The sequence below is a fragment of the Plebeiibacterium marinum genome, from assembly GCF_026013615.1.
GTDB classification, from domain to species: Bacteria; Bacteroidota; Bacteroidia; order Bacteroidales; family Marinilabiliaceae; genus Saccharicrinis; species Saccharicrinis marinus_A.
Map to the genome: position 1 here is coordinate 1 of NZ_JAPDPI010000015.1, position 57,671 is coordinate 57,671.

The following is a 57,671-nucleotide window of genomic DNA, read 5'->3' on the forward strand; positions in this document are numbered from 1 at the left end:
AAAAAAAAAAACAGATCGTTAGGTTTTAGATAAAAGATAAGAGCTTAACTTGTAATGTGCTCATTTAATTGTGCTATTAAAATACATGTTAGCGACCTAAAAATTATCGGTTACTCATAAAAGCTTCACGAAGTATTGTAATAATTATTCCAGAATAATATGAGAGGCTGTCATTTATGGCAGCCTTTTTGCTATCTTTCAAATTCCTAATTTTATTAATCTCATATACACATTATGAAAAGATTGTCTTATTACTTTTTTGTGGTTTTACCCATAGTCTTATTTTTTGCTTCGTGTGAAGATGATAAAGAAGAGAAGGATTTTCTAAAAATCAATACTTTCATCAATGAAAACATGGAAATATACTATTTATGGAATGATCTTATGCCAGAATTAGATCCTGCTCACCAGGAAGATCCTGAGGATTATTTTTATGAATTGATATATGACGATGTAGATAGATGGTCTTTTATTACTGATGATGCTCAGGAATTATCAAACTATTTTGCAGGAATAGTAAAAGAAATGGGATATTCATTACAATTCTATTATGCATATGAAAATAACACCACAGATGTTGTTGCAATAATACAGTATGTAGAACCTGATAGCCCAGCTGATAAAGCAGGACTTACCAGGGGGGATATAATAATTAAAGTCAACGGAGAGTCATTAACAATAAATAATTACAGGGATCTGTATAATGAAGAGGAGTTGGTAGTTGGTAAAGGAGAACTGGTTAATGATGTTTTTGAAGATCTTACGCCGTCAGTCAGCTTGCTGGCAGAGGAACTTCAGATAAACCCTATTCTTACCACAAATATATTTGAAGACAATGGTCATAAAGTTGGATATTTAGCTTATACATCATTTATTAATGAGTTTGATGATGATTTAAAAGCTGTGTTTGCCAATTTTAAGAGCGAAGGGATTTCGGATTTAATTCTGGATTTACGGTATAATGGAGGAGGATCTGTCGCTACAGCAAAACTATTGGCAGGGATGATTGGCCCCGCATCAATTAATGGGGATATATTTATCAGGATATCGTATAATGATTTCTTAAATGATTATTTTAATAATGATCCAGAGACAGAAGAGGGGTGGAATGAAGATTATTTCGAGCTAGATGAAAATAATTTGAATTTAGGTAGGTTATATGTTCTCACAACCAGTGGCACCGCGTCAGCCAGTGAAATGGTAATGTATTCTTTAATGCCGTATATGGAGGTTATACAAATTGGAGAGCAAACGCATGGAAAATATTATGCATCTATAACTATTGATGACGATAACAACCAGAAGGATCATAATTGGGCCATTCAACCTATAATCATGCGTTCCGAAAACAAAACCAATAATATTGATTATACTCAGGGATTAATTCCTGATGAAAAGATGTATGACAATTATAGCTACGCCCTGGGCGATGAGAATGAGGTATTAACAGCAGCTGCCCTTGATATGATTTGGGGTACAAGTAAGGCAAAAGAATCCTTAAAAGGTGTTAAAGCTTTACCAAAGCGTGTGGCATCAGAATTGAAAACAGAAAGACATCCAATGCAATATGAAATGGTTGTAGATATTAAGTAGTTGCTCTATTTATAGGAAAATCAATTTTGGGTGATTTTGAGAGATCAATTTCACCCATTTTTATGAAAATTTGCTAATATATATTGGTATGAATCAATTGGAATTAATAAAAAAACTACTGCCGGGCTTGGCACCCTTAATTGTATTTGTAGTAGTGGATGGTGTTTGGGGCACTAAAGAGGGGTTGATTGTTGCAATTGGCTTTGGACTATCTGAAATAGCCTATAGAATAATTAAAAAGCAGAAACCCGATAAATTTATTTTGTTTGACGTTGGATTGTTGGTTGCTATGGGCGGGATATCCTTACTCCTTGATAATGATTTATTTTTTAAACTAAAGCCTGGTGTAATAGGGGTTATATTTAGTGTGCTTCTTGGTATTTCTGCCTATGGAAAGTATAATGTTATGATGGCAATGGGAGGTCGTTATATGAAAGGCATTGACATAAATCCCTGGCAGCAATATGAATTTGTTCAGAGCATAAAAGCTTTGTTTTGGATATTTACAATACACACTATCTTGGTCTTTGCTTCTGCAATATTGATGAGCAAAGAAACTTGGATAGCCATTAGTGGTCCTGGTTTCTATGTTTTGTTTGGGATATATTTTGTTTTTGAGGTATATAATAAAAAAAGAAAGAACCGAAAACACCAACAAGAGGAGTGGTTACCTATTGTTGATAAAGAAGCTAGGGTTTTGGGGAAAATGCCACGAAGTATAGCACATAATGGCTCAAAGATTTTACATCCCGTGGTTCATTTGCATGTATTTAATACAGATGGAGAGTTGTATTTACAAAAACGCCCAGCTCACAAGTTAGTACAGCCAAATAAATGGGATACGGCAGTGGGAGGACATGTTGCTGCAGAAGAACTTATTGAAGTGTCATTGAAGCGAGAGGCTGCAGAAGAAATTGGTTTGCTCGATTTTGAAGCAAGATCACTTGGTGTATATGTTTGGGAAAGCGAAATGGAGAGGGAATTGGTATTTGTATTTACTACAACAATCAATCATGATTTAAATCCTGATGGGGAAGAGGTTGAGCAAGGTAAATTTTGGAGTGAGAATGAATTGGAAGAAAATTTTGGTAAGCACTTTTTTACTCCAAATTTTGAGCACGAATATAAAAAGCTTAAGAAGCATTTGTATTGAAAAAGATGATAAAAGATTGCTAATCCATTGTTTTATATACAAAAAAACCTCTGTATTTGAAAATACAGAGGTTTTTTGTATGGAGAGTTTTCTTACATTCTTCTCTCTTTGATTCTGGCTTTTTTACCAGTAAGACCGCGAAGATAGAAAATACGTTTTCTCCGTACTTTACCATAACGGTTTACTTCAATTTTTTCGATAAAAGGTGAATTTAAAGGAAAAATTCTTTCAACACCTTGGTTTCCTGACATTTTCCTAACAGTTAACATTTTAGCAGTACCTGCACCTTTAATCTGAATTACAACACCTTTAAAAACCTGAATACGCTCCTTGTTTCCCTCTTTAATCTTATAAGATACAGAGATAGTGTCTCCTGCTCCAAATGATGGAATCTCACTTGTTTCAGTCTTAAATGCTTCTTCGGCAATTTTAATAAAATCCATTTTTAAAAATCTTTTGCATTTAACAAATACATGCAATATTACGTGAACTAATTGTTCAATAAGAGATTACATGCAGATTGTACAATCGAGCGCAAAAGTACAGTTTTTATTTGGTAATTGAAACAATATCAATGGATTTTTAAAATAAATTTCCCTGAATTGCTGCTGGGGTTACTTCCGTAATTTTTTCTAGTGTTACATACCAAATAAACCCCCTTATTTGTTTTTTTTCCATAAGTTTAATCTGTCGTATATATTGAATAACCTGATGTTCGTATTTTAAATCTTCTTTCTCTCCAAACTTATAATCTATCACATGTATTTCATTATCCAAATTTACAACACGGTCAGGCCTGTATGTTCCAGAAGGACTAATAATAGTATTTTCAGTTCTAACCATATTTGAAGGCATATACCATTCTTTTGTTTCTTTTTGGTTAATAAGTTCCCTTATCTTTTTGCCGAGATTATTTTTTTCATCAGTGGCTATTTTGCCTTCAAACATTAATTTATTTAGGGCGTTATCTATGTCATTTTCAGAATGGATATTTTCAAAAACTTCATGCATTATTTTTCCAAAATTGATCCTGCTTTTTTTAACATCTTTAGAAAAAAACTCGTTACCTTCAGTTTTTATGGCAATAAAATCGTTATTCAAGATATTGTTAGAAAATGGCTTTAGTATTTCTCCTGTTACCGCCTCTGTTGTTTGTTCATCAATGTTACAGACAGGTATCTCACCAAATTCAAATTTATTGTCTTCTTCCTGCCAACCTTCTGATAGGTTAATGTGTTTACGTATGCTGTATTCTAAAGTATTTGATGTGTAGGTATAATGTAAAAGGTCTGAAACTGTTTTTAATCCTTTATTGTTTTTTGAAGGTGATGGTCCATAGGTTATCAAGGTTTCACAACTTCTGGTAAAGGCTACATATAATAAATTTATACTATCTACGTATTGGTAAAGTTTCTCGTCGAAATACTCCTCTTTAAAAATAGTTTTCTCAAGTTTTTTATTGTACGTTACAGGAAGTAGTTTTATATCATCAAAAGGGGCCATTTGAGGCCTGCACCAGATAATGTTACTTGTAATTTCTGCATCAAGTTTCCAGTTGCAATATGGAATAATAACAGTTTTAAATTCGAGTCCTTTTGATTTGTGTATGGTCATTATTTTTATGGCATCCTGATCATCTGGTACTGCTATTGCTTCTGACTTTCCTTTGTCCTTCCACCATTCAATAAAAGCAGACAAATCCGGGTAGTTATCTTTAATAAACTGGTTTGTGCAATTTATAAATGATTGTATAAAAACTCCTTGTTCCTCTTTTACTTTTTCGGGTAATTGGTTTGCTAATAGTTCGATTAATTCCAATAGAGGCTTTTGCTTTTTGGTCAGGAGTTCTTCAATCCAGGCAATATCTGAATCTAAATAACTATCAAATAGATTATCGCTAAAATAGTTTCCAATTTCAAGGTGTCTGTCGTTGACTGAATTTGTCAATAACTGCTTGTTAAGTACCATTTCAGCCTTTAGAATGGCATTACCTGGGTTTTGCAGAAACATCACCTGTGCCATTATAAAATTAATAGCTGCTGAACTGGACAGAAATAATGATTCGTTTGAAACAACCGGAATGATATTACTATTTTGTGAATAATTTCCTGAAAGCAATGCATTTGCAATGATTTCTCCTTCTCCTTTTTTTCGAACAAGAATGCAAATATCAGAATAGGAATATCCTTTGGACAACAATTCTTCAATTTTTGTTACCAATTCCTGTAGCATTTGTTCATCATAGCTTGCTTCTTTTGTAGATGTGAAAAACTTAGAGAGAATATATCCTTTATCATCAGGTTTGCTTATGGGTATTTTCTGGATGATATCGGAATATGCATTTAAAATTTTGTTTTTGTATAGATCTTGCTTTTCTGGATTTTTTATTGACTGTACTAAACTGTTATTTAAGTCGGCTTGTATATACTTCGCGGCAGCCAAAAATACCGTATTGTTATATTTGATAATATTTGAAAAACTACGCCAGTTGGTATCTAGCGTTTTTTCATCGTTTCCGTGATTGATAAAGTCAAGTGAAATCTGATGATCCAATAGGTTCCAGTCCGAATTACGCCAACGATAAATGGATTGTTTTACATCCCCTACAATAAGGCTTGTTTCTCCATTTGACAGGGAATTTTCAACTAAAGGTTTAAAATTTAACCATTGCAATTTAGATGTGTCCTGGAACTCATCTATCATAAAGTTGTTATATCGGGAGCCTATTTTTTCATATATAAATGGTGTGTCATTCTGGTCAATTATCTTATTTAGGAAATGGGAAGAATCCGAAATCAAAAACATATTTTCTTCGCGACAAATATTTTGAACTTCATTGGCAATATCAGCAATAATACCAAGTGCAAAATAATTTTGACTGATCACTTTTGCAGTAGAGTAGATTTCAAGATCTTGCTCTACTATAACCAGAGCTTGTTTTATCATTTTGTTTAATAAGGGAAACAACTCTGTTATCTGCCTGTTGGTACTATCTGCATTGTCCTTTCGTCCCCATTTTTCTGGTTCATCAATAATTTTGAGGAGGGTAGCACCGGGTTCCAAATTATCTACTGCCTTTAGTTTTTCAAAGTACTTTACAGGAGTCCTGCTTTTTCCAGTAAAATCATCATATGATAATCCGGACTTTAAAATAGCTTTAAATCCTTCATCTCCAATAGATTTTAAGCGATCTTCAAATGAAATTATAATCTCCTGGATATTTTTTAGATAATTTTGCATCCAGTCTTTATTACTAATTGTCAGCAAAATTTCCCTGCTTTCAATCTGAAACAATTCATTAAATATCTCAGTTCCCAGCTTATTCAGGTCATTGCTTAGATTCCAGTTTTTTCCTTGATTAAGTTTTTGTTCTGCAAATTGGATCAGCCAATTTTTAAGGTAAATATTTTCCGGCAGATCTATTTTAAGCAATAAGTGATCAATGGCTTTTTGAAGGATTTTAGGGCCATTTAATTCTATTTTGAAACCACTCTCCAATCCGGCTTCCCTGGCAAAAGAACGGATAATCTTTTGAAAGAAACTATCAATGGTACTTACTGAAAAGTTAGAGAAATCGTGTAATAAATAGCTAAGCAGTACCTTAGACCTCTGTCTTACTTGTGCTTCACTAATATCAAATTCACACATGAGGTCATCAACATAGTCGTTTGATTTTTTTGTGGAAATTTCATACAGCTTTTCAAGTATCCTGCTTTTCATTTCAGCAGTAGCTTTGTTTGTAAATGTTACTGCCAGAGTGTGTGCGTAATTGGTGGGGTTGTTAAAAAGTAGAAAAAGATATTCTTTGGTTAGTGTATAGGTTTTTCCTGATCCGGCAGAAGCCTTGTATATTTTGAGTTTAGACATGTTTTACTATTTTATCACGAAAATAGTAAATAATAAAAAGGTAAGTAGCAATATACATCCCAAAATATAATCCTACTTATTTATTCCCATCATTCTTGTTTCACAGCTATTGTTTTGCTACTTACCTTAAAGTGTATTAACCCAATACATTCAATATCTTAAAAATCTATTTTGTTTTTCCGTTTTTTTCCAATTCTGTTTCTTCAATAAAGCCTTCTGAAATAACGGTCAGATCAATATTTTGTTTGTGAACAATTTGCGCTTTAAGCAGGATCGCAGGCACTAACCTTTTTCCATTATGAACGGTGATATTCATATTTGATGGAGCAATCCCTTTTGAAATTTTAATGGCAGCATCTGCTGCAGTATATGCCATAGCCTCTATTGGTTTGTATACAGTCATTGTTTGATCTCCGGCAACAATACTACGAATGGCAGCAATGTCAGCATCTTGTCCGGCAATGAGTACATCACCATCTAAATTGTGTTCTTTTAAGGCACTGATGGCTCCTGCTGCAAGTGCGTCATTCCCTGCAATTATGGCATCCAGTTGAATATCTGCATTCTTTGTGATAAATTCATTTATAATTTCGTATCCTTCATGGAGAGACCATGAATTGGTGAACTGACTAAATACTATATTTATATCTCCTTTTTCAATGAGTGGTTGCAGAATATTAAGTTGGCCTAAATTAAGAAGATAAGCATTGTTATCTACCTTTGATCCCCCAATAATACCATAGTTTCCTGAGGGTTTAATTTTAGTAAGGTATTCTGCTTGCATTTCACCTATGGCGATATTGTCTGTTGAAACATAGTAATCCAGGTTGCAATCTTTAATTAAACGGTCGTACGAAATAACAGGGACATAGTTTTTGTGTGCGTAATTAACTATATCACATGCTTTTGTTTGGTTTACAGGTATTACTACCAAAACTTCTACTCCGTTTTCTATTAGTTCTTTGGCTTGTTCCAGCTGTTTGTCCGGGTCTGAATCAGCAATTCTAACCTCAGAGGTCCCGCCTAGTTCCTTTACCTTTTCTTCAAATAGAGCCATGTCCTTTTTCCACCTTTCTTGTTGAAGGTTATCTACTAATAAACCGATGTGTGGCTTGCTTTGACATGCACTAAATATAAGCAGGCCTACTAAAAAAGTTATTAGTATTAGAATGTTTCTTTTCATGATAAATGATTTTAAATGGGAAATTATATTTATAATTTACAAAAAAGGATTTGTAAAGTCAAAAGATAATTTCGTATTAAAATTGATCATACTCATCAACCATATCTTTTTCTTGCTGCAGGTTAATTGAAATTTCCGGTTTTTCCTTGGTGGTTGGGTCATTGGCGACCATTGTTTTTTGATTGAAATTTATCATATCACTGGCAGATATTTCCTTGCGGGATTGAGCATATTTTTCATCAGTTATAAAAAATGAAATTAATTGCATTAAACTATCTGATTGGCTGGATAGATCTTTTGCTCCGGAGGCGAGCTGTTCGCTACCTGCTGCATTTTGAACAGTGGCTACATTTATTTGCTGTAGCGAACTATTTATTTGAGTCACACCAAATTCCAGTTCTTTACCTGCAGCGGTTATTTCTTGTACCAGGGTGTTGGTTTTTTCAATATTGGGAATCAAGTCCTGCAGGCTCTTGCCGGCACTTTCTGTCATTTCAACACTTTGTTTTACCAATTTGATTATTTCATTTGCTGTATCCTTGCTACTTTCGGCCAGTTTCCTGACCTGATCAGCCACTACACCAAATCCCCTTCCATGCTCTCCGGCCTTGGCAGCTTCAATAGCTGCATTAAGGGATAGTATGTTGGTTTGGAAAGCAATATCATTAATAGCTTTTATTTTGCCGGATATTATTTTGCTTATATCTCTGGCATCCATGGCCTTTTTATTTACAATTTTGATTTCTTCAGCAACCATTTTTGATATCTGATGTGTTTCATCTGCGTTGGCTGTGTTTTGTACAATATTTGATGATATTTCCTCCATTGTTGAAGAAACTTCCTCGATAGAGGAAGCTTGTTCGTTAGCTCCCTGTGAAATATCTTGCGACGTGCTGTCAACCTGTAGTCCACAAGCATTGAGTTGCTGCGCTCCCGAAGCAATTTCATTAACTACCTGACGGAGTTTAATGATCATATTATTTAGAGCCACTGCCAATTTTCCTAGTTCGTCACTGCGTTTGGAATGGATATTTAATGTCAGTTTCCCTTCTGAAACCAATTGTGCATTAGTAGCCATTATTCTTAATTGCTTTATGATTGGTGATAAAAACCTGCTTATTCCAATGAAAATGAGTATAGACGAAGCAAAAATTAATATGGTTGTGTATAAAAGAAGCTTATTTAACCCCGCATACATATCTGATTTATAAATAGAAGTACTTACAAAACATTTGTATGGATCAAAGTATTTATAGTATTGTATCTTTTTTTTACCCTGGCTGTTTTCAGGCCATATGTATTCAGTTCTTCCAATTTCGCCATTTTTAATGCTTAACTGTTTAAAAAACTGCGCTTTTTTGTAGTTTTCGTTCTCTTTGGTGGGGTGAATTATAAATGTGCCATTCTCATCAACAATAAATGGGTAACCATTTTCGTAGAATTTTTTTTGAGAGAAAATTTCTTTTATAAACCCGTAATCCTTTTCTTTTACGCCTACATATAAAATACCTTGTATTTCATTATTTACATACAAAGGCTTATATGCAGTAAGATACCAATCATTAACAACAAAGGCGCGGCCATAAAAGGTATTGCCTTTTTCAATTGTTTTAATAACCTCAGAGTCATTAGGAATAAACGTTCCCACAGCCCTTGTACCATCCAATTTTACAACATTGGTTGAAATACGTAAGTAACCATCTTCAATTCGCTGAAATATGGTTGCCGTTTCGCCCGTTAAACGCTGTATGGTATCAACAAGACTATAGTTTTTATATATTTCTTTATCCCCAAAAGTCCATTTAGGAATATTATATTGTTTTTCTTTTTTTGTTATTTGATTTATTCCACTCACACTGATAACTTCATCTTTTACCTGAATGGTTCCACATTCTGAAAAGAGTTTATCTGCAAAATTAATGGCTATATTAACTTTATTTTGCTTTGCACTAATTTGCCCTTCGAGTATCCTTGCTAAATCATTTAAGTGACTACTCATATTATCCCGGGTAGATTTTTCTATTTCATTGCTCAGGGTATAATATAAAGTGGAACATAAAACAATTGTGATTAGGCACAAAATAGAAGCAAGAATGAGATTTGTTTTTACTTTGATAGATGAATTAACAGATTTGATCAAAGATCTAAATTCGGGGTTGTTAAGTTTTTTGTTCATAATAGTATTGGTTAGTTATGAAAAATAATATGTATACACAATAAAATATCCTGAAATATTCATTGAAGCACATACCTATTTCTTCAATTACCAACTATACTATCATTTACTAATTTAGATATTTATAATTATCTGTACAATTGTACTGTATAAATTATTATAAACACAGTTCCATTATGTGGAAAGTAGCTTGTACGTAGATTGTTATACTTTGTTTCTTTTTATAAAAAGAAAAAATAGTTATTTGGCCTGTGTCAACTTTTCCAACGCTCTTTTTAATGGGCAGCTGCCTGGAATTGCTATTCCTTTACGGTACACTTCCAGAGTACTAATTGATTTATGAGCCAGGTTACGCCTTACATTTCTTCTTTCACCTTTTATTTTCGGAATATGCATATCATCATAACCAGTTGTCTGGTGGCGCATCCAAGCAACTACAGCTTTGCCGGCCCTTTCTTCAATAGGTATCATGGCTGTCCTTGCAACCGTACCACTACCTACCGGGATAGCATGCTTTGTTACAAGAATGGCAACAGTTTTGGCAATAAGTTGGTATTGGGGGTGAAAGTTTAAAAATATTTCTACTTGTCTACAAAATTCGCCCTCATATTCCTGCTGCTGCTTATCTCTTCTTTGTTGATTGTATATTTTCTGTTTTTGATATTCTGCAGTATTTCTTTTAGCCTGAACTTCTTTTATTGCTATGTCAATATTCTGCATAGGAGCCCAAACGCCTTTTGACATAGTTCTCCTGCCTTTTTTAAATACAACTTTCCAATAAATCCCTTTTGAAGTCACCTTTCGTGTAATACCAGCATCTCCCGCAGGCAAAAAGGACCAATTTGCAGGAGGTGTATGTTTGCTTCCCCTTTCATCTATAAGTGAACCTTGAGAGGATATTGTAAGAGTTCTTATTGTATGTGACATAGATGGCTTTTTTTTACTGCAAAGAAAGAAAATGTTACGGATTAAGAAAAATGTAACAGGAATGTAACATCTGTTTAACCATGGTGTAATAACACAACTGTATGTTTGCATTGGGAAAAAGGAAAATTTATAAATAAATATTAAACACAGGAAAAAATGAGAAGAATTGCATTTTTAAGCACATTAATAATGTTTTTTTGTATTACTGGCATTACTGCACAAACGGATTTGTCAGCAAAAGTAGGAAAGGGAATTCGTTTACAAACTGACGATAATCTTTTCACCCTTAAACTTACTACAAGAATACAGACAAGGTGGGAATTCAACAATACATTAGGTTCATCATATACTGATAAAGATGGAGTTTATCATTCTTCACCAGAAACAACTTTTGAAAATAAAGCTTTTGTAAAACGTGCTCGAATAAAATTTGACGGAACTTTCCTCAATGAAAACCTGATGTATAAAATAGAATATGACGTAGCAGGAGGTTATGTGAGAGATGCATTGGTGAAGTATAAAATGAATAATTTTGAAATATGGTTTGGCCAAGGAAAATTACCTGGAAATAGAGAGCGAATTGTTTCATCAGCAAACCTTCAGATGGCTGACCGTTCAGTATTTAACAAATATTACACTTTAGACAGAGATGCAGGTCTTCAGATACATCATAAATTCAAATTAGGCAAAGCTCTTGTTTACGATAGGTGGGCTGTAAGTTCTGGTAGCGGAATTACTGATAATGATTTTGCACCAGGAATAAGCTTGACCGGAAAATTAGAAGTGCTTCCTTTAGGAGAGTTTAAATCAAAAGGACATTACAAATCTGGTGATTTAAGTAGAGAAGAAACTCCCAAAGTTGCTTTTGCTTGTTATGCAAATTTTAATAAAGATGCATATAAAGATAGAGGACAGGTAGGTTCAAATATTGGGGGAGAAGCTGATTTGTTAAATATTGGGGGAGATTTTCTTCTGAAATATAGAGGATATTCATTAATGTTAGAAGCAGGAACAAGATCTGTTACTGACGATGATAACGAGTTTGTTTATGATAACAGTGGCAGCATAGTAGATGCATATTATACTGGATATGGAGCAAATATACAAACAGGATATGTTTTCAAAAACAACTGGGAGTTTTCGGGTCGTTATGCATTTACAAAGCCGAATGAAGTTAAATATCATAAAGAAATAACTGATTACACATTTGCAATAAGTAAGTATATCATTGGTCATAATTTTAAAGTACAAGGAGATGTTACTTATAGAGATATGCCTACAAATCAAAATGAATTAATAACAAGAATACAAATGGAATTTCAGTTCTAATATAATTTTATAATAAAATTATACCTAAATTAATTTTTTAAAAAAGATGAAAAAGTTATTAGTAGTACTTTTGATAGGAGTAGTTTTTGCTTCATGTCAAAACGGTAAACAAAAAAGTGCAGATAGTTCAAGCAAAAATGTAACCATAGCTGCTGCAGGTGCAACATTCCCTATGCCATATTATAATATGGTTATTAAAAACTACATTAAGGAAAAAGGAGTGTTGGTAACTTATGGAGGAATTGGTTCTGGCGGTGGTATCAAAAGCCTTAAAGATAAAGTTGTTGACTTTGGTGCTACTGATGCTTATTTATCAGATGAAAAAATGGCTGCTATGCCTTCAGAAATAGTTCATATCCCTACTTGTTTGGGAGCTGTGGTAATTGCTTACAACCTACCGGGTGTAGAAGGATTAAAATTAACTGATGAATTATTGGAAGGTATATTCATGGGTGAAATCACTAAGTGGAATGACAGTAAAATTACGGCAAACAATGCAGGCTTGAACCTGCCAGACCAAGCCATAACATTTGTTCATCGTTCAGATGGTAGTGGAACCACTTATATTTTTAGTGATTACATGAGTAAGATATCTTCAAAATGGGCTGATAAAGTTGGAAAGGGAAAATCATTACAATGGCCTGTAGGTATTGGTGCCAAAGGAAACCCTGGTGTAGCTGGTACTATTAAATCAACTGAGGGATCTATTGGATATATCGGAAGTGAATATGCTTTTGCTCAGAAAATTCCAGTTGCTTTATTGAAAAATGCTGCAGGAAACTATATTGAACCATCTATCGAGTCAATCAGTGCTGCAGCACAAGGTGCCATGCCGGCAGATACACGTGTGATGCTTACCAATTCGAATGATGCCAACGCATATCCTATTAGTGGATTTACCTGGTTAATTCTATACAAAGATCAGGCATATAACGGTCGTTCAAAAGCACAAGCTTTAGGAACTCTTGAGTTTTTAGATTGGCTGATTAGTGCCGACGCCCAGGCTGTTGCTCCAAAAGTAAATTATGCACCACTACCTGAGAAAGCTGTAACTCAAGCCAAAACAATCCTTCGTTCAGTAACATATAATGGAGAAGCCTTATTAAAGTAATTAAGCAGAGGGGTTGAAATGAAGGGATTGATAAAAATATAGCAAAAATCAGGTTCTTCACGAGCCTGATTTTTGTTGTTTAATGAATAATACGATAGCACTATATTACAAGAACTTTATTTAATATGAAAAGCGATACCATTACTAAATACGTACTATTATTTTCATCTTTTATAATATTATTGGTGTCCGGAGGAATGATTTTTTCATTGTTGGGAGATGCCGTACCAGTATTTGAAAAGTTTGGATGGCGCTTTATCACTTCAACAGATTGGAATCCCACGGAGGGAAGGGAAAGCTATGGGGCTTTGCCATTTATAGTTGGTACATTGAGCACTTCAATTTTGGCCTTACTAATTTGTCTTCCAATGGCTTTTTCCACATCCTTGTTTATTGCAGAGTATTTTAAGAAATCGGCATTTTCTTCAATAATAAGCTCCATGGTTGATTTACTGGCAGGTGTACCCTCAATTGTGTATGGCTTGTGGGGCTTTTACACTTTGCGACCATTTATAGTTTCTTTAGGTCTTGATCCTCAAGGTTATGGTATATTTACTTCAGGATTAATACTTGCCATAATGATAATCCCTTACGCTACATCATTAAGTTCCGAAATTATAGCAATGGTACCTAACGAACTAAAGGAAGCTGCCTATGCATTAGGGGCAACACGTATGGAAGTAATCTTTAATGTAATACTACCAGGGGCTCGCTCGGGAATTATTGCAAGTTTCATATTGGCTTTTGGTAGGGCCCTGGGTGAAACCATGGCAGTTACCATGCTTATAGGAAATGCAAATATTATCCCCACAGGTTTATTTAGCACAGGTAACAGTATGGCCAGTGTTATTGCAAACCAATTTGGAGAGGCAGACGGGTTAAAAATGAGTGCTTTAATAGCCATTGGTTTATTGCTGTTTGTAATTACCGGGGTGGTGAATTTTGTTGGGAAGTTTATTATTAAGAAATTATCTTAAAGAACTGAGACATCATGAGTACAGAAAAATCTTCAATTGATTTAACAAAGAACAATACATACAGGTCTGTTAAGGATAAAGTATTTTTATGGACTGTAATAGTTATTTCAATTATAACAATTTCTCCAATTGTAATGATAATCGGAAAATTGGTTTGGAAGGGATTTAGACAAATCAATTTTTCATTCTTCACAGCAGTTACACCCAGCACATTTGAAGCAATGACAGCAGTGGCCAATGGAGAAATTATACCAGGGGGTATTGTAAATGGTATTACAGGTACTTTGTTGTTAGTATTAATGGCTTCATTAATAGCTATTCCTGTTGGAATCATTATAGGATTGTTTCTATATGAAAATCCGGGTAAAAGATATGCTGATTTAATCAGAAATTTATCAGATATTCTTCAAGGTGTACCATCTATTGTACTTGGGCTAATTGCTTATTTGTGGGTGGTAAAAAACATAACACAGGGATATTCTGCACTGGCAGGAAGTGTTGCTTTGGCTATAATGATGCTTCCATTGATTATACGATCCACTGAAGAAACTATGAAAATGATTCCCGGGACACTAAAGGAAGCAGGCTTGGCCCTGGGAGTTCCATATTATAAAGTAATAATTAAGGTTCTTATTCCTTCTGGAATTAGCGGTTTGTCAACTGGGGTTTTATTAGCCATTTCCCGGATTCTGGGAGAAACTGCTCCTTTGATGCTGACAACATTAGGAAATCCCATGATTAACTGGGATGTAACAGCGCCAACAAGTGCTGTACCTTTGCTTATATGGGATTTTTATAATGATCCCAATATGGTAGATTTGATATGGAGTTCTTCTTTGTTTTTGATGGGATTTGTATTAACCCTTAATATAATATCAAAAAGAATATCAGCTAAAAGTAAAGCCTAATTCATTGACAGGAGCCAGGAGAAAGAAGTTTTAAACAGGAAATACTAAATAATTACAGATGAACAAGAATATCGATGTAATAGAAAATCCGGTTCTTAAAGTAGAGGATCTTTGCATTGCCTATAATAAATCAGATAGCAAATATGCAGTAAAAAATGTAAATGTTACTGTAAAAAAGAATTCCATTACTGCAATCATGGGGCCGTCGGGATGTGGTAAAAGTACCATGTTGAGAGCCATAAATAGAATGCATGAGTTATATCCGGATATTAAAACTGAAGGAAAAATCTATTTGAATGGTGAAAATATCATGAAAATGGATACGATACAATTGCGTAGAAAAATAGGGATGGTGTTTCAAAGACCAAACCCTTTTCCCACCATGAGTATATATGATAATGTTATTGCAGGATATAAATTGAATGGGATAAGGATTAAAAAGAGTGAGCGTGATGATATTGTTGAAAGATCATTAACCAATGTGGCTCTTTGGGATGAAGTAAAAGATTCCTTACATAAAAAAGGAACATTTTTGTCGGGTGGACAACAGCAACGTTTGTGCATTGCACGTTCAATTGCCTTCCAGCCAGATGTGATACTTTTAGATGAGCCTACTTCAGCATTAGATCCCATTGCAACCTCTAAAGTGGAGGATTTGTTGGTAGAGTTACAAAAAGATTATACCATAGTTTTGGTAACGCATAATATGTCACAGGCAGCTCGTATTTCTGAATATTCAATGTTTATGTATTTAGGCGACCTGGTTGAATATGGAAAGACTGATATGATGTTTACAAATCCCCGCAACAAGAAAACAGAAGAGTATTTAACTGGTAAATTTGGTTGATTGCTTTCTTGCTTTTAGGTTAACGCATAAAAAAATACTAAAACCGAAAAATAATGTTACAAAAAGAGAACGCCCTGCAAGATATCGAAAAAAGCTTTAAGGAATATTGTGATTTGATGATGAAGCAATTAAGCGATTTGGAAGTCATTGCCCAGTCGGGTACTACAAATATTTCGGCAAAAGACGTAAAACGAATAGAATCGTTTGATAAAAATCTAAATCAATACGAAGTTCAGATAAGTGAAAAGATTATTAGTGCTATTGTACTTCACCATCCTGTAGCTACCGAACTGCGCAGATTAATGGCTTGTTATCGAATGGTAATAAGTATGGAGCGAATTGGCGATTTGATAAAAAGAGTTGTCTACTATATCAGAAAGATTGAGGACTCAACATTATACGAAGAACTTTCTGATGTGATTTTTAATATGATAACATCAAGTAGCAGTATGGTTGAAAAGGCACTGTTGTCATTTATTAACGATGATAGGGATTCTGCTATCTGGACCATAAAAAATGATGAAGTAATTGATGAAATGAACAAGAAGCTTATGAAGAAAGGGATTAAGAAAACAAAAATCCCAAAAGAAGCGCAGGATGCCTTGTTACATTTGGTCAATTTTAAAAGTCTTGTTTCAAAAATAGAAAGAATAGGCGACCATGCAAGCCATATAGCAGAAGCATCGATCTTTGCCCAGGAGGGGAGAGATATCAGGCATCAAAATATTGATAAAGAATAAAAATTTTGGATTTTCTCGTATATTCGTGAAAATTCCAAAATTTTTATGACACAGGAAAGGAAAAGAATTTTAATAGTAGATGACGAAGAGGATCTTTGCGAAATTTTGCAATTTAATCTTGAAAGTGAAGGGTATGAAACTGACATAGCCTATTCGGCAGAAGAGGCCATGGAAAAAGATCCGGGCTCTTTTGACTTATTATTGCTTGATGTGATGATGGGGAAGATGTCGGGATTTAAAATGATAGATACTTTACGCAAAAACTTAAAAATCGATGTGCCGGTAATTTTTTTAACAGCAAAAAGTGCCGAAAACGATTTGCTAACAGGATTTAATCTTGGTGCTGATGATTATATCAGTAAACCTTATTCTTTAAAAGAGCTTATTGCTCGTGTAAAAGTAGTTTTAAGAAGAAATAAGGTTGTTCGGGATGAAATCGACACCAAGGTAATTCAAGTTGAGAATATGGTACTGGATCTCGAAAAAAAAGATTTAACCATCATCAACGACAGGGTAGAGTTAACTAAAAAAGAGTTTGAAATATTAAAACTGTTTTTCCAAAATCAAACAAAAGTTTTTTCTAGAGAAGAAATTTTACGCAAAATATGGGGCGATGATGTTGTTGTTACCGATAGAACCGTTGACGTTAACATTACCCGTCTCAGAAAAAAAATAAAGCAATATGGAGAGTATCTCAAAAACCGTCCAGGATTGGGGTACTATTTTGAAGTTTAACATTCATAAAAACCTGGTCTATGTCATTAAAATTTAATTACAAGAGAAAGTTATTTCTTTACTATTTCTCGATATTTTCTGTAATTACAGCTTCTTTTATTGCATTTCAGTATAACCGCGAAAAGCAATTCAGGATTGTACAGCTGGAAAATACACTAAATACGGTAACTGAATTAACCAACAATTTTATACACGAAAACAATTTAATATCTAATCACCAAATTAACCTGGTAGATTCATTGTTGAAGATTGTGCCGGCACAAGACACACGTGTAACAATTATTGATGATAAGGGAAAAGTACTATTTGATAGTTTTGTTGAAGATTACAAAACTATGGAAAACCATTTGAACAGGCCTGAAGTACAAAAAGCTAAATATTCGGATGTAAATGTTGGTTCTAACATCAGGCGGTCATCAACTACCGGTCAGGATTTTTATTATTACGCACATAGTTATAACAATTACTTTATTCGTGCAGCAGTAGTGTATGATATAAAAATCCAGAACTTTTTAAAGGCAGAAAGGCTCTTTTTAATATTTATAGGTTTTTTATTTGTAATTACATGGTTGATATTGCTTTATGTAACCGGAAAGATGAGTGATAGCATTACCAAATTAAAAGATTTTGCTATTCAGTTACAACAAAACAAACCAGTTAAAGATGATTATGAATTTCCAAATAATGAGCTGGGAGTAATAAGCAAGCAGATAGTTTCTATATATAAAACACTTACTGAGACAAAGAATGCACTTGCGTTAGAAAAGGAAAAACTGATTAAGCATTTATTTGTGTTAAATGAAGGAGTTGGCTTTTTTTCAAATCAAAAAAAATCAGTACTCACTAACACCTTTTTTGTACAGTATTTAAACTTAATTGCCGAGAAGTCATCCATTAATCCGGAACATATTTTTGAGATTTCAGAATTAAAAGAACTTCAAAAGTTTATAAAGAAACACGTTGAAAAAAACAAAGAAATTATTAATCCAAATAATCTTCCAAAACTTGAGTTTAAGATCAAGAAAGGGGGGTATTATTTTGAAATTAAATGTATTGTGTTTCAGGATAGAAGTTTTGAGATATTTATTAATGATATCACAAAACTAGAAAAGAGAAGGTTGCTTAAACAACAAATGACTTCTAATATAGCTCATGAATTAAAAACACCCGTGGCTTCAGTCAGGGGCTATCTTGAAACCATATTAAATAATAAAGATATTGGAACTGAAAAGAAGGATTATTTTATTGACAAGGCCTATCTGCAATCCAATAGACTCACATCGTTAATTGAGGATATCGTTGTTTTAAACAGGATTGAAGAAGAGGTAGATTATTTTGATTTTGAAGATTTATCGGTTTCTAAAATTGTAAATGATGTGGTTAATAATAGCGAAAGCTTAATTAAAGATCAGAATGCACAGATATTTTTTAGTATTGATGAAAATATTAAAGTTAAAGGTAATGGTTCCTTGATTACTTCTGTATTTCAGAATTTAATTGATAATTCATTATCCTATGCTGGAGAGAATGTGAAAATTAATATAGATATGTATCATGAAGATGATGAATTTTACTATTTTTCAGTGATTGATAATGGTGTTGGTATTCCGGAAGAGCATTTGTCAAGAATTTTTGAAAGATTTTACAGGGTTGATGCTGGACGATCACGCAAAAGCGGTGGTACAGGTTTAGGTTTAGCTATAGTAAAACATGCCATCAATGCCCATAAGGGAGAAGTATCTGTAAAAAACGCCTCTGAAGGAGGTGCGGAATTTTACTTTAGTTTGCCTAAAGCAAATTGAAATAGCAAATTGATTTTATATTATAAGAAAGGCAGTTCTTTACAGGATTGCCTTTCTTGTTTTTTCATAGTTTATCTTCTTTATCCCTGTATTAAAAAAATAGTAGGGCGTTTATGTAATTCTGGTAATTGGCCTTGCCACTGTGCTACTGTTTTCGTCTTTATAAATTCAGTTTCAAGTGTAATATCACAGGCAACACAAACTTTTGTCTTTGGACTGCATGTAGATAGAATATCTTTAAGTAAATGGTTGTTTCTATAAGGTGCTTCAATAAAAATTTGTGTTTGCTTTTCTCGAATAGAAATTCCTTCAAGGTGCTTAATCGCTTTTGCCCTATCTCCTGATTTGATTGGAATATATCCATGAAAGGCAAAACTTTGTCCATTCATACCTGAAGCCATTAGTGAAAGTAGGATAGAAGACGGTCCAACAAGTGGAATCACCCTAAGGTTTTGCTGATGTGCCATAGAAACCATTTCGGCTCCCGGATCTGCCACCCCCGGACACCCTGCTTCAGAAACAATACCAATATGATTCCCTTTTTTAGCTGCATTTAAAAAGCTTGCCTTTTGTTGTGCCGAAGTATGCTTGTTTAATACATAAAACGTCAATTCATCAATATTTATTGATTTATCAACTTTCTTTAAATATCGACGGGTTGTTCTAACATCTTCAACAATAAAATGCTTTATTTGCTTTAACAATAGGCAAACCTCTGATGGAATTACGCTTTCTATTGATGAATCTCCAAGCGTTGTGGGAATTAAGAATATGTTTCCTGACATAAAATTTATTTTTGGCAAAAATAAAAAAGGCTGCTTAAATTTTAAGCAGCCTTATGGAAATATTTTAAATAATATAATTGCAATCAAAAAAGAGGTTGATTCGCCTAATTTTGCTGATAACATCTAACCCAATCAATATCCATAGATATTGGCAGTTTTTCTGCTTTCGGTGCATCCGTAAAGTGAGTGCTCAATGTCAGGTACATTGGTGTTTGAGGAATATTTGAAGTTTGCTGATATACAGTAACTCCATTGATTTTCCATTCCAGCTTATCCTTTGCCCAGTCTAAAGTATAAATGAAAAAGTTATCAGGCGATCCTGGTATTTTCAGCTTTTCTATCTTTTGATTAATTTCATTTCCGTTACTCCAAAAATTGCCTGCTTCAAATTTATTTTTTCCGGCTTGTGGCGATTTTATAATGTTCACCTGTGGAGTCATTTTTTCAGATAACAACCAAAATGTATGGGCAGCAGGAGCTGTATGGCTGTATTTTATTTTTGCTTCAAATCGTCCAAATTGCTGACGAAAACTCTGTCCCGTACTAATTAAACCTGATGTAAATTCAAATTTTTTAGGAATGAATCCAAATTTAGTATCCCATATTTTCCCTTCACATTCTTCGTTTCTAGAAACAATTCTGGCACAACTATCCCGCAATTCAATATTTTCATTTTTAAAAAACTGCTGTTCATTAGCCTGAACATAGTTGTCATTCATTAATGCCTTACCCCAAAAATACCCGGTAATCCACTTTGAACTATCCAATTTGGTTCCATTGAAATCATCCTCAAATGTTAATGTCCATTTGCCTAATTCTTTAAATGAATTATGGTCTTTGGTTTTTACATACCAAATAATATCTTCACTTTTACTCAAAGATTTGAATTCCTCAATCAGCTGCCATTCTTTAGATTTTTGAAATCTTTTCTTATCATTCATCTCTGCCTTTTGGTTAGCAAATTCTGAAGATTCAACAATTTTTTTTAATTCAAGAAAAGTCTGTATTTCAGAAGTGGCTTTAAGTTCTTCAGCCTCTTCTATTTTCCCTTTGTTAATAAGCTTGATGTAGCGTTTTACATTGGAAGAACGTTTATGTTCTTTGAATTTTTTATATTGCTTAAATGCATCAGTATCTTTAAAACGTTCTTTTTTTAGTTTTGAAACAGTTTGTTTAAAATCGCCAGAATGAACAAGAGTGTCTAACTCATAATAACGCTTTACATCTTCAGAATTTTCAAGACTGTTAAAGCGTTCAAAATCTTTTTCCAAAACTTTTATTTCGTTCTCGTATTTCTCTGTTTTCGGGAATTTGCTTCCAAATAAGGTGTTAAAAATATTAGCCATTCTATTAGATGTTGTATTAAGTATTGCCAATTTGTACGCAATTAAGGAAAAAATGTTATTGGATACATGTATATATGAGTAAAAAATATTTTTTTTTGTTTTTTTTCGATGTAGAGATACAAGCAACGAATATTTTTATATTTTTGCAATCGCTAATGCGAAAATAGCTCAGTTGGTAGAGCACGACCTTGCCAAGGTCGGGGTCGCGGGTTCGAGTCCCGTTTTTCGCTCATGTCAAGGGTGATTTTTAATCACTCTTTTTTTTTCTGCCCAAGTGCTGAAATTGGTAGACAGGCACGGTTGAGGGCCGTGTGTCCTACGGACGTGCGGGTTCAAGTCCCGCCTTGGGCACAAAACAATAAACTTCCGACTGATTTAGTTCAGTTGGAAGTTTTTTTTGTTTAAGTGTTTCTTTAATGCTTATGCTTGCTATGGTCTTCCTTTTTTTTTCTGCTCTTTCATATTTGCAGCAACCTGGAAGTGAATTATAAGTCTCATCTTTGGCTTTGTGCATATCAGTATCATGTCCGGCTTTAGCAATTGCCATGTGAACTTTATGAACATCTGTTTTTGAAGAATCAAATGAGACTTCAATCATTTTGGTTTCTTTGTTCCAATCGGCAGCAGTTACGCCATCAACCAATTTTGCAGCTTTTTCAATACGGCTTTCGCACATGCCGCAGTTACCATACACTTTGAACTTTTCTGTTTTAGCTTGTCCAAATACTGTTGTTAAGCTCATTATAGCTATTACCATTGTTAAATAAATTGCTTTTGTTTTCATATTACATGTGTTTTTAATTAGTAAATGATTTGATGTTTTTTAAAGTTATGAGTTACGGGTTAGTCACTTTCACAACCCGTAACTCGTCATCCCACAACTGTTCTTATTTATCTCTTGTATATTGGCAGCAACCTGGTAGGCTGTTATAAACTTCATCGTCTGCCTTTTCTAGTTCTGTATCATAACCGGCTTGGGCTATTGCTTTATGAATTTCTGACAGTTTTACCTTATCTGAATTAAAGGAAACATGAATCATTTTGGTTTCCTGGCTCCAATCAGCTTCATTAACTCCGGCAAGGGTTTTAACGGCTGTTTCAATGGTCTCTTCGCACATGCCACAGTTTCCTGAAACTTTAAATGTCTCGTGTTGCAAATTAATGGTTGCGGGTTTTTCTTGTTGAACATTCATATTCATATTATCCATATCATGATGTTCGTGGCCTGTAGATGTTTTACCACTTTGAGGATTCATCATACTGTATTTTCCAGCTAACTGAGCTGCTGCATCAATTTTAAATACACCATTGGTTGCTATTTCTTCTCCTTCGGATAATCCATCAGCTACTACATAAAAAATACCGGCCTCTGCACCTAAGGTAATCTCGCGGTAAATAAAAGAAGCAGTCTCCCGTTCAGGAACTTTTACATATACCACAGCTCGTTTACCTGTCCAAAGGATGGATGATTTTGGAATAAGCAACTCATTGGTATTTTCGGCAATATTCGATTTAAGAATTCCGTTTGCGAACGTTTCAGGTTTCACTTGTTGTTTTGGATTATTTAATTCAACCCGAACCTGAGCTACTCTCGTTTGCGCATCAATAAATGGGTCGATGTAAGTAACTTTACCTTTAAATGTTTCACCCGGAACTGACTGAATAGTGAAGTCGATATTGTCTCCTTTCTTTATCCAGGGCAAGTCACTTTCGTATGCATCGAACATTACCCAAACCTTAGATAAATCAATTACCTCGAACAACGCTGAACCTTCTTTTACATAGTCACCAATGGCAACATGTCTTTTGGTTACTGTACCTGTAATTGGAGATAATATTTCAAAGTATGTTTTGGGTTCGCCATTGTTCTCGATGGCATCTATTTGTTCCTCTGTTAAATCCCAAAGCTTTAGTTTTGTGCGGGCTGCTTTATAAAATGAAGGATTAGAGCTTTTGTATTTAACAGCTTCCAATAATTCTTTTTGTGCAGTAATCAATTCAGGAGAATAAATAGTACCCAACTTTTGCCCTTTACTAACCTGTTGACCTGTATAATTGATGAATAGTTTCTCGATACGTCCTCCAAACCGGGCAGTTAATTCCGAAATTTTACGTTCATCGGCTTTTACTTTACCTAAAAGTTGAACGTTCTTTTCAGGTACACCACGCATAACAACTGTTGTTTGAACAGAAGCTAATGCTAATGCCGATTCTGTCATTTGTATTTCATTCGGGTCGATATGCTCACCTTCGGCAGTGCCTGTTTCCATAGGCACTAAGTCCATAGCACAAATAGGGCATAATCCCGGTTTATTCTGTTTTATCTGAGGGTGCATTGAGCAAGTGTAAACCGTTTCTTCAGCTTCGGAATGTTCCTCATGGTTATGTGTTGCTTCATTTCCCGAAGAATGAAAGAACAGCCAACCCAAAAATAAGCCTGCAACCAATGTGATTCCAATCAGCTTAATATCTCGTTTATTTATATATTGTTTCATCTGACTATGTTTTTAATCGTTTTTAAGATGTTAGAGGTTAGAATTTAGATGTTAGAGGAATTATTCTCTATCTTCTATTTTCTAATATCTACCTTCTATTTCCCTTGCATATACTCAATAAAAGCCACCGCAGCTTCTCTATCTGCAACAGCCTTATGCATTTCTAACTCATACTTTAAAAGCTTTCGTTCCATTCTTAAAATCTCCACAAAATCTATATTGTTTGTGGCGTAATTCGATTCCAGGATAGAAAGAGACTTTTGAGCCAATTCAGTTTGTTCCTGATAAAGTGAAAATCTACGATTAGCATCTTGATAATCTTTCCAAATACTCTCAAACAAAACGGTAAGCGTGTTTTGTTTATCCGATTTTTCAAAGCTTTTTGCTTCTTGCAGATAAATAACTTCCTGAACTTTGGCTTTATACTTTGAGCGATATAAAGGAATGCTAATCCCTACTGTTGGAAAAACAAAAGCATCCTGCCCGGCATTGCTTGTAGTTGAAATCCCTTCACCGATAAAAGCATACTCCAAACCAACAGAGAATTGTGGTAAACCTTCTTTTGTGGCTGACTTTTTACGGTACTCCAATCCTTCTAACTGATAGTCGAAAGAACTTAAAGCATTGTTGTTAGCCATAATGCTATCCAATTCCGTTTGCTTGGAGAGAAGAATACTTTCTGAAAGTTCAGTTGTAATTTGAATAACTGTTGCATCATCAACATTCAATAAGTTATTGAACTTCACCCTTAAAACAGTTGAATTGTCTCTTAACAAAGCCAAGTGATTTTCAAGGTCGTTGATTTCCATTTCAACCCTATAAGCATCAACAGCCGAAGCTAAACCGGATTCTACTTTAATATTTGCCAAATTTTTGAAGGATGACAAAATCTCGTTATTCTCCAATGTAATTCCTATTGCTTTTTCTGTAAAGAACAGGTTGTAATAAGTTGCTTTTACATCATAGAATAATTTCGATTTAGTCTCTTCAAACAGTTCGTATTTTGCTTTTGCCAAAGCTTCAACTGAATTTTCACGAGCAGATAAAGTACCAAACCAGGGGAACATTTGCGAAGCAGATATTTTAGCTTGCTGTGGACCCAGTCGTGTCTCTATTGGCTGTACAAAATAACCAAAAGCAACTGTTGGGTCTGGTAAAGCTCCAACTTGAGGAACTCTTTCCAATGCTGCCATGTACTCGTTGAATTGAGCTTTTAAGGCAGGATTGTTTTGGGCGGCAGTTTCAAGATAGTTTGTTAGATGCTCCTGAGCAAAAGCGGAGGTGCAAATAAATAGAGTGAGTATTTTTAATGTTGTTTTCATTGTATTTTTTGTTATGTGTTTCGAGTTACGGGTTACGAGTTGCGGGTTTGTTTGAAATCGCAACACGAAAACCCGCAACTCGGCTACGTTCTCCAATTTTTCTCTACATAATCAATGAAAGAATTTAATTTTCTTCCAAGGTTGTCGTACGCTTTTAATAAATCACCAACATCTACAAACTCACTATGCGTATCTTTCAAAAAATTCAAATGCACAATGGTTTCATCGCATGAAGAATGAGAATAGATTAGAAATCGAATGAAATCACCTTTGTATCTTTTCCTACCATATCCTTCTACAATATTTGATGTTATTGATTTTGATGATCTCCTAATTTGTGAACCTTCTTCATATAGCTCATATTTCGGGAGTTTTAAAGTTATTCTGTGAACTTCAACCGCCAGCTTGTATGATTCGTTGTAAATGTCTAAATCTCGGTAGCTTTTCATGATAAATTATTTTTGTTGCGGGTTACATGTTACGGGTTGCGTGTTGCAGGTTATGAGTTTTAAGTTACGGATTTAACTCGCAACCTGCTTGCTCGCAACTCGTTTTACTTTCCTCTCCTGCCACATACTCCACAACACCGGCACCACAAATATGGTCAGCACCGCAATCAACATACCTCCAACGGACGGAATTGCCATCGGAACCATTATATCTGAACCTTTACCTGTTGAAGTCAATACAGGCAATAGGGCAATAATGGTTGTTGCTGTAGTCATCATGGCTGGGCGCACTCTTTTTAATCCGGCTTCTAGTACAGTGGCCCTCACTTCCTGAACGGTTTCTGGTTCTTTTTTATCAAATAGCTGTTTAAGGTAGGTACTGATTAGCACCCCGTCATCGGTAGCAATACCGAACAAAGCGATGAAGCCAACCCAAACCGCAACACTCAGATTAATGGTGTGTATCTGAAACATATCCTGAACATGAATACCGCCTATTGAGAAGTTCATAAACCAAGACTGTCCATACAACCAAAGCATGATGAACCCGCCAGAAAAAGCAACAAAGATTCCGGTAAAGATTAAACTTGCTGCTGTTACCGAACGGAATTGCAAGTATAGAATAAGGAAGATTACTATTAGCGAAATTGGGATTACTATCATAAGCCTTTTAGTAGCCCTGATTTGATTTTCGTAATTCCCTGTGAACTTATAGTTTACACCTGAAGGAACATTGAAAACACCTTGTTTTATTTTTTCATTCAAATAACCCTGTGTGTTTTCAACCACGTCAACCTCTGCATATCCCTCTTTTTTATCGAAAATTACATAGCCAACTAAAAAGGTGTTTTCGCTCTTAATCAGTTGCGCACCACGAGTGTAAGTAATAGTAGCAAGCTCACCCAACGGCACTTGAACGCCCGAAGGTGTTGCCACCAATATCTTTTTCAAATCTTCGGGATTATCCCTGTATTCTCGAGCATAACGAACACGAACAGGGAAGCGCTCACGACCTTCAACCGTTGATGTGAGTTTCATTCCGCCAATAGCACTACTCAAAGTCATCTGTAAATCGGCTATGGTTAAGCCGTAGCGAGAAATGGCTGTTCTGTCAATATCAAGCTCTAAATACGGTTTACCCACTACACGGTCGGCAAAAACTGACATTGGTTCAACTCCCTCTACATGTTTTAAATGGTTCTCCAATTCATAACCAACCTTTTCAATTGTTTCAAGGTCTGGTCCAAAAACTTTTATTCCCATTGGTGCGCGCATACCAGTTTGCAGCATGACCAATCGTGTTTGAATAGGTTGAAGCTTCGGAGCAGAAGTTAATCCCGGAATACTTGATTGCTTTACAATCTCATCCCAAATATCGCTTGGTGATGAAATGTGTTCACGCCATTGCCTAAAGTATTCACCCGATTTATCTTCAATCAACTGCTTTCGCTCAATTACTCTGAAATCATCTGTTTCAGGATTGTAAGTTGAACCATCAGCTAAAACAAAAGCACCTTCTTTATCAGTTTTAAATCGAATACGATGACCATTTTCATCCAATAGGTATTCCGATTTGTAATTGATAACATTCTCGTACATGGAAGTAGGAGCAGGGTCAAGAGCCGAATTTACACGTCCCCATTTGCCGATTACATTTTCAACTTCGGGAATAGCGTTCACCTTCTTGTCCAACATGCGGATAACCTCCAAGTTTTCTTCGATACCCGAATGAGGCATTGTTGTTGGCATTAACAGGTATGAACCTTCATCGAGGGCAGGCATAAACTCCTTACCAATGCCCGGAAAAGTTTCACTAAATGATTGCCAAGAATCACTTTCTTTAATACAGTCAGGCATAAATGAAAGAACCTTATTAGCACCTTGCCAACTTAGTAATCCAAATAGTATTACAATAATTGGAATGCTTAAAAATTGCCATTTATTAGCCAAAGCCCAGGTTAATATCCTTGGATAAACCCGAACAACCAATAGCATTGCTGTTAAAATCACTCCAATTAATATTCCTGAAAAAATCAGATTTGAGGCATCGCTGTTTTGTGCGCCTAATGGCATCCATTGCTTGGTTAGCAGCCAAACGACTATTAAAGCTACTATACCAATATTAATATAGTTAGGGAACTCTTTACGAGAATATAAGCGCAAGAACCAATTCGTTTGCTTCTTCGTTTTTTTATCGGTACTATTTCTCTCAATATTAAAACCCTCTGTGAGGGCAAGTAAATTGTTTACTCCAATAGTTACTATTGCAATTGCAATAAATACTTTACCAAAGAATAGGAAGCTGATACCAAGTAATACTAAAATTCCATTTAGTATCTGTTTGGTTTTTTTCTTATCAATCTTAATTGAGAAAATAAGATGTGCCATTGCAGGTATTATAGTCAAGCCAATAATCAATGCTGAAATCATGGCAAAGGTTTTGGTGAATGCCAATGGTCTGAACAGCTTCCCTTCGGCAGCTTGCATCGCAAATACAGGCAAGAAACTAACTATGGTTGTGGTTAAAGCTGTAATTACTGCCGGAGCAACTTCTACGGTTGATTCATAGATTACGTTCAATAGCTTTTTACCCTTGTTTTCAATCATCTCGACATGCCGGATAATATTCTCAGTAAATACGACACCTACATCAACCATTACTCCAATGGCAATGGCAATACCCGAAAGAGCCACAATATTGGCATCTACACCAAATCTGCGCATGGCTATAAAAGTCATTAGAACCCCAATGGGCAATAGGCTTGATATTAGAAATGATGCACGAAGATTAAGTACCAGGATAATGATTACAATGATACTAATTAGCACCTCTAAAGAAAGGGCTTCTTCAAGTGTACCAAGGGTTTCTTTAATTAAACCCGTACGGTCGTAAAACGGAACAATGGTAACTTTAGAAACTGTACCATCATCTAAGATTTTAGAAGGTAACCCCGTTGATATTTCACCTATCTTATCTTTTACATTATTAATAACCTCCAAAGGGTTTGCGCCATATCTGGCTACAACCACACCACCAACAGCTTCCACACCGCCTTTGTCTAAACCACCTCTACGGGTAGCTGGCCCAAAGCTCACATTTGCCACATCTTTAATACGAATTGGAATGTTATTCTTAACACTCACAACACTCATTTCAATATCTTCAAGACTTTTGATGTAACCCAATGCACGAATTAAATACTCGGCACGATTAAACTCAATGGTTCTTGCACCAATATCGAGGTTACTCTTTTTAACTGCATTCATAATTTGAGTAACTGTAACGCCGTGGGCTTTCATGGCATTCGGGTCTATGTCAATCTGATATTCCTTAACAAATCCTCCAATAGAAGCAACCTCAGAAACACCTTTGGCAGAAGTTAATCCATACTTTACATAGAAGTCTTGAATGGTTCTTAGTTCGTGGGGATCCCATCCGCCATTTGGATTGCCTTTTTTGTCCCGACCTTCGAGTGTGTACCAATAAATCTGACCAAGAGCAGTCGCATCTGGTCCTAACGAAGGTGTTACACCTTCAGGTAATGTTCCACTTGGAAGGGAATTGAGTTTTTCTAAAATTCGTGTTCTACTCCAATAAAACTCCACATCTTCATCAAAAATGATGTAGATACTTGATAATCCAAAAATAGAATTACTACGGATAGTTTGAACACCAGGGATTCCTAATAATGCTGTCGTTAGCGGATATGAAATCTGGTCTTCAATATCTTGCGGTGACTGTCCTGCCCATTCTGTGTAAACGATTTGTTGGTTTTCACCAATATCAGGAATGGCATCAACAGGAACCGGGTCGGTTGGAAGAAATCCTGTCTCCCAATTAAATGGTGACGAAACAACACCCCATGCAATGAATATTGCAAGAAGTAAAAACGTCACCAACTTGTTCTCTAAAAAGAACTTTATGATTTTATTCAACATGATTACTTTTTTTACAGTTTCTAGTTGCGGGTTACGAGGTAACAAGTTTCCTGTTTCGGGTAGACGAATTATCAAATCCAATCAACCCGTAACTCTCAACAAATATTTAAGTTACAGTAAAAAAGTAATCAATCAACAAAGGTATGTCTGCAATAAAGCAAGGCGGGTCTGAATTGTCGGGGGTGGCGATGAATCATAAAAAGCAACTTGCTCAATTTCTTCATCAATTGACAAATCAAAATTTAAAACAAAAAGAATTGGGAATAGAATATCTAGTTCTAAGGTTTGAACATTATTAACCTGAACCGGACTCACATAATCGTCTTCCACTTCAAAATGAACAGTTTTGTTCTCGCAGCATCCTCCCATTTCATCGCAACAGGATTTTGCTTCTTTATTAATTGAAGTTGAGACCAATTCGCCACCGCAATAATGCATAGAAAGCGTTACTCCAGCGGTAGAAACCAACAAGAATAAAGCAAATATGATATGTGATATTTTTCTAAGCATTACAATTAATATTCTTTACAAAGAAACAACAATTTATACAAATTGTTTATTGCCAATCATCTATTTTTTTTAAAAAAAATAGTAATCAATGAATAGCTTACTTTCCGACACAAAATTTTCTAAAAAAACTGACAACCGGTGGGTTATAAAGAATAAGTTGTTAAAATGCTGTAAAGACATTTATTTTTAGATAATTTAATGATTGGTTTTAAATCTTGGGTATTGATATTTATATGTTTTATTTGCTGTTTAACTTTTTCATCCAATCTCATAAATTAATAAATATGAAATTTGGTTACACCAAGGGTTATAAATAAAAGTGAGGCTTATTTTTATGGGGCCGGAGTTCAAAGAAAAGAATATTGGTAAATGATAATTATTATACAACTAAACAAATTTGTTTAGTTTTGTGATAATATGTATTTTTGAGCAGATAAAATTACTGAAGTATGTTACCGGAATTAAATAAAATAAAAGGGATTCATCCTGGAGCCATCTTGAACAGAGAGATAAAAAAGAGAGGATTGAAGAATAAGGATTTTGCATCTATGGTTAATGAACATGCTCAAACTATTAGTGCGATAATTAAAGAGAAAAGAGGAGTAAATCCTAAATTATCTATAAAGTTGGGAATGAATCTTGGGGTGGATGTTGATTATTTTATGTTGCTGCAGGCGAGTTACGATGTAAAACAAGCAAGCATTTCAGAAATTGTAAGTAAAACACCTGATTTAAATAAGATTAGAAAAATTCTGTTTTGGGATACAGATTTTGATAAGATTGATTGGCAAAGAAATAAAAGAGCAATCATTAAAAGAGTATTTGAAAGAGGTAATGAAACTGAAATAAAAGAGATTCTTAAATTTTATGGAAAAGAAACTGTTAAAGCTGAGATAGAAAATATAAAAGAAAGTTACTTAACTTCATTTGCTCTAAATATTGACAGATATCTCAGATGAAGATTTATAAAGAAACAGTTTCAGATTTACTATGGGAAACTTTAAATAAATTAATGAATCTAAAAGAATTAGAATCTTTTAGATTAGTTGGGGGTACTTCGTTAAGTTTATTATTAGGACATCGAATTTCTATTGATATTGATTTGTTTACAGATTCTGAATATAAATCGATTGATTTTATTGAAATAGATAAGGTGTTTCAAAATTCATTTACTTATGTAGATTATGGTTTTGGAGGTAATGATAGTATGGGAAAATCATACCTTGTTGGAAATAACAAAAATGAAGCAATAAAAGTAGATTTGTTTTATACAGATCCATTTGTATATCCAATGATAATTAATCAAGGAATTAGGCTTTCCCAATTGGAAGAAATAGTGGCTATGAAACTTGAAGTCATTGGTCATAATGGAAGGAAAAAAGATTTTTGGGATATTCATGAACTAACGAATCGTTTTACAATAAAAGATATGTTAGACTTTTATGAAAAAAGATATCCATATAGTTATACAAGAGAAGAAATTATTGCAAAATTAACAGACTTTGAGTTGGCGGATTCAGATTTAGATCCAATATGTCTAAAAGGAAAGTATTGGGAATTAATTAAATTGGATATTGAAGAAGCTGTAAAAGAATGTTTATTGTGATATTAGGAATGCTATAATAAAGAAGTGTTTACCTTTGTCTCTTCTTAATTTAAATTTACGTCTTTTATCCCAAGATAATCCTTTAAGATTTTTCGTATTATATGTAAATACATATAGATATTGTGTGGAATTATTAATTATATGTGAAAGCGTATAATTTTAGCTATATTTGAATAATTATATTTAAATGCATATAATGAAGAGTCTAGCAGAATTTGTAAAAGAAAGAAGAAAAGAGGTGAATTTTACTCAAGAGGAATTTGCGGATAGGGCGGGAGTAGCTTTAACTGTTTTAAGGAAAATTGAACAAGGAAAAAGTAATTTAAATCTAGATAAGGTAAACCAGGTGCTTGCAATGTTTGGACATGAGTTAGCTCCAGTTAGTTCAAAAGAGGTTAATAATATTTCTAATAAATGAGAAGCTAAAGTTTTATATAATGAATAATTCTACAGGTATTATATTCAAATAAATATAAAGAACTAATGCTTTCAGTATGGTCATTTAACCATCTTGCAAATCAAATATCCGCTTCCGTTGCACGTCTACTTTCCGATACAAAATTTTCTAAACGCTGAAAATGAGAATGATGTGAGGGTTGGGTTGTAAAAATAGTGTAAAGAATCTTGGGATTTATTTTTTCAATTATAGCAAAATAACATCTGAAGTTACTTCACTGGTTATTTCTCCAATGACAAACATAGTCATTATATAATTTAAAATCATTCCTCAATATCTATTTTATATGCAAATACATATAAATACAATAAAAAGTAGATGATTATATGAGAAAGCATATAATTTTAGCTATATTTGAGTGATTATATTTAAAGGCATATAATGAAGAGTTTAGCAGAATTTGTAAAAGAAAGAAGAAAAGAGGTGAATCTTACTCAAGAGGAATTTGCAGATAGGGCAGGAGTAGCTTTAACTGTTATAAGGAAAATTGAACAAGGAAAAAGTAATTTAAATCTCGATAAGGTTAATCAAGTGCTTGCTATGTTTGGTCATGAGTTAGCTCCTGTTAGTTCAAAAGAGGTTAATAATATTTCTAATCAATGAGAAAAGCTAAAGTTTTATATAATGATAAATTGGCCGGTATTCTCATTGAGAATAATGATGGAGATTACATTTTTACTTATGATAAGGATTATGTAATAAATTATCCGGATCACTTTTTAACCTTTACAATGCCGGTTAGGGGCCAGGAATATAAATCCAACAGGCTTTTTCCTTTTTTTGAGGGACTAATTCCAGAAGGATGGTTGTTAGAAATAGCTTCAAATAGCTGGAAGATAAATAAAAATGATCGGATGGGATTATTATTAGCTTGTTGTCAAAATTGTATTGGCGCAGTGAGTGTTGTTCCTTTAAAAGAAGAAGATGAGTAAAAAATGCTTGTATTGTTATAAGAATATTGATGGAGAAGGTGAGTTTCATAAATCTTGCAGCCAACGCTTCTTTGGTACAGTCAGGCCACCCATCATTCCCTATGGTCTGGATAAAATGTCAGAGTTAGCAAAAAATGTTGTTGAACGCAGTGTGACAGTTCCAGGTGTACAACCAAAGCTTTCAATGAGTGTAGTTGAAGACTCCAGAGATAAAACAGATAATAGATTGACTGTTGTTGGTGCATTAGGTGGTAATTATATATTTAAACCTGCTTCTGAAGACTATCCGGAAATGCCAGCCAATGAACATTTGACAATGCGAATTGCAGAAAGTTTTGGAATTAATGTAGTTCCATCGAGTTTAATCAGGTTACAATCAGGTGAGCTTTCTTATATTACCAAACGAATTGACCGAACAGAAAAAGGAGATAAGATACATATGCTGGAAATGTTTCAAATAACCGAAGCCTTTGATAAATATAAAGGTTCAATGGAAAAAATTGGAAAGGCGCTCAGTGAATATTCTGCTAATCCTTTATTGGATAAATTATTTCTTTTTGAACTGACCCTCTTTTGTTTTTTGACAGGCAATAATGATATGCATCTTAAAAATTTCTCAATGATTTTATCTAATGGGAAATGGATATTAGCACCTGCATATGATTTATTAAATGTGTCCATTGTTCTTCCTGAAGATACAGAGGAATTAGCTTTAACATTAGGGGGTAAGAAGAAAAAACTAAACAGGAAATTATTCAATAATTTTGGTGAGGATTTGGGATTATATGAAAAGCAGATTAATGGTGTATATAAACGTTATTTAAAGAATAGACCCAAAGCTATAAAGTGGATAAGTGAATCATTTCTTTCAATGGAAATGCAAAATAGTTATCTGGAAATAATTGATTATAGATATTCAATTATTTATGATAAAACTTCATAAGGAAATCTAGATATAAATAATTTTTAAATAAATAAGGCTTTGGGTATTACATTTATAATTATAACAGAATCAATTTTTTTGATGAAATTAATATTTATAAAAGAGGGTGTAGCATAAGTATATTTATCATTTTATGAAATATTGATATCTGAATAAAGAAGTTTTTTTCGGTTTTTATTAAAGAAGTATGATTATCATAATCATATAAAAACAAGACATTAAAATATAAGTCGGTCAATATCTGTTAAAAATTCATCTTCTTTTCTAATTAAAGGATTATACCAATCAGCTTTCTGTTTTGCCCATGTTAACCAGTTTTTAAGCTCATCTGTTAATGAGTTGGTTTCAATTGCTCTCTTTTCAATTTCATTGATGTAATTATTAAGAATATTACTTTTATGCCATGAATTAGATTCCTTAAATAGTAGTTTCACATCATCTAATTCTTGCTTTTTACGTGCTTCTAATTCTTTTTTTAAGCGTTCTTGTTCTTCATATTTTGCCCAATTAATTTCTCGCTGTATGCGGTCTTCTTTTTCTTTTTGACCAAGGTATTCAAGGTGAGCTAAAATATCCGGAAGCATTTCTTCAAGGGTATTTTTACCATCCATGAATTCCTTTACGTGTATCCATCCAATTTTTAAAATAAGTTTGTCGGTGGGGAAGTAGTTGTTTGTATTCCAATTGTTTTTATCTACTGTTTTTTCAATCCTCAGTTTCTCTCGAATAGCAATTGCAATTTCTTCGCCCTCAACAATAGCATAAGTAGAATCATTTCGAACCTTTATATCATGACCTCTTAAACGCAATAGTTTAATAAGGCTATTGAAAAAGCGTAATGCCCTGCTTACATTCGATGGAGCAACTTTAATGCTAATTTCACCATAGTAGGTGTGTACTAATCCATCAGACCAGCTTCCTGTTTCTTTTTTAATAAGTGTTTTTTGAGCTTGCGCAACTAGTTTATCAGGATTTGATAATCTTGATTGCACCTTAAAGATATCCTGATTAAGTTGATTGTAGCTTTTTCTTAATCGTTTAATTCTTGAAATGGGGGAATCCTTTGGATTATGTTCCTCTTCTCTATCTGAAAGGTCAATCTTTTCAATACCTGATGGATTATCTTTGGGAAGTTTTTTCCTGGTCACAGGTTTATTGTATTGTAGCTTTTGCCAATAGCCAACTTCCGGTAGGGGTATGTTGAGTTTTTTGCAACGCTTTCTTAAGCCATTATCGGAGATATTGTACTTTTTTGCCAATCGGCTTAACGGTTCTTTCCAAACCAGTTCGTAAAATTCCTGACGTGTAAATTCTGTTTTTTTCATGATGAATCAATTACTTCTTAAAAGTATCTTTGTTTCAGTAGTATAACTACCATAAAATAAGAAAGTATATGTTACGCCACTTTAAAAATATGTATGTAAGAGTAGTTAGGCTACTCAAATTTCCATCAAAATAAAGAACCCACTAATCAAGGAAACCATGGTGTCAATCAAACCCATTACCAATAATATATAAAATGCTACTTTCAACCATGATTTATAAGTAAGTTTTGCAACAGCGGATACTGGGGATTTGGAGGATATCAAATATTTATCCTATTTCAATACCCGCAATATCTGCTGCGTTCGACAAAGCTCAAATGAGTTTGATTTCAATACTCTCATGCACAATGTTTACTCGATATCTCATAAATATAAACTATTGTGGATAATGCTATGAAGTTGATTATCTTTTTAAAAAGTTCTTTAAAGAAATTGTAGTAATCCCTAATATCTTTGACTTAAGTTGTAAACCATTGTCTGAAGTAAGCATAATTGGATTCTCTTCTTTGTACTTCAATGCAACTGACAAAATCATATTATCAGGAGAACGTTTGTCGAAATCATTAGGCAACAGAGATACATCAGCAAACTCATAAATGATTTCATGTGAATCCACATTGTTCAAGAAACGTAGGGCTTTCTCTGCATTTTGCTTATTTTGCTCGGTAAGCTTTATTTTAAGTTTATCCAATTCGTCTGTTACCTTGGCTGAAAGAATAATTGGATACTTCTTATCAATTCTACTTATAATGTTTGGAAAGTTAACGAACACATTTGTATCAATGATATAATAGTTCTTCTTTTCAGGCTGAAGTTCTTTTTTCGTACGTTCAAACTTAGATAAATCAATATTGCCAACAACCTTCACCTTAATATTATCAGTTTTGACCGTTGAAGATTCTAGAATAGGTTGCACGTCCTTTTCTGGTTTATCGACTACCACCTGACTTGACACAACTTTGTAGTTATTATCGACCGTATCACACTGCTTAATGAATTGAATCACGTTTGGTGAAACAGAATGGAAGTGCTGAAGGGGCATATCCGAGATAATTAAGGTAGTGCTGCGAGATCTACTGGTAGCTACGTTGAATCTTCGCTCTTCCAATGCAAAGCCCGGGTTTCTGCCAGGAATATAAAGGATTGCGTAGTCTACGGTCATACCCTGGATTCGGTCGATTGTTTCAATCGTAATATCCAAGTCCATATCTGCCAAAGAGAAACGCTTTTGAAGTTCTTTTACTGTGTCCCGGAAAGGCGTAATTATAGCCAAACTCCGTTCAGGATACTTTTTTTGCATTGTATCTACAACCAAACGAATGATGTTGTTAGCTGTATCAGAATAGAGACCATCTTTGAGGTCATTTGTACAAGTAAACAGCACCCCTCCCTCGTTAGAAAATAAAGAAGAACCTGCCTCGGAGAAGTCTTGATATTCTTTTTTTACAGAGATGAATTTGTTGCCATAAAAGATTTTTGTTAGTGCCGCACTCTTATCAGTAAGACGGAATGTGGTAACAATTCTGTATGCTTTTATATTTGATCCTAAAGCGAAAGTCTTCAAACCTTCAATTTGAGTATTCACATTCCATGCGTTATAAAGCGGATTATTTAACTTTACAATTGGAGGAAGCTGCATGGGATCACCAACAATCAGACACTTGTTTCCTAATTGTTTGAAAGCTGCTATTGTAGTCAAAAACGCTTGGGATGCCTCTTCTATAACAATGAGATCATAACTTGGCAATCCATTCAGCTTCATTTTATTTTCGCTGAATACACTAGAAAGGCCATAATTTGTAGCACACAGCAACTCACCATCTGGAACAAGTAAATCTGATCCGGCATTTTTCACACCCCCAATTTGCTTTTGTTCATCAATGGAGAGGTTTGTTTTGCTAATCTTTCCAGCTGGTATATATTTTTCCAAAGGTCTTTGCTTAATCAACTCAACCAGCCCCTTATTTGCCATTGTTGTTACACATACATTATGACCGTTTTCCAAGTACGATGCTATTATTGTTGCAATGTTATAACTTTTACCTGTTCCAGGAGGGCCTTGAACGATCACACTATCCTGCTCATCTAGTGTTTTAAGGATAGTATCAGAAATGTTAGAGGGATTGTTTTCATCATAAGCGAGTTCTTCCGGGCGCCAATCCTCGTAATCAATAAGAGGTTCCAACATCAATTCTTTGTTATCAGAAAAAACATCCATATATCTACTTAAGTTCTTGTAATAATCCACCGGAGGAAAAGGATTATACACAATCACACTTAACGACTTTCCTTCTGATGTGGTTTTAACGAATAAATCATAAAGTCTTGTACTAATTCCCGAACATGCAACATAATCATATCCATCATTCTTACACTGGACATAATACATGGGAACAACATCTGATGCCGAGGAATGATAGTCTGGATTCTCACAAAACTCCTCCCAATGGCAGGTCCATTCAGTAGGGTGATTACCAAGTATTTGTCTGGCAGATTTCTTTATTACAGTAATTGATTTCTGTACCTTCAAACGAGGAGCCATACGACGAGGAAACTTAAGTACTACCATTCCTGTTTCCGTTTGAACAGAATCTACATAGGCAATTGAAAGTTCATCAGATTTAAATAATTGGCGCATTTGTGATTTATTGACCTTCTGCTGTTCTAGAATAGCTTCTTTGACCTGATCCGCAAAAAATGCCTTATAATTATCCACCTTTTTGTTTGTCGCCATCATTAGAATTCATTTAAATCTTCGTTACCATCTTCTTTCTCTGCCATCGCACCAACATAGTGAGCAAAGACTGCATCCATATTGGTGTGCGCCGCCACTCTAATGAGGGTATATGCCGAACCCTTAGCTCCGTTTAAAACCCCAGAGTAAAGGTTATTTACTACGTCTACTTTATCTTTTCCTGTTATCTTTATTACCACATCATCTTTTTCTACCAGTTGCAAAAATTCATTCGTTGAATTAATATAATGAAAGTTCTTGCCCTGACCATCAAGGTAAACGCAGATAGCCCATTTATTATCCATCATTTTTTTCCATACAGAAGGAGAGGTGTACATTACACCTCTAGCTGCACTACAAGCATGAATATATCTTCCATTTTTCAATGGATGGATCGATACATCCTCTGCATTTTTAATGAAATCCTCCAAATCTTCTTCTGGCTCTTCATGCAGTTCCTGGATTAAATTATTATATAAACGGAGTTTGGCGAGGTAGTTTGTATCTGCGATTTGCTCTGGTGCAATACCACACTGCTCGAGTACGTTAATTTCTTCATCTGTTGCTGGTAGTGATTCTAATTCCAGTGGAGTTCCATTGGAACGCATAAGATTTACTTCCTCTTTTGTATATGGTCTCGGAGGCCTTCTGGTTTGCGGTGATCTTGGAGTACTACCTAAAGGTTCATAATCTGAATTTTTCTCTATAGAACTGATGTATTCATCTTCATTCGATGTGTCGTAGTTATAATCATCTGAAATCTCCACTTTTTGATTAGCTGAATAATACGCATTTCCGGATCCGGTGTTATTTCTATTGATCTCTTTATTAGTAAATTCCTTAGGTGAGGAAGAACTTTTTGTACTTGTATCTTCTGGATCTTCTGAATTCTGTATACCCTGCTCAATGTTTGGTTCATCCAAGTCTTCTTGGCTTTCCTCAATATCGTCTACTTGATCCGAGCGTGTAGAAAAGCTTGGTCGATAAGGCTCTTCAAATTCACTATCATCATCTACTTTATTACCAGATAATTTACCTTTAATCCCCTCAACTAGTTTATCAATTTCATTTATAAAATTATCATCTAGTATTAGGGTATTCTGTTCTTTCACGATATCCAGGGCATTTTCCTGGCTGTCCATAATGTCTTCAATTAACTCTTCGGTGATGTCCTCTTTGTTGACATCAAGAAACTTCATATACTCTCGTACAAACAATGTATATACGCGTTTACTATCAAGGGATTTTACAAAGTAAAAGTCATTGGATCCGTTTTGATGATAGAATTTCTTTAATGATTGGTTAATTGAATTGTCTGCATTATAGGTTATTAGAATTTTGCTGCATTTATAAAGTTTTAGCAAAGAAAGTTTTCCACAAAAATCGGCATATAAGGCTTGCCAATTTTTATTATCTATAATACCTGCAATGATTAAAGCAAATAGCTTAAGGTCTTTATCTTTTTCAGAATAAAGTGAAACGTCAACGGGCTCCATTTTTAAATCATGGGCTGTTATTGTTTTTATACCCAATATATCACACGCTTTTTTAAACGAATCTCCAGATGGAAAATATAGCTTATTTACAATTCTTGAATTTGTGCCAAAATATTGATCCAAAGTCTTATCCGAATAGTCAAGCGCATACAAATCTTTAATATGGACCTTTTCATTCTTATTATTGAACCATAGTGCATGTTCATCTTCACGGTATTCATGTATTTTGGGATCAAAGGATTCATCATAATCTTTAATCATCCATTCATTCAATTTAGTTCTTCTGTCCTGACCCTGGATAGAAATCAATGCATAGAGTGCATCAAGGAAGTTTAACGCGTTTTTGAATGGTAATTGACTAAACAATGACAAATTGTTAGATGTTTTGATATCAGGCAGATTGATTAACGGAACTTTGTTTTCCCAATCTTCAATTGCTTTTACGTACCTTGACACTTCAACTCCATAGTATAGATCTTTCGGTGTTTTCATATCATCTTTTGTAGGAATGCAAGCCAGATCATCAAATAACTTATCGGAAATAAACTGATTGATGCGAGAGATGGATACTTCCTTTTTAATGAGGTACTTACTCCAAAAGTAAATTGAACATTCTCTGTTTATAAGTAGATTTATGTCATTTTTTTGAAAATCGCAGTGAACATCTAGTTGTCTAAATAGCCTTCCTACATACTCTGTACATTCTACCTTATATGCATCACTGACATAATGAAGTGAATTTACACCACATAGTTCAAAATCGAAGGATGGATTGTAAACAGAGCCCATGGTTAAAGTAGAGGCTTTGCAGAACTCATTGTGCCTATTCAGCAGTAATAGTGCATCTAATCCTTCCATATCCCTTAAAACCTCTCTCTCATTATTTCTAATACTAGACAGATCATTTATGAATTTAAAGTGAAGCTCTCTTACAGAATCACAATCTTTAGTTTGCATTGCAATATAGCAATCTAACTTATGTTGTTGCCACTCACTTAGTGTAGACACATAATCACTATCAACTTCAGCAATAAGATCTTTTATCAATCTACGTTCTTCAGCAGATTTAAAAGAAATCTGGTTTGGCAATTGTATGTATGAAAATGGCTCTGATTTTTCGCAATCAATATAAATAGTATCTTTTATTGTGTAGAATTGGCCATCATGAGCTTTAATTCTTAGGTTTCTGAGTTTGGAAACCAATTCATTTTCATAAAAAAATTCAAGTTTTTCTCTATTTTCAGAGAAAAGTTTTGGAAGGTTTTCGTCTTCAATTTTATCCAAACGCGGTATAACTGTCTGAACAAGAATATCTACGATTTCATATTTTATACCAATTTTAACCCAAAATGATTTCCATTCTTCAATATCGTCATTTTCATCCAGATAAGTTGAGCTAATAAATAAAGCATTGTTATTGTATATTTTTACAATATGTTCAATACCAGCCCCATCCATATATTTATCAGAGAAATATACAGGTTCATCTAAACTCTGAATACTACCATCATTTAGCATGACTGGCAAGCTTGCCACATCTTCTATAAAATTATCAGAGACGTTATTTTTAAGCCAACGCCAAAATACTATGTTTAATATTTTATTTTGAAGAGTGTTACTGAAAGCTTCATCGTTGTTTTTCAGCCAATTAAAGAAATGGTTTATGGTGAACTTGGTATTGCCAAGTTGGCTTTCCCAGTATTCAACATTATTTTCAGTTTTATAATCAGGATCAATTATGTCTAAATCTGAGAACTCAACAAGACCTTTGTCAAATAGTTCTTTGGCTTTTGCACTTAGAGTTTTATGGCCCCCGGCAGAAACTGCTGCAATATCATGTCCATACAAAAACACCTTTGCATTAAGCATCTTTTTTTGCTGATCTGGGGTTAAAGCATTAATATGTTCAATTATGAAATTATGAAAGGCTATGTTTTTATCTTTTTGATCTATCTTTTCGTTTATGGATTTTAACTCTGCAACAATCACATTATCAAAGAAATCTCCAAACTTAAAAGGCTTTACTCCAATTACAGCTAATGCTTTTGAATTACCATACTCTGGGTTACAGATTGAAACAATGTATTCTGGAAACCAATCGTTTTCAACTATAGCAACAAGTTCTTCATCAAAAGTATATAGATTATTAGTATTTGCATCAACATCGGAGGTATCTTTATCAACTAAAATAAGACCTTTAAAAATATCCCCATCCTTTTCTTCCTCAAATATTAAATGATAGTTATCATCCAGATATTTGATAAAATCAATATTTTTAAGACCGTCAATATCTTTTGAATCGCTAGTATTAGCAATTATGTCTTTTAAATTCGTCTTTACTATATCCTTATAGAAATTATTTTTTGTAAGTTCATAAACCCATAACGTTTGAGAAATAAAACTCTTAAAATCATATATGTTGTTATGCCCGTTATAATAGTCTTTATCTAACACATACATCCAACCATTATTGAGCCATTCTTTTGCAGAGTATTCATCGTAAAAGTTAGAAGGAAAGAAGATTTGCTCTTCTGATAAACACCATTTTACATCTCCTTCGAAATCATAAGTCTGAATAGTATAGTTTCGAAGATCACCATCTTTTAGAAAATCCTTGTTAGTAAAGCAATAGTCAATGAAGCTTTTGCTAGTATCAAAGTTTTCATTAATTGCTTCGCTAATATCATCTTGGAAATCTTCACAAAGAATAATGTCCTTAATAATAATTTCATCAGCAAAGTTTTTTACATTAAGGTTGTCTTGGAAATATTCACGAACACTTTTATCATAGTCAGATGAAACAAATTCGATACACACATTACTTAACCAGTCATAATCAGCTATATCTTGCCCATGTTCAGAACTAAAGAAAAGGACTGCTTCTGAAAAAGTAGACACTACTTCGTCATTGTCGTTAAAGAATGGTAATGATTCTATTTTATCATTACTTTCTATCTCATTCTTCGCCAAAAATTTAAAGAAATGAAGGGAAGTATCTTTTACTTTAAGCTTTTCTTTGGTAGCATTAATTTCACTAGGGGATAGAAGTACATCATTGATAAAATCTTCCGGTAAGAATTCAGAGAACTTATTTTCATACTCTTCATCCCAAAGTTCACTATTCTTAAGGAAATCTCTTGAGGCTTTTGACAAATGGGGGATATGTTCATCAAATACCTTTAAATCGATAAGATGTTCATCCATGTCAAAATATAAGTCATCTGCTTTTCTTAATTCGCCAGTACCTTCCTCAATAAATATCTCTTCTTCAAAGAAATCTTTAAGTTTATCTTTCTTTAAGAGGAATTCAATAAATTGATTGTTGTTATTTTGATTAACTACCCACTCTCTAAAATCATCATCAGAACAAATTTCCTTCAAATCCTCAAAATACCAGATATTATCTTTACGTTCCAGGTCTTTCAAATATCTTTTTAAGAAAGCTTTGAATTCTCTATCGTTACGAAGAATTTTCAAAGGAAGTGATCCTTCGTAGCCGGTGATCTTGAAAAAATCATCGTCGTCCATAATTCCTGATGACATCAAACCAGTCTCATCAAGAATGATATTTTGGACCAATTCGAAATGACCGTTTTCAACGGGTATCAGTTCATCATTTACAATTCTTGTATCAAATCCAGCTTTAAATCTATCTATAAGGTTCTTATATTTTTTATGTTGACTAATATTGGTTTCAAATACAGGTACGAGATTAAAAATTGAGTTTACTTTATACTTTTTCAACTCACACAAATCCTTTATCCAATCAAAGAATTTACTGCCTGCTATTTCGGCAATTTCCTCATTGATGTTTACTTGGTTAGAAAAATCAATTTCGATATCATCACGAGGACCTGTGGGAATCATATCGGTGTTCATTAAGAACTTGAACCCCCACGATGCTTTTGTTGGTAGATAGCAATATAATTGCGCTTCGTCAACCTCTTTTAGATTAGCCCCATCAATCTCGCAAGCAAAGGATACCCTTGTTTTATCAAAATTATAGTATTTTAGGGGAATCTTCAGTGCACCAGAGTCCTCTTGATCATCAATATCTGAATTTATTGATTCGGTAATATCTGCCGGTACTTTTTCGTCATAATTATTTACTTGCCAACGGTTGTTATTACACAAACATTGCAAATCAGGCTCCGACGTACCATTATAAAAGACCTTAACGGAAGATAAATTAGGAATAAATAAGATAGCTCGCTCGTTATGGAAAACGTCTTGGAACATATTTATATAATTTTTCCCAGTATCTCTAAGTATTTTAATGTTTTTTGGACGTAAGGCTAGTTTAACTCTGAATTTCTTATCCGCATTCGTAAACACATAGCGTTCACTTGGCGATAAATCTTTGTAAGGGGTCACAATAGGAAGAATCTGCCATGGGGTATCAACAATATCCCGCGTTTTTTCTTGATCGAAACGCAAGGAAAAATCTCCTGTTTGAAGATAGACAAAGTTGTTGTCAAGGAATACGGTTTTGAAACCAATCCCCTTGTACCCAATAGCATCTTTATTACCTGTTTTCTCTTTATCGTTGATACTACATATAGCGGCAATATTACGTTCGTTAAATTCAGCACCAGAATGGAGAAATAACAATGAATCATGCGTGATGTGGAATTCCACATTTACCAGCTCACGGCGACCGTTGATAATATTTGGATAGTCATTCGCATTCTGCAGAAGTTCGTAAATAAAAATCTCTTTGCCACTTGCCGTTAACTGATTTTTTAGCGTATCCAACATTTTGACAATCTTCTGACCTGCCCCAGCTGGATAATCCATAATGCTATTATATAGTCTTTCAACGATGTCTTTTCCAGAAACTTCTTTATATGGTTTCGTTTCATCAACTTTAAAAAAATAGACATATTCCTCTTTTCTTGCACCGTTTAATATCCAGGAAAACTCATAATATTTTCCATCTAGGGGCTTTTTGCCATTAGGATGATATACTATAGGCTGCTGTTCTTTACCGTTTTGAAGAATAAGCTTAGAGAAATCAGATCTTCGAATATCACGTATACTAAAACTTCCATCTTTGTTTTGAGTAAATTGACCAATAAACAAGTTGTCTTTTAATTTCAGATTTCTTATAAATAAAGCCTCTTCATTACTATCAAATGATTTTACTTCCTTGATTATTATATTTTTAATACTATTGATATATAACTTATAGTTGTGTTTCTCATTTCGAAGTAGGTCAAGATTAATAGAACAAATAAACTCGCAATTGCCTATCTTTACTTCAAATTTTTTTGGAACGTATATGGAAAGAGGGCATAGTTTATTTTTCTCGCCATTCATGACTATATCTGTCAACTTGCCACAAAACAAATTCTTTTGTTCTTCGGGGATGTCTTTATCAAAAACTCCAGTAAATTTCACATCTCGGAAAAACTGATTAATTTCCCCATCGTTGGCCTTCAGTAAGTCGTATTTAGATGAATATTTTGCCATATTGAATTCTTATTTATTTTTTGAGATATGAGTATTATTTTTTCTAAAATAGAAACTATAATTTCTCAAGCACATTATCTAGTAATTCACTTGCCTTATTTCTATATGAATGACTAACATCTTTTCTTCCCATAAACTGTCTAAAAAAAACAAAATTGATTTGGTTTCCATTTATTTCTGTTGTTTTACAGATATTATCAATTTTCTTATCAAAATTATTATCTAAAGGAAAATAGATATCAAGAATATGCCAACATGGATGAACTCCACTTACTATTATAGTTTTTAAATTAAGTTGAGACATTTGAAGAATAAGAGATTGTAAATGTGAACGGCAATTTCTAAAAATTGCATCAAAATTTTTAGTTGGCATTCCTTTTAAAGGGAATGTGCTTGACGAGCATTTTACTAAATCTGTAAAAGCGACACCATTGTCTTTACCTATCGACTCGTACAAATATGGATACCATTTGTATATTGTACTAAAGTAACTGTTTAAACCTGGTCCTTGTCGTAGAATTTGAAGTGGGGAAAAATTATTTTCTCCAATTGATGTACTATAAGGGTTAACTCCAATGTATAAAACCTTGCTACTTAATTTTCCCCAGAAATATTGAGATGGAGGGATTCATTTGAAGTATAAGAAAACGGTTTGTCATTTATATTTTGCAAATAATCTTTTGTGTTTTCAGCACAGTTTATATTATAGGGACATGACATGAGTAATATATTTTATAAATATGTTTTGTATGGACTGGAATAGTTATGGATTAAACTTTAATCTGATCTGTTAGGTCAATTTTATTAATTAAGAAATCAATGGATATATAACTATAGTCTTTATTAGTAATGGCTTTTACTATTTTTTCAAAGTCATCACCAGCACCTTTAATTGGATATTTAATATTAAACTTGAGTTTACTATCTTCATTGAAAATTTTGCTTTTTCGATTATCGCCTACATACCAATTGTTGTAGAAATATAAATAATGTGCCTCCAAAGAAAGGAATTTGTGGTATCTATCTTCTTTAATAAGAGGATTTACTATCTCTTCTATTGCCCATAATAGCTCAAATGGAGGTGTTGACCGATCTCTTGTTTTTGTGTATAAATCTGGATAGTATGACTTAATAAAAATTAGAAACACAAGCAAATGAGGAAATACAATGTGTTCCCTGTCAAATGACGAAAGTATCAATTTTGTTTGTGCAAAAATCTTCTCTTGTCCTCGTAACGGCACTGATTTACTTTCAAAAAGCTTGGTAAATATTTCGATAAATAGCTTTTTATCATTATAAGAGTCGGAGTAATACCTTGGTTTATTTACATCGAAAAAACTATCTAGTTGAAAATAATCAAACAAATAATTGGTAAATACACCTGGGTTTGGTTTGGGTAGACTATATTCAATATCGATAAAACGTCTTAGATACTCATCTGCATCAATTAAATCGCTTCCATATACGCCTCGTATGGAGTGACCTAATTGTACCTTATCCATTGCTAAAATGGAAACAATTCCTTTCACACTAAATAGATGCTTTATTTGTTCCAGAACTTCAACAGAGTAATCAGGTCTACAGCGATCCATTTCATCAATAAAGAAAACTATGGGTGTATTTTGTGTTGAGTCTTTTACAAATGATTCAAGCTGCTTGCGAAATTCTTTTATGCCTCGTTTACGATTGGTATAGGATTTTAACTGTTTTTCTAAACCTGTTATTGCAGTTTCAGACAATGCATTAACAGCTTCTTGGGCAAACCCTTTTCCAATATGTTTTTCTACTAAGGCTTTATCAGCCGCTGTAGCAATTTTTTTTGTTAACGGAGCAGCTTTTTTTAAAATATTTTTAAAGGATTGTTCTGTTTTCTTATCCATTAATTGTTCTAATTCAGATATTAAGGCAACAAATACATCTTTTTCAAAATCATTTTCCCAGGCATTATAGTAAAGTGTTTTAAAGCCTTCGTTTTTTAGATGTTGCTGCCACATCTTTACGAATGTTGTTTTTCCAGTACCCCAAGTACTATTCAAACCTAATACAAATCCACAGGTGTAATTTGTTATTATTTGGGTAAGAATTAACGCAAATTGTTTACGATCCAATTGGCAATTTTCAAATGGATTATCAGGGTTTATATATAAATCGTTGTGACGTAAATTCATTTGTTGGTTTAACTATATAGTTAGGTAAGTTTCTAAATTGCGCTTATTTTTCTCTATACATCATCAAACTCTGCAATAATATTAGTTGATACAACAGGATTACTAAAGCTAATTAAACTTTCAATGACATTGGATAATCCCAATCTGTCTTTCGTTTTGTAGGCTAATAGATACAGTAAAGCTTCTGATGATAATAGGATAAATCTTTTAATATCTGTATTCCAGGTGATTTCATTCACAAAACTTTCAAAGTTTGATTTAAAGGAATTGCTTACAATTATAAAACCTATTTTTTTATAACCTTCTTTTTGAAGCTTTGGACAGTAATGATTAATATATTCTCTAATTGCCCTGTCATCAACACCCATGCTATATCCATTGCTATATGCTTTTGCATCTACAATAAAAGCTGTATTTTCTTCCCGAAACCTTAATATTGCATCAGGATTACGGCCACTGCCTTGCCCAAGTATTTCGACATCGAAATCTAGTTGTTTAAATATTTCTGCAACCAATTTCTCATAAGCACTCCCTTTTGCAGATGCAGATTTTTCAGTTTCAGCCCCCAACTCAACTAGTTTAGCTACTTTGGGAATAAGATAGTCGCTCAGAGCAAAACTAGATGATATTTTAAGAGTAGTTACTTCCGGTTCTGCTTCATCAGTTTGTTTAGCAATAGGAGTAATCTTTTCAATGGCTTTACTTTCTTTAGGATTACCGTTATAATTCCAAAATGCATGCTCTACATCCCAGTTTGTTAGTTCCTGTTTTGAATAATCGGATAATACAGATTTTATTTCTTCATTAAGATTATAAAAGTTCTTATAATTTTCTTGTTGGTCGTTTTTATCTTCCCAAATATTCAAAGCCTCATAAGCTTGTAATTGAGAGGTGTAGTAGATAGGCCATTTACTGTAATCTGCTATTGACCAGAAGTATGATAAGAAGTAACCAACAGAACTTGAGTTAGGAACTTTACGCTTGTCAGTAGCTTTGTTCCGTATATCCAAACAATAGCTTTCAAGCATCTTAATTTTTTTTACAGCTTCATTCAAGGTACCAGGTAAAAGAATCACCTCTTGAATCAATTTTGTAAGGGAGGTTAAATTCTCTCCGGCTGTGCGTACCAGCAGATTAAAGAACATTTGGCCTTTTATCGCTGTAAATCCCCAAAGGTTATTACGCTTATTGTAACTATCTATTGAAGTTTTAAACTCTCGAATATCTATTTCATCATTCTGAAATTGAGAAATAATACCTTGTAAATAACCAATAGCCTCTATTCGTTGAATATCAATATTGGGTAGCTCTTTGCCTTTGTTATCAAGAATTACTTTGTCTGAAGAATTGTAATTATCCCAAATGGATCTGATTTGTTTTATAGTGTCTTGAGTAAGCATCTGAATCAATTAAAAGGTTTTACGGTTATTAATTTTTCAGAGGTTTCTGTAAATGAAACTCCATCCCAAAAACTTTCTTCTCCGGATTTATCTGATTTATTATAACAGTAATTGTATTTATTAATTATAGAATTGTTCTCATTATGCCAATCTCCTATATTTTTGTCCTTTGGCGGTAATTCTACACCCTCTTTAAAAATTTTAAAATTAATATTCCCTTTAGTCAAAACCTCTGTTTTTCCAGGCTCTTTAATTAAATGTGAATCATCTTGAATCACAAGATTGTATTTGTAATTATCACCATGGTTGACACATTTAACTTCAAACTCTAATTTTGTTCCCTTTTTTAATATGTTTTGGGTTATTTCAATTTTTCTTAATTCGGTTAGAGTATTGATACAATCGCTTAGCTCACTGTAAAATTTTGGAACGTCATAACTATCGTGGCTTGATGGATTAAGAACAAATTCTCTGTGGGAATTTAGTCTTTCAAACAAACTTTTATCCAATCCATTACTTTCAGAGAATACAACTGCTTCAGATAGTAAATTGCCAAGGGCTTTTAATTTTCCTTCGTCGTTTAATTTATACCTATTGGGTAGTATCTCTTTAAGAAAATTTTCAGCTTCTTTTCTTAGGAAATTACCTGCAATTTCATATTCATTTAAATCAAGGTAACGAATCGCCTTTCCCAAATATGACTCTGAATCATAAATTAAAGGTAATGGAATCTCATTGTTTTTATGAGAATACATTTCAATGAACTTCCAATTGTTTTGTTTGTAATGTTTAATTTTATTCTGAGCCATTTGGAAGAAAAAACGGTCATGAGTCATTATAAGAAGCTGATGTCTATTGGCTTTTCTGAGGATAATGTCGAGCACAATGTTTCGATGACTCATGTCAAGACTAACCAATAAATCATCTAAAACAAGCAAACTACATGCATCAGCAAAGGTTCCTCGTTCATCAAGCATAGCAAAACGAATTGACAATGCAATTGCAGTTAGTTTTGCCTCGTTTAAAAAGGTATGAGGATTTGGTATGTCACGTTTACTAATATCTAATTTGTCATCCAGTAGTTCTGCTGTTAAAAAGATTTTAGGTTTATGTAGTTTTCCGTCTTTAGCTCTCTTGCCAGTGGGTTTATTAAAATCGCAAACAATTTTATCGGTGTTAAAGCTTATCTTAAATGATTCATTAAATTCTTTAGTAAGATAATTGTTAGTCGCTTCTGTAATTTTTAATAAATAATTTTTGAGTAAATCGACAAATTTTGGCAGCAAAACCTCTTTATACATCTTGTATTCTTCAGAACTCTCGCTTATAGTATGTTTCATGCTCTTGTTGCGAGGCAAATCTTCATGAACAGTTAATATATAATCCCACCAGTCTGATGCATATGATTTTCCGGAAAGTTCACCATTTAATAAAGGATATTCTTCTTCAAAATCTATAAACATCAATAAATCTTTAACAAATAGAGGAAAGAGGTTTATTGGTTCGCTATTACGGAAATCATATAGTTTTGACAGGTATTTGTAGTTTAAAAAATCACTGGCATTTAAGGTTTTTCTAACCAAAGTACCACCTTTTGTATTGATGCCATTAGGACGATTTGAAATTACCTTTTGCGTTATAGTCCCGTCTGAGCTAATAAAATCTATGATTATACCAGATTCAGAACCATTTGTGGCATAGCGGTTTTTTAAACTTTCAGTTTCATCATCACTAAAATACTTTTTAATTTGATGATTTCCAGTTTTTAAACAACTTTGTAAAAAGGTGTATAGAGCCCAATAGATCGTGCTTTTACCACTCCCATTTTCACCATAGAGTAATAAGTTATCTTTTTCCAAATCAATTTTATTCTTTGGGTATTCGGCTTCAGTTCCATAAAAAAACTTGAAATTTCTTAATGTAATCGATTTTATTCTTTGCATTAGACAGTTAAAATAGGCATTAGTAGATCACGTAATTCAATTTTCATTGCTTTAAGGTTGTTCCTTATCTCATTATCCTTCTCCCTAAGTTTTTGGTAGGCGTTGTGGATAATTTCGCGTTGTTCTTCCTCTTGTTTGCCTTCTATGCTTTCAAAATCACGCTCAGCATAGGTGATGAAGGAAATACCAGCTTTCTTAAATTCCTCAGGAAAATACACTTCAAATACCATTGCATCAATTACCTCTTCAAAGATTTCAGATATGTGAGAATTTGGCACGAATTCATTTAGTTGTTTTAATTTCTTTAGCTTAAGAATGTAATCTACAATAGTTGAAATGGGATTGTTTATTTCTAATTGAGGTAGGGGAAACTCTTTTACGTCTTTTACTAATATCTTTGGGAATGCCCCTTTTGTAGCCTTAGGTGAATTATTAAAATGAAAAAAAGTTGCAAGTCTTGAGTTGAGTATGCCAGTCAATGCTTTTATGGAATATTCTTTACTTGATTTTACAATTATGATTGCAGGGTCATTATATAGCTCATCAGATGTAATAGCAGCAAATATTGAGGGGTTTGTGATTTCCCGGATAAGTACTCTTTCACCATCAAAAAATTTGGGGTGTCGAGGATTCGCTATACCATCACAATAATCAATATATTCTTTTTTATTCCAAGAAACCTCATACCTTGTTACATCTGCTCCCCAAAGCCATTTTTTTAAAGATTCTTTTTCAAATGAATCATAATGATAAACTCTGTTTTTTATAATATCTTCAGATTGTCCTTGATATTTGTCGTAAGCAATAAGTCCCTGAGATACATCAGGAAAATAGTCAATAAGTTGTTTAGTACCTAATTTAATTTTAGACACTATATCAATAATATTGGTGTCTAACATAAAAGCTAGCCCCCAATTTTGGTTCATTAGTTTTAGGTTCTCAACATTTATATGAACTCTAGGCTTATTTGATAACTCCTTGAATGAAGTTATATCCTTTGTTTTTCTATAACCTACATTTTTAAGATTGGACTTTCTCCATGTATTTATAGTATTACGTACTGTTGCTGACTGAAAAATACTAAATTTAGTACAATCTAGAATTTCTATTAATCCCCATTTGTCGAGAATATTTAAGCGATATTGCGCCGCAAAAGTATTGAATAAATATGTGTTAGGGATTATATATGAAAAAATACCATCTTCCTTAAGTAATAAACGAGCTTTTTCTGTGAAGTAGTGATATATCTCATAATCTGGAAGTTTACCTATGCTATTTACTACAATATTTCTATAATCACCCTTTATAGAAACTCCATATGGAGGATTCCCAATAACAATATCAAAACCTTCAAAATTACCATTTACATCTAGTAGGTTTGGAAACTCAAAACGCCATTCTATAGCCTCTTGGTAAACCTTTGATTCCTCTCGAGCTTGCTTTTCTTTTTCGAGTTTAGTAATTTCTTTTTTTAGCTGAGCTGTAGTTTTTAATTTTTCAATACTATTAATTGTTTCATTTAATCTTCTTATCTCTTCATCTTTATATATATTCGAGGAGTCTTGATAATTCTTAATTTTTTGCTTTAACTCTTTAATTCTTGATTTCTTGTCCAATGCTCCAAAAAGATTATTACCTTCTTGAAGGATTAAATCTGCTTTTAGAAGGTTAAGCTTTTTAATTTCCTTATTAGAGAAATATGTTTTAAATGCAGCCTTAACATCTTCGATAAGTTGTTTAAATTCATTTTTCTTATTGTGATTTGCTTCATGTAGATATTCTCTAACTATGGATTTATATTTTTCAAGGTCAACCTTGTTTTCTTTCTCACGACCTTTATTAAATTCTCTGAATATTTCATCAATTGGAGCATCAAGGGAGTAACGACTAATTAATGAGTTACCACAAATAATCTTATAATCGAGGTTTGGTAAAGGTCGTGGTGTTGGTTCATCTACAACCAAAGAAAGCCAAAAACGTAACCTGGCAATATCAACAGCTCCTTCTTCAATATCAACTCCATATATAGAGTTTTCAATAATGCTTTCTTTCACCCTTGCCGGACTCCATGCTGTATAACCTCTTTCAAATGCGATTAATCCTTTTAATGCAAATATTTCATGCAACAAACCCATAGGAAAAGCACCTGAACCAATAGCCGGGTCACATATTTTTACATCCTCTAATAATGCATCAATGGTACGAAGCTCCTTATCACTTAATTCAGCTTTTTGTTTTTTCTTTACAAAGCTGTTAAGCTTTTCTTTCTCGGTTTCAGCTAAATGCGTGCTCAGGTATTCAATTAAGGATTCTTGCGTCATATAATGTACAATCTCCTTAGGAGTATAGAAAGCCCCTTTATCTTTATTGTCTTCCAGTAAGTTTTCAAAAATATGCCCAAGCATTTCAGGGTCAACACCAATGTCCTGGTCGTCTGGGCTGCTTTCGTCCACTGTGAAATTGTATTTACTAAAGAAAGCAAACAACTCAATAAAACGTTGCGGTTCAAATTGAATGTTTTCAGGTTCGGTTTCATCTTTTTCGAATAAACCACCGTTTAAATATGGTATGCGAGTATTTGTTACCGAAAACACATCATTATTCTCAGTTCGATCTTGGTTTAAAGTATAGAAGAATAACGGCACCAATGCTTTTTGGTAAAAATGGTTCTTATCAGGAAATTCCTCGAATAGCCGGAAAACAAAATCTCTCTGACCATTACCCCATTCTTCACCTAATGGCACACCCATCCAACCTTTCTTCTGAAGAAAATATAGGAAGACAATTCGACCTAGAAATTTCTTAACAAAATCACTTACTAGTTTTTCACCTTTATCATGGTCTCCATATACTTGCTTAGTAAACAAAGAAAATGCTTTGGGATTATCCACAATATAAGCCACAAAAGTTTCGTATTGATGAAAATAACCAGCGTAAAATTCCTTTGAAAGCTTCTCTACCGAAAAAGCTTTTAGGACGTCTTCCATAGTAATATTTCTGGTTTCAATTTGATTGAATAGCCATTCAAATTGGTTAACCGCTGTCTTTACTGTTTCAAATTGTCCAAACAAATAGGTATACCGCTTTGGATGTGTTTCTGTTTTTACCTCGTTATTGTCCTCATCCCAGTATAGAGACTTCGATATGAAAGTAAATCGCCAATCTAAAGCTTTATGGTTGTGGTATGTAATAATGGCTCCGTCAATATAACCAAACCCGATTTCACTAGACAATATATTTCGTAATCCAACCCTATTTTTGGTTACTTGTTGGTTTTCTTTTAAAACAACTTCGTAAAACTTGATTATTTTGCCATCAGCAAGCGATATATCACCAAACTCCCAAATGTGTTCTACATCCTTGTGTTTAACTAAAGAATCATCTTTAAGGTCAATGGGTGTTTGAAAGTAGTTGTTATCAAGGTTACGGAATAATTCTTTAAGGAAATTTTTCCAAATATTGCTCTTGTATGGAGCATTGAAAATATTTTTTAATGTATCTCTTTTCATAGCTTAACGTTAAGAAGAAAATGATTCAGATATTATTATCTGTGGCTTATTCTTCGTTGTTTTGACTCTTACTTTCGGTTTTTCATCAAATGATTCTTCTTTCAATTCTTCAAGTGGATAGGCTTTAATAATCTTTAAAATCTCGTTGTATTCATCAGCTCGTTTTAGCTTTTTACTGATACTTTCTTTTTTAAATTTGTTGATTTCACGAGGTAGTTTCTGAAAACGTCCTATCTCAATAGCTTTTTTAGCTTCTAACAATAATTCTTTTTCATCATCAGATGAAAATTCCTGTAACGATAAATCTCTAATGATTGCAATAGCACGTTTTTCATTAGGTCCCTGTTTAATACTAGCTTTAGTTCCCAGACTTAATAAGCTTAAATCTTCAATAAAAGAACTTAAAGCTGTATTGATTTGAGTATAATGAAATTCAGGTAAGGCAATTGCTCTTTCTGTATATTCAGCTTTGTATAATCTTGCCGCTTCAACAAAGGTTAGTTCCTCAATTGAATTATCAGCATGCATTAAATAGTAGGCATCTCGTTTACGATCTTTAATGTAAGCAATTGTTTGTCCTTTAAGTGCTTTGTTGTTTCTGCCACAGCGAGCTCGGTGGGGAATTTTGTTTTTAATATATTGGTATTCTTCCGGATGTTCTTCTCTGAATTTTCGTAAGTAATTAAGATATTCTAAACGTTCATCTTTTTCTTCTTCAGGGAGCTGTTCAAATAGTCCGAATGAATCATAATCTTCCTGAGTAGAGTATATCTGGCTATCTTCTCCTAAAGCAGAGTGGAAGGCTTGCAATTTTATATATGCTTTTTTATTCAATTCTATCTCATTATCTGCTTGTTCTGTAGGGAAGAAGTTGTAGATATGAATAAAATTAGAAGGCGTACCAACTCGATTTACACGCCCGATACGTTGCATTAGTCGAGTTGAATTCCAAGGTATGTCGTAGTTTAAAATTACATTTGAGCGATGAAGATTTACTCCTTCAGCCAATACTTCAGTTGTAATTATTATATCGTAATCATCTTTTCGTTCTGTTATAGGTTGATTTGCATCAAAGTTTTCCGCTATTATATCGGTAAGTTCTTTAGCATTTGAAGAATCAACACTTAAAATTCTTTTAAATCCATCATTTTTAAGCTTATCTACAATGTGTGCTGTAGTTTCTTTTGATTCAGAGAATATTACAAGTTTGTTATTGTCGTTAATTTCAGAATTAAAAAACTCTCCTTTTAACTTATGTATTAAAGTGTCATATTTAGGGTCATAACTATTGACAGCTTCCCATTTACCAACTAGTGTTTCTAATATTTCATTATCCTTTTGTATGCCTTGAATAAATTCTTCGGAAAATTCTTCAACATCAAAAGCTTGAATTTTTGCCGGGTCATCTGAATTCAGTAGTAGTTCATCTAATTCTGCTTCATTATCATTCAATATAAATTCACTAACACCAAGTTTTGGAGCGATGTAAATTTTTCCATTTTCAATCATTTTTAGCATTGCCCGATTTGCATCATAATATCGACCTAAACTCATTCTAAAAGCATGGAACGAACTATCAATACGCTTAACTAAAAGGATTTTCATAATAACTGCCAATTGCTCAGAGATACGATCTGCCTGGCTTGCATTCACATTTGTTGCTTTTTTATATTGCTTTTTGGCTTCATCGCTCATAAATTTTATGGCTTGATAACGATAATAGCCTAATCCCTTTTTAGTATCCTTTACCAATTTTAAAGTCTCATCATATAATTGGCTAACTTCATCATTTAACTGATAAAGTATTTGTTTGGGTGGTATAATTTCAGGAAATGAAACTCCTTGTTCTTTGATATCATTCAAATAACTAGGAGTATTTCTGATATCGGTTCGAGTTCTTCTAACAATAACAGGTTCCAATACTTTTGTTCGTATCTCTTCGTAGATTTCTTTTACCCCCTGAGCAATTTTAATTTGGTCTCTTTCTTTTTTTAGTTTATTGTATTTATCAATTAAAGGCCGGAAAAAATGCTGTAAGTTTCCAACCTCTAAGGTTGATTGTTTAGAATCTTGAAACAAATAGAGTTGGTTTCGAATATCTTCCGGTTTATTGTTTAATGGAGTAGCTGTGACAAGAATAACTTTTTTCTTATCAGATAAATCATTTCCTTGCCTTTTACGTTTGGTTTTACATATTTTCTGTAACTGGTGAAACATCTCCGACTCATCAGAACGAAATTTGTGAGCTTCATCCACTATTATTAAGTCATAATCTTCAGGGTGTTTGATTTTATGAAGAGAACCATTAGTAATAAAATCGATATTGGGTACTTCAAAATCCCTAATTGTTCTTCTCCAGCTTTTTTCAACTGCTGGAGGATAGATTATCAACGTTTTTGTTCTATATCCATTAGCAAAGTAGAATTTCTTAGCAATGATTGTGGCAATGATAGTTTTACCCAAACCTACCACATCAGCCAATACAAATCCGGAGTGTTTTAGTAGTTTAGAATAACCATCGTTTACTGCATCAATTTGATAAGCAAGTTTCTTATATCCTTTGGGAAGGTCTGTAATTGATTCCGGGTCGTATTCAATTGCTTTACCAAAGTATTCGATTAAAAGTTTAATATATATTTCAAATGGTGAAAATTCATCACTGATATGTGTTGTCTTTTTTAGCTCTTCAAGGGATTGTGGCAGAATATCAATAGCTTCCTTCCAAAGATCATCAAAGGTAGTACTAGCAAATACCACATCATCATAGTAAGGTAGTAAGACATTGAATTCAAAGTTCTTTTCGATACCCGAAACTGAAAGGTTAGATGACCCCGTAATTACCCTCCCAGGATTATGCTCATTCCATTGTTTTGGTCTGAAAATATAGATTTTTGCATGAATGTTTTTATCAGGATGTGCTTTAATTTCTATTTTACCAGAAGTGATATCATCAATGAATTGAACTATACCATCTTCAACATCTTTGGTATAATCACATTGTTCTATATCATTTCTTAAATCCCTTAAAAACTCTTCTCTAGTAACTTCAGTATTAAAATTAAACTCCAAACCTTTTCTAGCAGCTTCACTAATCAAATGGTCAACATCAATACCAACTAGTATGCGTATCTTTTCAACATCTTTTAAAAATTCTCTAATTCTGAAATATCCCGAGGAACGAAAATAACCGACCAAGGCGTCAAAAGCATTCACTTCTGTATGTTCAAAAATACCTTTGAATTTATTAAGAAGAGTGTTGTCCTCTTTATTTGTAAAAAACTTAGTACTCATAGATGCTTATAACTTCATTTCAACAAAACTTAAAGTTGCTTTCGCTACTTTCTCGTCTTTAATTATTTCGTAAATCTGACCCGCCAACCATAAGGTCAACAACTCATCCACGTCAATCTCGAATATTCTGGCTAACTCAATTACCTGTTCACGTTTTGCTCTTCTTTCGCCACGTTCAATCTTGCTGTACATGGGAGAGTC

At 33.6% G+C, this 57,671-nt stretch carries 39 protein-coding genes and 2 tRNA genes (1 of these 41 running past the window's edge); 18 read left to right on the plus strand and 23 right to left on the minus strand.

The window, feature by feature from the left end; genetic code table 11:
* The first annotated feature begins 234 nt into the window (after positions 1-234).
* Together OM074_RS08635 and OM074_RS08640 are read left to right on the plus strand one after the other, a co-directional pair.
* Positions 235-1,593 (plus strand): S41 family peptidase, encoded by a 1,359-nt coding sequence (locus tag OM074_RS08635; RefSeq protein WP_301199062.1) that lies wholly within the window; start codon positions 235-237, stop codon positions 1,591-1,593.
* Positions 1,594-1,681: 88 nt separating this feature from the next.
* The gene (locus tag OM074_RS08640; protein WP_301199063.1) at positions 1,682-2,746 is read left to right on the plus strand and encodes a septation protein IspZ; all 1,065 of its coding nucleotides are present in this window, start codon (positions 1,682-1,684) and stop codon (positions 2,744-2,746) included.
* Between the two features lie 92 nt (positions 2,747-2,838).
* On the opposite strand, the gene rplS is transcribed toward OM074_RS08640, so the two are convergent.
* The 5 genes from rplS to OM074_RS08665 all read right to left on the minus strand — a co-directional run bounded on the left by rplS (position 2,839) and on the right by OM074_RS08665 (position 10,899).
* Entirely contained in the window at positions 2,839-3,189 is a 351-nt protein-coding gene (gene rplS, locus OM074_RS08645) for a 50S ribosomal protein L19 (RefSeq protein WP_301199064.1), read from the minus strand.
* Between the two features lie 139 nt (positions 3,190-3,328).
* Entirely contained in the window at positions 3,329-6,613 is a 3,285-nt protein-coding gene (locus OM074_RS08650) for a UvrD-helicase domain-containing protein (RefSeq protein WP_301199065.1), read from the minus strand.
* 166 nt (positions 6,614-6,779) lie between these two features.
* On the minus strand, positions 6,780-7,796 hold the full coding sequence (locus OM074_RS08655; RefSeq protein ID WP_301199066.1) for a substrate-binding domain-containing protein: 1,017 nt from the start codon (positions 7,794-7,796) through the stop codon (positions 6,780-6,782).
* Positions 7,797-7,872: 76 nt separating this feature from the next.
* Positions 7,873-9,972 carry a methyl-accepting chemotaxis protein gene (locus OM074_RS08660; protein WP_301199067.1) on the minus strand — a complete coding sequence of 700 codons (2,100 nt, stop codon included), beginning with the start codon at positions 9,970-9,972 and terminating at the stop codon, positions 7,873-7,875.
* Between the two features lie 240 nt (positions 9,973-10,212).
* The gene (locus tag OM074_RS08665; RefSeq protein ID WP_301199068.1) at positions 10,213-10,899 is read right to left on the minus strand and encodes a DUF2293 domain-containing protein; all 687 of its coding nucleotides are present in this window, start codon (positions 10,897-10,899) and stop codon (positions 10,213-10,215) included.
* 156 nt (positions 10,900-11,055) lie between these two features.
* Between OM074_RS08665 and OM074_RS08670 the strand changes: the two genes are divergently transcribed.
* From OM074_RS08670 to phoR, 8 genes are all read left to right on the plus strand, one after another.
* Positions 11,056-12,228: a putative porin gene (locus OM074_RS08670; protein ID WP_301199069.1), complete on the plus strand. Its 1,173-nt coding sequence runs from the start codon at positions 11,056-11,058 to the stop codon at positions 12,226-12,228.
* A 46-nt stretch (positions 12,229-12,274) separates the two neighbouring features.
* Complete coding sequence (pstS, locus tag OM074_RS08675) at positions 12,275-13,339, plus strand: phosphate ABC transporter substrate-binding protein PstS (protein WP_301199070.1); 1,065 nt, start codon at positions 12,275-12,277, stop codon at positions 13,337-13,339.
* A gap of 125 nt (positions 13,340-13,464) precedes the next feature.
* On the plus strand, positions 13,465-14,316 hold the full coding sequence (pstC, locus tag OM074_RS08680) for a phosphate ABC transporter permease subunit PstC (protein ID WP_301199071.1): 852 nt from the start codon (positions 13,465-13,467) through the stop codon (positions 14,314-14,316).
* A gap of 14 nt (positions 14,317-14,330) precedes the next feature.
* Positions 14,331-15,224: a phosphate ABC transporter permease PstA gene (gene pstA, locus OM074_RS08685; RefSeq protein WP_301199072.1), complete on the plus strand. Its 894-nt coding sequence runs from the start codon at positions 14,331-14,333 to the stop codon at positions 15,222-15,224.
* A 58-nt stretch (positions 15,225-15,282) separates the two neighbouring features.
* Positions 15,283-16,071 (plus strand): phosphate ABC transporter ATP-binding protein PstB, encoded by a 789-nt coding sequence (gene pstB / locus OM074_RS08690; protein WP_301199073.1) that lies wholly within the window; start codon positions 15,283-15,285, stop codon positions 16,069-16,071.
* A 53-nt stretch (positions 16,072-16,124) separates the two neighbouring features.
* On the plus strand, positions 16,125-16,811 hold the full coding sequence (locus OM074_RS08695) for a phosphate signaling complex PhoU family protein (protein ID WP_301199074.1): 687 nt from the start codon (positions 16,125-16,127) through the stop codon (positions 16,809-16,811).
* Positions 16,812-16,856: 45 nt separating this feature from the next.
* Positions 16,857-17,546 carry a two-component system response regulator PhoB gene (gene phoB / locus OM074_RS08700; RefSeq protein ID WP_301199075.1) on the plus strand — a complete coding sequence of 230 codons (690 nt, stop codon included), beginning with the start codon at positions 16,857-16,859 and terminating at the stop codon, positions 17,544-17,546.
* Between the two features lie 20 nt (positions 17,547-17,566).
* Positions 17,567-19,348 carry a sensor histidine kinase gene (phoR, locus tag OM074_RS08705; RefSeq protein WP_301199076.1) on the plus strand — a complete coding sequence of 594 codons (1,782 nt, stop codon included), beginning with the start codon at positions 17,567-17,569 and terminating at the stop codon, positions 19,346-19,348.
* An 80-nt stretch (positions 19,349-19,428) separates the two neighbouring features.
* Here the strand turns inward: phoR and OM074_RS08710 are convergent, their stop codons facing one another.
* On the minus strand, positions 19,429-20,133 hold the full coding sequence (locus OM074_RS08710; RefSeq protein ID WP_301199077.1) for an SAM-dependent methyltransferase: 705 nt from the start codon (positions 20,131-20,133) through the stop codon (positions 19,429-19,431).
* 104 nt (positions 20,134-20,237) lie between these two features.
* Positions 20,238-21,479 (minus strand): glycoside hydrolase family 16 protein, encoded by a 1,242-nt coding sequence (locus OM074_RS08715; protein ID WP_301199078.1) that lies wholly within the window; start codon positions 21,477-21,479, stop codon positions 20,238-20,240.
* A gap of 157 nt (positions 21,480-21,636) precedes the next feature.
* Between OM074_RS08715 and OM074_RS08720 the strand changes: the two genes are divergently transcribed.
* A tRNA-Gly gene (locus OM074_RS08720) sits at positions 21,637-21,709 on the plus strand.
* Positions 21,710-21,747: 38 nt separating this feature from the next.
* Positions 21,748-21,830, plus strand: a tRNA-Leu gene (locus OM074_RS08725).
* Here OM074_RS08725 and OM074_RS08730 read toward each other — a convergent pair.
* The 6 genes from OM074_RS08730 to OM074_RS08755 form a co-directional block, all read right to left on the minus strand.
* Complete coding sequence (locus tag OM074_RS08730) at positions 21,796-22,263, minus strand: heavy-metal-associated domain-containing protein (protein WP_301199079.1); 468 nt, start codon at positions 22,261-22,263, stop codon at positions 21,796-21,798. The two genes, OM074_RS08725 and OM074_RS08730, sit on opposite strands and share 35 nt — an antisense overlap.
* 103 nt (positions 22,264-22,366) lie before the next feature.
* Complete coding sequence (locus tag OM074_RS08735; RefSeq protein WP_301199080.1) at positions 22,367-23,974, minus strand: efflux RND transporter periplasmic adaptor subunit; 1,608 nt, start codon at positions 23,972-23,974, stop codon at positions 22,367-22,369.
* A 95-nt stretch (positions 23,975-24,069) separates the two neighbouring features.
* Complete coding sequence (locus OM074_RS08740; RefSeq protein ID WP_301199081.1) at positions 24,070-25,296, minus strand: TolC family protein; 1,227 nt, start codon at positions 25,294-25,296, stop codon at positions 24,070-24,072.
* Positions 25,297-25,379: 83 nt separating this feature from the next.
* Positions 25,380-25,745, minus strand: coding sequence for a four helix bundle protein (locus tag OM074_RS08745; RefSeq protein WP_301199082.1), 366 nt, complete (start codon positions 25,743-25,745; stop codon positions 25,380-25,382).
* Between the two features lie 72 nt (positions 25,746-25,817).
* Positions 25,818-29,684: an efflux RND transporter permease subunit gene (locus OM074_RS08750; protein WP_301199083.1), complete on the minus strand. Its 3,867-nt coding sequence runs from the start codon at positions 29,682-29,684 to the stop codon at positions 25,818-25,820.
* A gap of 132 nt (positions 29,685-29,816) precedes the next feature.
* The gene (locus tag OM074_RS08755) at positions 29,817-30,194 is read right to left on the minus strand and encodes an HYC_CC_PP family protein (protein WP_301199084.1); all 378 of its coding nucleotides are present in this window, start codon (positions 30,192-30,194) and stop codon (positions 29,817-29,819) included.
* Positions 30,195-30,643: 449 nt separating this feature from the next.
* Here OM074_RS08755 and OM074_RS08760 point away from each other — a divergent pair, with 449 nt between their 5' ends.
* From OM074_RS08760 to OM074_RS08785, 6 genes are all read left to right on the plus strand, one after another.
* Positions 30,644-31,153, plus strand: a complete 510-nt coding sequence (locus tag OM074_RS08760) for a helix-turn-helix transcriptional regulator (RefSeq protein WP_301199085.1) — start codon at positions 30,644-30,646, stop codon at positions 31,151-31,153.
* Positions 31,150-31,800: a nucleotidyl transferase AbiEii/AbiGii toxin family protein gene (locus tag OM074_RS08765; RefSeq protein WP_301199086.1), complete on the plus strand. Its 651-nt coding sequence runs from the start codon at positions 31,150-31,152 to the stop codon at positions 31,798-31,800. Before OM074_RS08760 ends, OM074_RS08765 begins: the two co-directional genes overlap by 4 nt.
* A gap of 196 nt (positions 31,801-31,996) precedes the next feature.
* Entirely contained in the window at positions 31,997-32,218 is a 222-nt protein-coding gene (locus OM074_RS08770; RefSeq protein WP_301199087.1) for a helix-turn-helix domain-containing protein, read from the plus strand.
* A 420-nt stretch (positions 32,219-32,638) separates the two neighbouring features.
* Positions 32,639-32,860 (plus strand): helix-turn-helix transcriptional regulator, encoded by a 222-nt coding sequence (locus tag OM074_RS08775; RefSeq protein ID WP_301199088.1) that lies wholly within the window; start codon positions 32,639-32,641, stop codon positions 32,858-32,860.
* Positions 32,857-33,189 carry a HipA N-terminal domain-containing protein gene (locus tag OM074_RS08780; RefSeq protein WP_301191718.1) on the plus strand — a complete coding sequence of 111 codons (333 nt, stop codon included), beginning with the start codon at positions 32,857-32,859 and terminating at the stop codon, positions 33,187-33,189. The genes OM074_RS08775 and OM074_RS08780 overlap by 4 nt, the downstream gene beginning before the upstream one ends.
* Complete coding sequence (locus OM074_RS08785; RefSeq protein WP_301199089.1) at positions 33,182-34,132, plus strand: HipA domain-containing protein; 951 nt, start codon at positions 33,182-33,184, stop codon at positions 34,130-34,132. The genes OM074_RS08780 and OM074_RS08785 overlap by 8 nt, the downstream gene beginning before the upstream one ends.
* Before the next feature lie 218 nt (positions 34,133-34,350).
* Here the strand turns inward: OM074_RS08785 and OM074_RS08790 are convergent, their stop codons facing one another.
* From OM074_RS08790 to OM074_RS08835, 10 genes are all read right to left on the minus strand, one after another.
* Positions 34,351-35,457 (minus strand): hypothetical protein, encoded by a 1,107-nt coding sequence (locus tag OM074_RS08790; protein ID WP_301199090.1) that lies wholly within the window; start codon positions 35,455-35,457, stop codon positions 34,351-34,353.
* Between the two features lie 403 nt (positions 35,458-35,860).
* Complete coding sequence (locus OM074_RS08795; protein WP_301199091.1) at positions 35,861-38,095, minus strand: PIN domain-containing protein; 2,235 nt, start codon at positions 38,093-38,095, stop codon at positions 35,861-35,863.
* 98 nt (positions 38,096-38,193) lie between these two features.
* Positions 38,194-45,159 carry a sacsin N-terminal ATP-binding-like domain-containing protein gene (locus OM074_RS08800; RefSeq protein ID WP_301199092.1) on the minus strand — a complete coding sequence of 2,322 codons (6,966 nt, stop codon included), beginning with the start codon at positions 45,157-45,159 and terminating at the stop codon, positions 38,194-38,196.
* A gap of 55 nt (positions 45,160-45,214) precedes the next feature.
* Positions 45,215-45,532, minus strand: a complete 318-nt coding sequence (locus OM074_RS08805) for a hypothetical protein (RefSeq protein ID WP_301199093.1) — start codon at positions 45,530-45,532, stop codon at positions 45,215-45,217.
* 397 nt (positions 45,533-45,929) lie between these two features.
* Positions 45,930-47,327 (minus strand): KAP family P-loop NTPase fold protein, encoded by a 1,398-nt coding sequence (locus OM074_RS08810; RefSeq protein WP_301199094.1) that lies wholly within the window; start codon positions 47,325-47,327, stop codon positions 45,930-45,932.
* A gap of 53 nt (positions 47,328-47,380) precedes the next feature.
* Positions 47,381-48,727, minus strand: a complete 1,347-nt coding sequence (locus OM074_RS08815; RefSeq protein ID WP_301199095.1) for a restriction endonuclease FokI C-terminal domain-containing protein — start codon at positions 48,725-48,727, stop codon at positions 47,381-47,383.
* Positions 48,728-48,732: 5 nt separating this feature from the next.
* Positions 48,733-50,670 (minus strand): AAA family ATPase, encoded by a 1,938-nt coding sequence (locus tag OM074_RS08820; RefSeq protein WP_301199096.1) that lies wholly within the window; start codon positions 50,668-50,670, stop codon positions 48,733-48,735.
* On the minus strand, positions 50,670-54,179 hold the full coding sequence (locus OM074_RS08825) for an Eco57I restriction-modification methylase domain-containing protein (protein ID WP_301199097.1): 3,510 nt from the start codon (positions 54,177-54,179) through the stop codon (positions 50,670-50,672). Before OM074_RS08825 ends, OM074_RS08820 begins: the two co-directional genes overlap by 1 nt.
* A 9-nt stretch (positions 54,180-54,188) precedes the next feature.
* Positions 54,189-57,470 (minus strand): helicase-related protein, encoded by a 3,282-nt coding sequence (locus OM074_RS08830; RefSeq protein ID WP_301199098.1) that lies wholly within the window; start codon positions 57,468-57,470, stop codon positions 54,189-54,191.
* 6 nt (positions 57,471-57,476) lie between these two features.
* On the minus strand, positions 57,477-57,671 hold the 3' portion of the coding sequence (locus tag OM074_RS08835) for a helix-turn-helix domain-containing protein (RefSeq protein ID WP_301199099.1). The gene runs 81 nt beyond the window's last position; 195 of the gene's 276 nt are visible here — the last part of the coding sequence; the start codon falls outside the window, past its right edge; the stop codon is at positions 57,477-57,479.

What these genes read in the sequence shown, in the direction of transcription:
- OM074_RS08655 (WP_301199066.1), bottom strand. Translation starts at nt 7,796, where the DNA reads ATGAAAAGAAACATTCTAATACTAATAACTTTTTTAGTAGGCCTGCTT.
- OM074_RS08760 (WP_301199085.1), top strand. Translation starts at nt 30,644, where the DNA reads ATGTTACCGGAATTAAATAAAATAAAAGGGATTCATCCTGGAGCCATC.
- OM074_RS08660 (WP_301199067.1), bottom strand. Translation starts at nt 9,972, where the DNA reads ATGAACAAAAAACTTAACAACCCCGAATTTAGATCTTTGATCAAATCT.
- OM074_RS08810 (WP_301199094.1), bottom strand. Translation starts at nt 47,327, where the DNA reads ATGAATTTACGTCACAACGATTTATATATAAACCCTGATAATCCATTT.
- OM074_RS08670 (WP_301199069.1), top strand. Translation starts at nt 11,056, where the DNA reads ATGAGAAGAATTGCATTTTTAAGCACATTAATAATGTTTTTTTGTATT.
- OM074_RS08775 (WP_301199088.1), top strand. Translation starts at nt 32,639, where the DNA reads ATGAAGAGTTTAGCAGAATTTGTAAAAGAAAGAAGAAAAGAGGTGAAT.
- OM074_RS08735 (WP_301199080.1), bottom strand. Translation starts at nt 23,974, where the DNA reads ATGAAACAATATATAAATAAACGAGATATTAAGCTGATTGGAATCACA.
- OM074_RS08790 (WP_301199090.1), bottom strand. Translation starts at nt 35,457, where the DNA reads ATGAAAAAAACAGAATTTACACGTCAGGAATTTTACGAACTGGTTTGG.
- OM074_RS08765 (WP_301199086.1), top strand. Translation starts at nt 31,150, where the DNA reads ATGAAGATTTATAAAGAAACAGTTTCAGATTTACTATGGGAAACTTTA.
- OM074_RS08770 (WP_301199087.1), top strand. Translation starts at nt 31,997, where the DNA reads ATGAAGAGTCTAGCAGAATTTGTAAAAGAAAGAAGAAAAGAGGTGAAT.
- OM074_RS08755 (WP_301199084.1), bottom strand. Translation starts at nt 30,194, where the DNA reads ATGCTTAGAAAAATATCACATATCATATTTGCTTTATTCTTGTTGGTT.
- OM074_RS08740 (WP_301199081.1), bottom strand. Translation starts at nt 25,296, where the DNA reads ATGAAAACAACATTAAAAATACTCACTCTATTTATTTGCACCTCCGCT.
- OM074_RS08780 (WP_301191718.1), top strand. Translation starts at nt 32,857, where the DNA reads ATGAGAAAAGCTAAAGTTTTATATAATGATAAATTGGCCGGTATTCTC.
- phoB (WP_301199075.1), top strand. Translation starts at nt 16,857, where the DNA reads ATGACACAGGAAAGGAAAAGAATTTTAATAGTAGATGACGAAGAGGAT.
- pstC (WP_301199071.1), top strand. Translation starts at nt 13,465, where the DNA reads ATGAAAAGCGATACCATTACTAAATACGTACTATTATTTTCATCTTTT.
- pstS (WP_301199070.1), top strand. Translation starts at nt 12,275, where the DNA reads ATGAAAAAGTTATTAGTAGTACTTTTGATAGGAGTAGTTTTTGCTTCA.
- OM074_RS08640 (WP_301199063.1), top strand. Translation starts at nt 1,682, where the DNA reads ATGAATCAATTGGAATTAATAAAAAAACTACTGCCGGGCTTGGCACCC.
- rplS (WP_301199064.1), bottom strand. Translation starts at nt 3,189, where the DNA reads ATGGATTTTATTAAAATTGCCGAAGAAGCATTTAAGACTGAAACAAGT.
- OM074_RS08805 (WP_301199093.1), bottom strand. Translation starts at nt 45,532, where the DNA reads ATGCCAACTAAAAATTTTGATGCAATTTTTAGAAATTGCCGTTCACAT.
- pstA (WP_301199072.1), top strand. Translation starts at nt 14,331, where the DNA reads ATGAGTACAGAAAAATCTTCAATTGATTTAACAAAGAACAATACATAC.
- OM074_RS08650 (WP_301199065.1), bottom strand. Translation starts at nt 6,613, where the DNA reads ATGTCTAAACTCAAAATATACAAGGCTTCTGCCGGATCAGGAAAAACC.
- OM074_RS08665 (WP_301199068.1), bottom strand. Translation starts at nt 10,899, where the DNA reads ATGTCACATACAATAAGAACTCTTACAATATCCTCTCAAGGTTCACTT.
- OM074_RS08745 (WP_301199082.1), bottom strand. Translation starts at nt 25,745, where the DNA reads ATGAAAAGCTACCGAGATTTAGACATTTACAACGAATCATACAAGCTG.
- OM074_RS08715 (WP_301199078.1), bottom strand. Translation starts at nt 21,479, where the DNA reads ATGGCTAATATTTTTAACACCTTATTTGGAAGCAAATTCCCGAAAACA.
- OM074_RS08750 (WP_301199083.1), bottom strand. Translation starts at nt 29,684, where the DNA reads ATGTTGAATAAAATCATAAAGTTCTTTTTAGAGAACAAGTTGGTGACG.
- OM074_RS08695 (WP_301199074.1), top strand. Translation starts at nt 16,125, where the DNA reads ATGTTACAAAAAGAGAACGCCCTGCAAGATATCGAAAAAAGCTTTAAG.
- OM074_RS08820 (WP_301199096.1), bottom strand. Translation starts at nt 50,670, where the DNA reads ATGCAAAGAATAAAATCGATTACATTAAGAAATTTCAAGTTTTTTTAT.
- OM074_RS08800 (WP_301199092.1), bottom strand. Translation starts at nt 45,159, where the DNA reads ATGGCAAAATATTCATCTAAATACGACTTACTGAAGGCCAACGATGGG.
- OM074_RS08815 (WP_301199095.1), bottom strand. Translation starts at nt 48,727, where the DNA reads ATGCTTACTCAAGACACTATAAAACAAATCAGATCCATTTGGGATAAT.
- OM074_RS08795 (WP_301199091.1), bottom strand. Translation starts at nt 38,095, where the DNA reads ATGCGCCAATTATTTAAATCTGATGAACTTTCAATTGCCTATGTAGAT.
- OM074_RS08710 (WP_301199077.1), bottom strand. Translation starts at nt 20,133, where the DNA reads ATGTCAGGAAACATATTCTTAATTCCCACAACGCTTGGAGATTCATCA.
- OM074_RS08830 (WP_301199098.1), bottom strand. Translation starts at nt 57,470, where the DNA reads ATGAGTACTAAGTTTTTTACAAATAAAGAGGACAACACTCTTCTTAAT.
- OM074_RS08635 (WP_301199062.1), top strand. Translation starts at nt 235, where the DNA reads ATGAAAAGATTGTCTTATTACTTTTTTGTGGTTTTACCCATAGTCTTA.
- pstB (WP_301199073.1), top strand. Translation starts at nt 15,283, where the DNA reads ATGAACAAGAATATCGATGTAATAGAAAATCCGGTTCTTAAAGTAGAG.
- OM074_RS08825 (WP_301199097.1), bottom strand. Translation starts at nt 54,179, where the DNA reads ATGAAAAGAGATACATTAAAAAATATTTTCAATGCTCCATACAAGAGC.
- OM074_RS08730 (WP_301199079.1), bottom strand. Translation starts at nt 22,263, where the DNA reads ATGAAAACAAAAGCAATTTATTTAACAATGGTAATAGCTATAATGAGC.
- OM074_RS08785 (WP_301199089.1), top strand. Translation starts at nt 33,182, where the DNA reads ATGAGTAAAAAATGCTTGTATTGTTATAAGAATATTGATGGAGAAGGT.
- phoR (WP_301199076.1), top strand. Translation starts at nt 17,567, where the DNA reads ATGTCATTAAAATTTAATTACAAGAGAAAGTTATTTCTTTACTATTTC.